Annotated in this window: 44 protein-coding genes (2 of these 44 only partly in view); 25 read left to right on the top strand and 19 right to left on the bottom strand. The window is 69.4% G+C overall.

The window, feature by feature from the left end; genetic code table 11:
- The 4 genes in view from FB560_RS00550 to FB560_RS00565 are tightly spaced (at most 9 nt apart) and all read right to left on the bottom strand, a layout consistent with a single transcriptional unit that may run on beyond the window.
- A protein-coding gene (locus FB560_RS00550) for a shikimate dehydrogenase family protein (RefSeq protein ID WP_141870576.1) crosses the window boundary here: on the bottom strand, positions 1-330 show its beginning. Its footprint begins 636 nt before the window's first position; 330 of the gene's 966 nt are visible here — the first part of the coding sequence; its start codon is at positions 328-330; the stop codon falls past the left edge of the window.
- Positions 331-339: 9 nt separating this feature from the next.
- Positions 340-1,293, bottom strand: a complete 954-nt coding sequence (locus FB560_RS00555; protein ID WP_229673363.1) for a phosphoglycerate dehydrogenase — start codon at positions 1,291-1,293, stop codon at positions 340-342.
- Positions 1,293-2,783, bottom strand: coding sequence for a xylulokinase (xylB, locus tag FB560_RS00560; protein ID WP_141870577.1), 1,491 nt, complete (start codon positions 2,781-2,783; stop codon positions 1,293-1,295). The genes FB560_RS00555 and xylB (FB560_RS00560) overlap by 1 nt, the downstream gene beginning before the upstream one ends.
- 9 nt (positions 2,784-2,792) lie before the next feature.
- Positions 2,793-3,398, bottom strand: coding sequence for a glucose-6-phosphate isomerase family protein (locus FB560_RS00565; protein ID WP_141870578.1), 606 nt, complete (start codon positions 3,396-3,398; stop codon positions 2,793-2,795).
- Positions 3,399-3,606: 208 nt separating this feature from the next.
- Here FB560_RS00565 and FB560_RS00570 point away from each other — a divergent pair, with 208 nt between their 5' ends.
- The gene (locus tag FB560_RS00570; protein ID WP_141873053.1) at positions 3,607-3,972 is read left to right on the top strand and encodes a VOC family protein; all 366 of its coding nucleotides are present in this window, start codon (positions 3,607-3,609) and stop codon (positions 3,970-3,972) included.
- Between the two features lie 6 nt (positions 3,973-3,978).
- Here FB560_RS00570 and FB560_RS00575 read toward each other — a convergent pair whose 3' ends face one another.
- Positions 3,979-4,524, bottom strand: coding sequence for a CGNR zinc finger domain-containing protein (locus FB560_RS00575; RefSeq protein WP_141870579.1), 546 nt, complete (start codon positions 4,522-4,524; stop codon positions 3,979-3,981).
- A 39-nt stretch (positions 4,525-4,563) separates the two neighbouring features.
- Between FB560_RS00575 and FB560_RS00580 the strand changes: the two genes are divergently transcribed.
- The 5 genes from FB560_RS00580 to FB560_RS00600 all read left to right on the top strand — a co-directional run bounded on the left by FB560_RS00580 (position 4,564) and on the right by FB560_RS00600 (position 10,056).
- On the top strand, positions 4,564-5,565 hold the full coding sequence (locus FB560_RS00580; protein ID WP_141870580.1) for an EamA family transporter: 1,002 nt from the start codon (positions 4,564-4,566) through the stop codon (positions 5,563-5,565).
- Positions 5,566-5,670: 105 nt separating this feature from the next.
- Entirely contained in the window at positions 5,671-6,339 is a 669-nt protein-coding gene (locus FB560_RS00585) for a GntR family transcriptional regulator (protein WP_141870581.1), read from the top strand.
- The gene (locus tag FB560_RS00590; protein ID WP_141870582.1) at positions 6,336-7,862 is read left to right on the top strand and encodes an MmgE/PrpD family protein; all 1,527 of its coding nucleotides are present in this window, start codon (positions 6,336-6,338) and stop codon (positions 7,860-7,862) included. The genes FB560_RS00585 and FB560_RS00590 overlap by 4 nt, the downstream gene beginning before the upstream one ends.
- The gene (gene prpB, locus FB560_RS00595; RefSeq protein WP_141870583.1) at positions 7,862-8,770 is read left to right on the top strand and encodes a methylisocitrate lyase; all 909 of its coding nucleotides are present in this window, start codon (positions 7,862-7,864) and stop codon (positions 8,768-8,770) included. Before FB560_RS00590 ends, prpB begins: the two co-directional genes overlap by 1 nt.
- Positions 8,771-8,865: 95 nt before the next feature.
- Entirely contained in the window at positions 8,866-10,056 is a 1,191-nt protein-coding gene (locus FB560_RS00600) for a bifunctional 2-methylcitrate synthase/citrate synthase (protein WP_141870584.1), read from the top strand.
- A 141-nt stretch (positions 10,057-10,197) separates the two neighbouring features.
- Here FB560_RS00600 and arfA read toward each other — a convergent pair whose 3' ends face one another.
- The 5 genes from arfA to FB560_RS00625 form a co-directional block, all read right to left on the bottom strand.
- Positions 10,198-11,733, bottom strand: coding sequence for an arabinosylfuranosidase ArfA (gene arfA, locus FB560_RS00605; RefSeq protein ID WP_141870585.1), 1,536 nt, complete (start codon positions 11,731-11,733; stop codon positions 10,198-10,200).
- A gap of 46 nt (positions 11,734-11,779) precedes the next feature.
- On the bottom strand, positions 11,780-12,694 hold the full coding sequence (locus FB560_RS00610; protein WP_141870586.1) for a carbohydrate ABC transporter permease: 915 nt from the start codon (positions 12,692-12,694) through the stop codon (positions 11,780-11,782).
- Positions 12,694-13,641, bottom strand: a complete 948-nt coding sequence (locus tag FB560_RS00615; RefSeq protein ID WP_188895280.1) for a carbohydrate ABC transporter permease — start codon at positions 13,639-13,641, stop codon at positions 12,694-12,696. The genes FB560_RS00610 and FB560_RS00615 overlap by 1 nt, the downstream gene beginning before the upstream one ends.
- Positions 13,638-14,975, bottom strand: coding sequence for an extracellular solute-binding protein (locus FB560_RS00620; RefSeq protein ID WP_141870587.1), 1,338 nt, complete (start codon positions 14,973-14,975; stop codon positions 13,638-13,640). The genes FB560_RS00615 and FB560_RS00620 overlap by 4 nt, the downstream gene beginning before the upstream one ends.
- 96 nt (positions 14,976-15,071) lie before the next feature.
- The gene (locus FB560_RS00625) at positions 15,072-16,115 is read right to left on the bottom strand and encodes a LacI family DNA-binding transcriptional regulator (protein WP_141870588.1); all 1,044 of its coding nucleotides are present in this window, start codon (positions 16,113-16,115) and stop codon (positions 15,072-15,074) included.
- A 76-nt stretch (positions 16,116-16,191) separates the two neighbouring features.
- Between FB560_RS00625 and FB560_RS00630 the strand changes: the two genes are divergently transcribed.
- On the top strand, positions 16,192-17,451 hold the full coding sequence (locus FB560_RS00630; RefSeq protein ID WP_141870589.1) for an FAD-binding protein: 1,260 nt from the start codon (positions 16,192-16,194) through the stop codon (positions 17,449-17,451).
- Between the two features lie 88 nt (positions 17,452-17,539).
- On the opposite strand, the gene FB560_RS00635 is transcribed toward FB560_RS00630, so the two are convergent.
- Complete coding sequence (locus FB560_RS00635) at positions 17,540-20,443, bottom strand: immunoglobulin-like domain-containing protein (protein ID WP_141870590.1); 2,904 nt, start codon at positions 20,441-20,443, stop codon at positions 17,540-17,542.
- Positions 20,444-20,457: 14 nt separating this feature from the next.
- The gene (locus FB560_RS00640; protein ID WP_229673364.1) at positions 20,458-23,421 is read right to left on the bottom strand and encodes an immunoglobulin-like domain-containing protein; all 2,964 of its coding nucleotides are present in this window, start codon (positions 23,419-23,421) and stop codon (positions 20,458-20,460) included.
- Positions 23,422-23,778: 357 nt separating this feature from the next.
- On the opposite strand from FB560_RS00640, the gene FB560_RS00645 reads away from it, so the two are divergent.
- The 12 genes from FB560_RS00645 to FB560_RS00700 all read left to right on the top strand — a co-directional run bounded on the left by FB560_RS00645 (position 23,779) and on the right by FB560_RS00700 (position 42,775).
- Entirely contained in the window at positions 23,779-24,405 is a 627-nt protein-coding gene (locus FB560_RS00645; protein ID WP_211349929.1) for a hypothetical protein, read from the top strand.
- Positions 24,406-24,430: 25 nt separating this feature from the next.
- Positions 24,431-25,507, top strand: coding sequence for a COG1470 family protein (locus FB560_RS00650; RefSeq protein ID WP_141870592.1), 1,077 nt, complete (start codon positions 24,431-24,433; stop codon positions 25,505-25,507).
- Positions 25,504-25,734, top strand: a complete 231-nt coding sequence (locus tag FB560_RS00655) for a hypothetical protein (protein WP_141870593.1) — start codon at positions 25,504-25,506, stop codon at positions 25,732-25,734. Before FB560_RS00650 ends, FB560_RS00655 begins: the two co-directional genes overlap by 4 nt.
- Positions 25,735-25,849: 115 nt before the next feature.
- Positions 25,850-26,875: a LacI family DNA-binding transcriptional regulator gene (locus tag FB560_RS00660; RefSeq protein ID WP_141870594.1), complete on the top strand. Its 1,026-nt coding sequence runs from the start codon at positions 25,850-25,852 to the stop codon at positions 26,873-26,875.
- Between the two features lie 124 nt (positions 26,876-26,999).
- Positions 27,000-30,572 (top strand): glycoside hydrolase, encoded by a 3,573-nt coding sequence (locus tag FB560_RS00665; RefSeq protein ID WP_141870595.1) that lies wholly within the window; start codon positions 27,000-27,002, stop codon positions 30,570-30,572.
- A 154-nt stretch (positions 30,573-30,726) separates the two neighbouring features.
- The gene (locus tag FB560_RS00670) at positions 30,727-35,091 is read left to right on the top strand and encodes a family 43 glycosylhydrolase (RefSeq protein ID WP_229673366.1); all 4,365 of its coding nucleotides are present in this window, start codon (positions 30,727-30,729) and stop codon (positions 35,089-35,091) included.
- 126 nt (positions 35,092-35,217) lie between these two features.
- Complete coding sequence (locus tag FB560_RS00675) at positions 35,218-36,237, top strand: LacI family DNA-binding transcriptional regulator (RefSeq protein WP_141870597.1); 1,020 nt, start codon at positions 35,218-35,220, stop codon at positions 36,235-36,237.
- A complete protein-coding gene (locus FB560_RS00680) occupies positions 36,237-37,778 on the top strand; it encodes a sugar ABC transporter ATP-binding protein (protein WP_141870598.1) in 1,542 nt (513 codons plus the stop codon). Before FB560_RS00675 ends, FB560_RS00680 begins: the two co-directional genes overlap by 1 nt.
- 182 nt (positions 37,779-37,960) lie before the next feature.
- A complete protein-coding gene (locus tag FB560_RS00685; RefSeq protein ID WP_141870599.1) occupies positions 37,961-38,962 on the top strand; it encodes a substrate-binding domain-containing protein in 1,002 nt (333 codons plus the stop codon).
- A gap of 71 nt (positions 38,963-39,033) precedes the next feature.
- On the top strand, positions 39,034-40,668 hold the full coding sequence (locus FB560_RS00690) for a sugar ABC transporter ATP-binding protein (RefSeq protein ID WP_141870600.1): 1,635 nt from the start codon (positions 39,034-39,036) through the stop codon (positions 40,666-40,668).
- Positions 40,665-41,741: an ABC transporter permease gene (locus tag FB560_RS00695; protein WP_141870601.1), complete on the top strand. Its 1,077-nt coding sequence runs from the start codon at positions 40,665-40,667 to the stop codon at positions 41,739-41,741. The genes FB560_RS00690 and FB560_RS00695 overlap by 4 nt, the downstream gene beginning before the upstream one ends.
- A complete protein-coding gene (locus tag FB560_RS00700) occupies positions 41,738-42,775 on the top strand; it encodes an ABC transporter permease (protein ID WP_141870602.1) in 1,038 nt (345 codons plus the stop codon). Before FB560_RS00695 ends, FB560_RS00700 begins: the two co-directional genes overlap by 4 nt.
- Before the next feature lie 60 nt (positions 42,776-42,835).
- On the opposite strand, the gene FB560_RS00705 is transcribed toward FB560_RS00700, so the two are convergent.
- The 5 genes from FB560_RS00705 to FB560_RS00725 all read right to left on the bottom strand — a co-directional run bounded on the left by FB560_RS00705 (position 42,836) and on the right by FB560_RS00725 (position 48,377).
- Positions 42,836-43,270 (bottom strand): hypothetical protein, encoded by a 435-nt coding sequence (locus FB560_RS00705; RefSeq protein WP_229673368.1) that lies wholly within the window; start codon positions 43,268-43,270, stop codon positions 42,836-42,838.
- A 73-nt stretch (positions 43,271-43,343) separates the two neighbouring features.
- Entirely contained in the window at positions 43,344-45,206 is a 1,863-nt protein-coding gene (locus tag FB560_RS00710; protein ID WP_407662539.1) for a glycoside hydrolase family 127 protein, read from the bottom strand.
- Positions 45,207-45,208: 2 nt separating this feature from the next.
- Positions 45,209-46,105 (bottom strand): carbohydrate ABC transporter permease, encoded by an 897-nt coding sequence (locus FB560_RS00715; RefSeq protein ID WP_141870604.1) that lies wholly within the window; start codon positions 46,103-46,105, stop codon positions 45,209-45,211.
- A gap of 5 nt (positions 46,106-46,110) precedes the next feature.
- A complete protein-coding gene (locus tag FB560_RS00720) occupies positions 46,111-47,016 on the bottom strand; it encodes a carbohydrate ABC transporter permease (RefSeq protein ID WP_141870605.1) in 906 nt (301 codons plus the stop codon).
- 65 nt (positions 47,017-47,081) lie between these two features.
- A complete protein-coding gene (locus tag FB560_RS00725) occupies positions 47,082-48,377 on the bottom strand; it encodes an ABC transporter substrate-binding protein (protein WP_141870606.1) in 1,296 nt (431 codons plus the stop codon).
- Between the two features lie 179 nt (positions 48,378-48,556).
- Here FB560_RS00725 and FB560_RS00730 point away from each other — a divergent pair, with 179 nt between their 5' ends.
- Positions 48,557-49,579, top strand: a complete 1,023-nt coding sequence (locus FB560_RS00730; RefSeq protein WP_141870607.1) for a LacI family DNA-binding transcriptional regulator — start codon at positions 48,557-48,559, stop codon at positions 49,577-49,579.
- A 45-nt stretch (positions 49,580-49,624) separates the two neighbouring features.
- On the opposite strand, the gene FB560_RS00735 is transcribed toward FB560_RS00730, so the two are convergent.
- A complete protein-coding gene (locus FB560_RS00735; protein ID WP_141870608.1) occupies positions 49,625-50,470 on the bottom strand; it encodes an NAD-dependent epimerase/dehydratase family protein in 846 nt (281 codons plus the stop codon).
- A 57-nt stretch (positions 50,471-50,527) separates the two neighbouring features.
- On the opposite strand from FB560_RS00735, the gene FB560_RS00740 reads away from it, so the two are divergent.
- The 5 genes from FB560_RS00740 (at position 50,528) to FB560_RS00760 (ending at position 56,549) form a co-directional block, all read left to right on the top strand.
- Complete coding sequence (locus FB560_RS00740; protein ID WP_141870609.1) at positions 50,528-51,532, top strand: LacI family DNA-binding transcriptional regulator; 1,005 nt, start codon at positions 50,528-50,530, stop codon at positions 51,530-51,532.
- Between the two features lie 260 nt (positions 51,533-51,792).
- The gene (locus tag FB560_RS00745; protein WP_141870610.1) at positions 51,793-52,512 is read left to right on the top strand and encodes an L-ribulose-5-phosphate 4-epimerase; all 720 of its coding nucleotides are present in this window, start codon (positions 51,793-51,795) and stop codon (positions 52,510-52,512) included.
- Complete coding sequence (locus tag FB560_RS00750; protein ID WP_141870611.1) at positions 52,509-54,092, top strand: xylulokinase; 1,584 nt, start codon at positions 52,509-52,511, stop codon at positions 54,090-54,092. The genes FB560_RS00745 and FB560_RS00750 overlap by 4 nt, the downstream gene beginning before the upstream one ends.
- 28 nt (positions 54,093-54,120) lie before the next feature.
- Positions 54,121-55,635 carry an L-arabinose isomerase gene (gene araA, locus FB560_RS00755; protein ID WP_141870612.1) on the top strand — a complete coding sequence of 505 codons (1,515 nt, stop codon included), beginning with the start codon at positions 54,121-54,123 and terminating at the stop codon, positions 55,633-55,635.
- Positions 55,635-56,549 carry an aldose 1-epimerase family protein gene (locus tag FB560_RS00760; protein ID WP_141870613.1) on the top strand — a complete coding sequence of 305 codons (915 nt, stop codon included), beginning with the start codon at positions 55,635-55,637 and terminating at the stop codon, positions 56,547-56,549. Before araA ends, FB560_RS00760 begins: the two co-directional genes overlap by 1 nt.
- A 150-nt stretch (positions 56,550-56,699) precedes the next feature.
- On the opposite strand, the gene xylB (FB560_RS00765) is transcribed toward FB560_RS00760, so the two are convergent.
- Positions 56,700-57,671: the 3' portion of a xylulokinase gene (xylB, locus tag FB560_RS00765; protein ID WP_141870614.1), read on the bottom strand. It continues 339 nt past the right edge of the window; the window shows 972 of its 1,311 coding nt (coding positions 340-1,311); the start codon falls outside the window, past its right edge; the stop codon is at positions 56,700-56,702.

Here is a 57,671-nt window from a genome sequence, read left to right on the forward strand (position 1 = left end):
CTCGCTGCACGACACCGCGAACGGGTCGAGCTCGTCGAACAGATCGGATGCCGCGGCGTACACGTTCATCTTGTGGGTGGTGACCAGCGCACCGCGGTGGCGGGGGTCGTCGCGGATCTGCTCGACCATCGCGATGTACTGCGCAGGGGTCGCATCCATCGGAAGGTCGTGCCCCACGAGGTTGCGTGTCGGCAGCCCGAGGACCTCGGCCCAGCGCGGGAACACCTGCATGATCGACGAGGAGCCGGTGCTGACGCCGACGAAGCCCATGTAGTCGGCGGTCGCGGTGTCGTCCGCCGGGGGCGCAACGGTGGTGAGAGAAGAGGACATCGGGAACTCCTAGCGAGCGGTCACGGGGTGGGCGGGCTCAGCGCCCTTGAGCACGGCGATGACGTCGTCGAGCGACAGGGAGCCCATGTTGTCGACGGCCTGGGTGGTCTGCGCGCCGAGGTGCGGCGTGACGATCACGCGGTCGGCGAGGTCGGCGGCCAGCAGCGGGCTGTGGGTCGCGGCCGTGTCGCCGTAGAGCGTGTCGGCGGCGAACCCCGCGAGGATGCCGTCGCGCAGCGCATCGGCGATCGCCGCCTCTTCGACGAGGTCGCCGCGGGCCGTGTTCACCAGCACCGTGCCGCGGCGCATGCCGGCCAGTCGACCGGCATCCACGAGCAGCTGACCGCCCGGCGCGTGCAGGGTGATGACGTCGGCGTGGCGGAACAGCTCGTCGAGTTCGACCGGTTCGGCGCCGTTCGCCCGCACGAGGTCGGTCGGGAGGTACGGGTCGGCGGCGAGGATGCGGGATCCGAAGCCGCTCAACCGCTTCGCGACGCCCTGGCCGATGCGGCCGAATCCGACGATGCCGACGGTCGCCGCTCCGAGCTCCCGTCCGCGCCGCACGGCCCAGTCGCCGTCGCGCACGCGGCGGTCGCCGTCGGGGATGAAGCGGAGCATCGAGAGCATGAGGCCGACGGCGTGGTCGGCGACGGCATCCGCGTTCGCGCCGGGAGTGTTCGTGACCGGGATGCCGCGTCGTCCGGCGGCGTCGAGGTCGACGGCTTCGGTGCCCACACCGTAGCGGGCGATGACCTTGAGCTTCGGTGCCGCAGCGAGGTGGGCCTCGGTCACCTCTCCGGTGCCGGCGATCCAGGCATCGGCGCCGTGGAGCAGGGAGCGGAGTTCTTCGAGGTCGTGGTGGGCGGGTCCGCGCAGGATCCGGTGGCCGGCGCGGCTGGCCCGCTCGACCAGATCGACGTCGCCGTCGGAGAAGGAGCGGCTGGTGACCAGGATGACGCCCATCAGCGCGACCCTCCGGCGAACCAGGGCGCCAGTGCCGTGTAGGCGTCGGCGAACCGGGCGTGCCGTTCGGCATAGACCGCGTGGCGGCCGGCATCCGGGGTGAACTCGTCGGTGACCTCGCTGAGCGCGCGCGCTGCGGAGAACTCCGCGAGCCCCAGGCCGACCGCACCCGTCACGGCCGCGCCGAGGCTGTTGGCCTCTTCCACGATCGTGCGCCGACGGACGGGCACCCCCCAGACATCGGCGAGCACCGAGAGGTACACATCGCTCTGTGCCCCGCCCCCGACCGCGTCGATGCGGTCGATCGCGGCACCGGAAGCCCGGAACGCCTGGATGCAGGTGAGCAGGTTGAAGGCAGTGCCCTCCAACACCGCGCGCATCAGGTGCGCCCTGGTGTGGTGGCGCGCGAGGCCCACGAAGGCGCCGCGGGCGTCGGGGTCCCACAGGGGCGAGCGCTCACCGAGCAGATAGGGCAGGAAGTACAGGCCCTCGGTGTCGACATCCGCCGAGGCCTCAGCCGTCAGGCGGCCGGTCTCCGGGCGGGCGGGGTCGGGGGAGAGGGCCTCGGCGATCCACTGCACGGATGCTCCGCCGGCCTGCATCGTGGCGGTCGGCACGAACGATCCCGGCACCACGTTGTCGAACGTGAAGGTGCGCATCGCGGGGTCGTGGAGGGGCTGGTCGGCGGCGAACGAGATCCACGACGAGGTGCCCAGGCACACGTAGGCGCCGTCCTCGGGGGCGACCACGCCCGAGCCCACAGCGGCGATCGGGCCGTCGCCGCCGCCCATCACCACGCGCACGCCGGTGTGCAGACCGAGGGCCGCAGCCGCGGCATCCGTCAGGGTTCCGGCGACCGCGGTGGACTCGAGGACCTCGGGGAACAGCGAGCGCTCGAGGCGCGCGGCCTGCAGCACCTCGTCCGACCAGGTGCCGGTCCGCTGGTCGTAGGCGTTGGTGCCCGAGGCGTCGGAGCGGTCGGTCGCCAGGCGGCCCGTGAGCCGCAGCACGATGAAGTCCTTCGCGACGCAGACGCGTCGCACCCGCGCCCAGACGTCGGGCTCGTTGTCGCGCACCCACATGATCTTCTCGACCGAGTAGGTCGGGTTCAGACGGTGGCCCAGGATGCCGTACGCGTGCTCGGCGCCGAGGGCGGCTTCGAGCTCGCGCTGCTGTGCACCGGCGCGGGTGTCGGCCCAGATGATCGCCGGGCGCGCGGGCTCGCCGTTGGCATCGAGGAGGACCGCGCCCATCATCTGCCCGCTCACCACGAGGCCGGCGACCGCGGTCGGCGCGGTGTCGGTGCGGGCGAGCAGGTCACGGGTGGCGGCGACGACCGCCTCCCACCAGTCGACGGGGTTCTGCTCGGCGATGCCCCCGGCCGCGAAATGCGCCGGATAGGGGACCGTGACCGAGGCGATCAGACGGCCGTCGTCATGGTGGAGCGAGGCCTTGTTCCCGGTCGTGCCGAGGTCGTGCGCGATGAGCATGGTCGGAGACTATGCCGTGGGGGCGGAGGTCGAGTCGGCCGCGGAGTAGGGGCGCAGGTCGACGGTGCCATCGGTGCCGCGGTAGGCGCGGGACCCCATGCCGTGCTCGAGCACCCAGCCGTAGTCGTGGCCTGCGCCGCCCGGGTAGACCGCGAGGAAGGCGTAGGGCTCGTCGCCCGTGTTGATCGAGCGGTGCGCCCAGCCCGGCGGGATGTAGCCGATCGTGCCGGGGAGCATGTCGAGCCACTCGGTGCGCTCTCCGTCGAACATGAGCAGGCCGCCGCGGCCCTTCAGTGCCAGGTAGATCTCGCCCTGGTGGTTCGGGTGCTGGTGTCCCTTCGTCATCCAGAGTTCTCCCGAGGTGTCGCCCGGCATGATCGTGGTGATCGACTGGGGGAGCTCGCGGTCGATCTCGGGCACAGGGGAGCTGACCACCGTGTACACGACCGGGTTGTCGCCCGCGGATGCCGCAGCCCAGGCGTCGCCGTCGAGGAAGAGCCCCTCGAGGTCGGACATCCGTCGCGTGAGCGTGGGCCCCTCGGGGGAGAGCGTGAGCTTCTCGGCGTCGAAGGCGATCGCCATCGGGGAGATCGGCGGGGTGTGGAACTCGGGCATGCGGGGCTCCTCGTGAGCGGTGGGCGTCATTGCTCGGTCGCGCGGCCGCAACCTGTAATAACAAGTGAGCATACCTGTTATGACAGGTGTCGTCCAGGCCGAGTCGCACATCCGCGCATCCACCCATGCGCACCTGCGCGAAGACGGGGTTCCGGGAGGAGGCGCGGCGGCGCATACTGACTGCGTCGGCTCGGCGAAAGGGAGCATCATGGCGCACGGAGACATCACCCACATCGACATCCCGGTGAGCGATCTGGGGGCGGCGACGACGTTCTACAGTCAGCTGTTCGGCTGGAGCATCTCCGAGCCGCCGGGCTTCGAGGGCTACCCGATGTGGCGCGCCCCCAACGATCTGTCCGGCGGAGGGCTCGCGCCCCGGAGCGAGGGCTTCACGCAACCTCGCTCCTACGTCGAGGTCGATTCGATCGACGACACGATCGCCGCCGCCATCGCCGCCGGTGGTTCGGTCGCGATGGAGAAGCAGCCCATCACCGAGACGAGCGCCTGGGCGGTGATCGTCGACCCCGACGGCAACCACATCGGGTTGTTCGACGGTGTCGTGTCGATGGACTGAGCGCGGCTACGCCTCCTCGGCCCCCGCGCGGCGGGCGCGGTAGGCGGCGACGGCGTTGCGATTGGCGCAGACGGTCGAGCAGTAGCGCTTCGAGCGGTTGCGCGAGAGGTCGAGGGCGAGTGCCTCGCAGGTGTCGTCGGCGCAGACCGAGATGCGGGATCCCTCGTCGGTGCGGATCACGTCGATCAGCGCCATCGCGGTCTCGATCAGCACGCGCTCCGAGAGCGGGCGCTCGTCGGCGACCGCGTGCAGGTGCCAGTCCATGTCGCCGTGGCGCACCAGATGGGGCGACAGGTGAGCGCCGGCCAGAGCGTCGTTGACGTGCGCGGCCATCTCGTCGCGGGGTGCCAGCAGCATCGCGCGCAGGTGCGGGCGCAGGTCGCGCAGCGACGCGAGTTCCGTCTCGTCGCGGTCGAGGCGGCCGGTGTAGGGGAACTCCTCGAGGAACGCGCGCTCCTCGGCGAGGTCGGCGAGGGTGTCGGGATCCTCCGCGGAGTTCACGAGCCAGACGGCGGCACGGAGCCCTTCTTCCGTGTCATCGGTGAAGATCATGTTGACATCTTACATCCGTCACGAGTAGCGTCACATGTCATGGGCAAGGTGAGCAATGACGCGGGTGCGGGGCGGGGCGTGCGCCTCGGGCTGCCGCTCGCGATCGGCGCCGCCTTCGCCTTCGGGATGTCGGGCGGATGGGCCCGCGGTCTCATCGACGCCGGCTGGAGCCCCGGTGCCGCCGTCACGGCGCGCATCTGGGTGGCAGCTCTCGTGCTGCTGATCCCCGCGATCCTCTCGCTGCGCGGTCGCTGGGGCGTGCTCCGGCGCAACATCGGCATGATCGCCACGTACGGACTCCTCGCCGTCGCCGCCACGCAGCTCTGCTACTTCCAGGCGGTCGCGGTGATGGACGTCGGCATCGCCCTGCTCATCGAGTACACGGCCCCGATCGCGGTGGTGTTGTGGCTCTGGCTCCGCCGGGGCGAACGTCCCAGCCGCCGCAGCATCCTCGGAGCGCTGATCGCCTTCGTCGGGCTCGTGCTGATGCTCGACATCCTCACCGGCGCGACGGTGAACGGCGCGGGGATCCTCTGGGCGCTCGGCGCGATGGTCGGTGCGGCTACCTACTTCATCCTGTCGGCGAAGGCCGATACCGGGCTCCCGCCCATCGCCCTCGCCGGCGGTGGACTGCTGCTCGGCGCGATCGGCCTGACCGTCGCCGGGCTGGTCGGCGTGCTGCCGATCGCCTGGACCACGGATGACATCACCTATCGCTTCGGCAGCGTGCCGTGGTTCGTCCCCGTGCTCGCCATCGGCCTGATCGCCACCGCCCTGGCGTACATGCTCGGGATCGTCTCGACGCGGATGCTGGGCTCCCGCCTCGCCTCATTCATCGCGCTGGCCGAGGTCGTCGCCGCGCTGCTGTTCGGATGGCTGCTGCTCGGTCAGCTCCCCGACCTGCTGCAGATGTTCGGGGGAGTGCTCGTGCTCGCGGGGGTCGTGGTGGTCAAGCTCGGCGAACCCGCACCCGCGGAGTTCGTGGAGCCGTTGCCCGCGGTGGAAGCAGAGGGGCGTCCGGCGCCGGCCTCCGGCCTCTGATAGATCCCGCGCGCCGGCACGCTGCCGCTCCGGTGAATGTATACGCGAGGCGTTATTGGAGAGAACGAAGGCCTCTCAGTCGGGCTTTATGTATACACTGAGGGCATGACCCTTCCCGCGGAGCGCACCACGGCGGGTGACCGCGCGTACGCGGCACTGCTCGACGGCATCCAGTCCGGCGCGCTCGCCGCGGGCGTCGTGCTGGGCGAGGTCGAGCAGGCCGAACGGCTCGGCGTCAGCCGCACGCCGATGCGCGAGGCGCTGCGCCGGCTCGCCGCCGACGGACTGGTCGTCCAGCAGTCTCCCCGCGTGACCGTCGTCGCCGACCTGGATGCCGACGACATCCGCGCCCTGTTCGAGATCCGCCGCGCACTGGAGGAGACCTCCGCCCGGCTCGCCGCGACCCGAGGAGACGCCGCGCACTTCGCCGCGCTCGCCGCCGAGTTCGGCCGTGTCGACCTCTCCGCGGTCGAGGGTCGCGACGCCTACTACGCGCTGATCGCCCGGTTCGACGCCGCGCTCGATGCCGCGGTCGACAACGACTACATCGCCTCGGCGCTGCGTACGGTGCGCACGCACCTCGTGCGGGTGCGGCGCATGGCACGCGACAAGCCCGACCGGCTCGCCGCATCCGCCTCCGAGCACCGCACGATCGCCCAGGCGCTCGCCGCTCGCGACGGCGACCTCGCCGCCCATGCCACGCACGTGCACCTGCACAACGCGCTGACCGGCATCCTCGACTCCCTGACAGCCAACCCAGAAGGTGTGAAATGACCGTCACGCATCACGTCCGCGTCCACCGCAGCGACGAGAACCTCGAACGCTCCGAGCAGCTCGCCTGGAAGATCGCCGAAGTCGCCGCCGACCAGGTCGAGGTCGAGCAGCCCGTCATCGACATGATCATCAACCGCATCATCGACAACGCGTCGGTCGCGGCCGCATCCCTCACCCGTGCGCCGATCAATGCGGCCCGCGCGCAGGCGTTCAGCCACCCGGTCTCCACCGGAGGCGCGGGCGCGAACCTGTTCGGCGCGGCACTCGATCACCGCACCAGCCCCGAATGGGCAGCCTGGGCGAACGGCGTGGCCGTGCGCGAACTCGACTATCACGACACCTTCCTGGCCGCGGAGTACTCGCACCCGGGCGACAACATCCCGCCGATCCTCGCGGTCGCGCAGCACGCCGGCAAGGACGGACGCGCGCTCGTGCGCGGCATCGCGACCGGCTACGAGATCCAGATGGACCTGGTGCGCGCGATCTGCCTGCACCGGCACAAGATCGACCACGTCGCCCACCTCGGCCCCTCGGCCGCCGCCGGCATCGGCACACTGCTCGGACTCGACGTCGAGACGATCTACCAGGCCGTCGGCCAGGGCCTGCACACCACGACCGCCACCCGCCAGAGTCGCAAGGGCGAGATCTCGACCTGGAAGGCGCACGCCCCGGCCTTCGCCGGCAAGATGGCCGTCGAGGCGGTCGACCGTGCGATGCGCGGACAGACCAGCCCCGCCCCGATCTACGAAGGCGAAGACGGAGTGATCGCGTGGATGCTCGACGGCAAGGATGCCGCCTACGAGGTGCCGCTTCCCGCCGGCGGTGAGCCCAAGCGCGCGATCCTCGACTCGTACACGAAGGAGCACTCGGCCGAGTACCAGGCGCAGGCCTGGATCGACCTGGCCCGCAAGCTCGGCACCGAGAACCCGGCGCTGCGCGACCCCGCCAACATCGAGTCCATCGTGCTGCACACCAGCCACCACACGCACTACGTGATCGGCTCGGGCGCCAACGACCCGCAGAAGTACGACCCCACCGCGTCGCGGGAGACGCTCGACCACTCGATCCCGTACATCTTCGCGGTCGCGCTGCAGGACGGCGGCTGGCACCACGTCGACTCCTACGCCCCCTCTCGCGCGGCGCGGCCCGACACGGTCGCCCTGTGGCACAAGATCACCACGGCGGAGGACGCCGAATGGACGCGCCGCTACCACTCGGAGGATCCCGACGTGAAGGCGTTCGGCGGCCGGGTGGAGTTCCGCCTCACGGACGGCTCGACCGTGATCGACGAGATCGCCGTCGCCGACGCGCATCCGCTCGGTGCCCGCCCGTTCGCCCGGGAGAACTACATCGCGAAGTTCCGTCTGCTCGCGGAGCCGGTGCTCGAGCCGGCCGAGATCGAGCGCTTCCTCGCGCTCGTGCAGCGCCTGCCCGAGCTCACGGCCGCAGAGGTCGCCGAGCTGTCGATCGTCGCGAAGCCGGGGCTGCTCGAGTCCGCTCCGACGCCTGCCGGACTGTTCTGATGCTGTATTCCACCGTCACCCCGCCCGAGAAGCGCCGACTGTTCCGCGAACGCCTCGCGAGCGGGGAGCTGCTCCGTTTCCCCGGCGCCTTCAATCCGCTGAGCGCTCGGCTGATCGCGCAGAAGGGCTTCGACGGCGTCTACATCTCGGGCGCCGTGCTGGCCGCCGACCTGGGGCTCCCCGACATCGGCCTCACCACGCTGACCGAGGTCGCCGGTCGCGCGAAGCAGATCGCCCGCATGACCGACCTGCCCGCGATCGTCGATGCCGACACCGGCTTCGGCGAGCCGATGAACGTGGCCCGCACGATCCAGGAGCTCGAGGACGCGGGCCTCGCCGGCATGCACATCGAGGATCAGGTCAACCCGAAGCGCTGCGGGCACCTCGACGGCAAGAGCGTGGTCGACGAGGACACGGCGGTCAAGCGCATCCGTGCCGCCGCCGACGCCCGCCGCGACCCGAACTTCCTCCTGATGGCGCGCACCGACATCCGCGCGGTGGAGGGGCTGGATGCCGCGATCGACCGCGCCAAGGCGCTGGTGGATGCCGGGGCCGACGCGATCTTCCCCGAGGCCATGCGCACGCTCGACGAGTTCGAGGCGATGGCGACCGCGCTGGACGTGCCGATCCTGGCGAACATGACCGAGTTCGGCAAGAGCGAGCTGTTCTCGAGCGCCCAGCTGCAGAGCGCAGGGGTGCGCATCGTCATCTGGCCGGTGTCGCTGTTGCGCATCGCGATGGGCGCGGCGGGCCGTGCGCTCGATACGCTGAACGACGAGGGGCATCTGACCTCGAAGCTCGGCGAGATGCAGCACCGCGCCGATCTCTACGACCTCATCGACTACGAGTCGTACAACCACTTCGACTCCGGGGTCTTCAACTTCACACTCGAGAACAACGGTCGCTGAGCGCAGCGCCCTTCGTCTCGCTTCGCTCGCTCAGGAACCGCGAGGCGGCGATACGACAGAGAACCACGACGAGCGGGAACCCACGAAGGAGTGACATGACTGAGCCGGACATCAAGAAGGGCCTCGCGGGCGTCGTCGTCGACACGACGGCGATCTCGAAGGTCAACCCCGAGACGAACAGCCTGCTCTACCGCGGTTACCCCGTGCAGGAGCTTGCGGCGACGCAGTCCTTCGAGGCCGTGGCGTATCTGCTGTGGAACGGTGAGCTGCCCACGCCGGAGGAGCTGGCTGCCTTCCGGCTGACCGAGCGGCAGCACCGCGCCCTCTCTCCGGTCGTCAAGGATGCGATCGACCGGCTGCCGCTGGACTCGCACCCGATGGACGAGGTGCGCACCGCCGTGAGCGTGATCGGCGCGATCGAGACCGCGGGCATCGCCAACGTGCTGGATGCCGTCGGCACGCCGGAGGAGAACCAGGAGCGCAGCCTCACGCTGTTCGCCGCGCTCCCCGCGATCGTGTCGTACGGGCAGCGCCGGCGCCGGGGGCTCGAGCCCGTCGAGCCGCGCGACGACCTCGACTACGCCGCGAACTTCCTCTGGCTCACGTTCGGTGAGGAACCCGATCCGGTGGTGGTCGATGCGTTCAACCGCTCGATGATCCTCTACGCGGAGCACTCCTTCAACGCCTCCACGTTCACGGCTCGCGTGATCACGTCGACCCTCAGCGACCTGTACTCGGCGGTCGTCGGAGCGATCGGCGCGCTCAAGGGACCGCTGCATGGAGGCGCGAACGAGGCCGTCATGCACATCTTCGACGAGATCGGTACGGCCGACCGGGTGGAGGGCTGGCTCGATGCGGCGCTCGCCGAGAAGCGCAAGATCATGGGCTTCGGGCACCGCGTGTACAAGCGCGGTGACTCGCGGGTGCCGACCATGAAGGCGGCGCTCGACTCGCTGGTCGCGCACTACGACAAGCCCGCCGTCGGCGAGCTGTACGACAAGCTCGAGAGCGAGTTCGTCGGACGCAAGGGCATCTACCCGAACCTCGACTACCCCTCGGGCCCGGCGTACAACCTCATCGGATTCGACACGCTCACCTTCACGCCGCTGTTCGTCGCAGCGCGCATCACCGGATGGACCGCGCACATCATCGAACAGCAGGCGTCGAACGCGCTGATCCGTCCGCTGTCGCTGTACGACGGGCCGGATGAGCGGCACATCGACGAGTACGAGCCCGACACCTCGGCGATCGACGTGTTGGAACGTCCGGAGGAAGCGGCCGGCTGAACACATCCGGGCTCTTCGACAGGCTCAGGGACCCCGTTCCGACCAGCGCCGAGACCCCTCATCACCGCCGAGACCCACCCCCGCCGACGTGTGCGGGGGTGGGTCTCGGCGTTCTCGATGGGTCTCGGCGCTCAGGAAGCGTCAGGCGCGCGTCACATCCAGCTCGATGACCGACCACGACAGCGGAGGCAGGGTGGCGCGCACGGCGCCGCCGACGACCTCGGCGCCGGCGAGCGGAACCATGTGCACCGTGTCCGGGGCGGTCTCGAGGTTCGCGGTGCGGCGGTCGCCGCCCTCCGGCACGGTCAGCGTCTCGGCCTGGCGCAGGCGCAGGTCGCCGAGCCCGTGCAGGTCGATCGTGAGGTCGTTCTGCTCCTCCAGCGAGCGGTTGGCGACGAACACCACGAGCTTCCCGGACTCCTCGTCCCAGGTCGCGGCGGCATCGATGGAGTCCACACCGCCGTAGCGCTTCGTCTCGATCTGCGAGGCGGTCACGGCGAGGCGCAGGATGCGGCCCTTCGCGAGGCGCGCCATCCGCTCGAACGGCCAGAAGCTGGTCTGGCGCCAGGCCGGACCGTTCTCCTCGGAGCGGATCGGCGCGATCACGTTCACGAGCTGGGCCTGGTTGGCGATGCGCACGCGGTCGCCGTGACGCAGCAGGCTGTTCAGCAGGGTGCCGACGACGACCGCATCCGTCACCGAGTACGTGTCCTCGATCAGACGCGGATGCTGACGCCATCCGGCCTTCGCGATCTCTCCGGCCTCGACGTCGTTGTACGTGCGCTGGTCCCACACGTTCCACTCGTCGAATGAGATGTCGACCTGCTTGGTGTGCTTGCCCGCCGCCTTGACCGCGTCGACCGTGGCGATGACGCCCTCGATGAAGCCGTCCATGTCGACGGACTCCGCCAGGAACGACTCGGTGTCGCCGTCGTGCTCCTGGTAGTAGGCGTGCATCGAGACGAAGTCGACCTCGTCGTAGGCGTGGGTGAGCACGGTGTGCTCCCACGAGCCGAACGTCGGCATGGACCTGCTCGAGGATCCCACCGCGACCAGTTCGATCGACGGATCGACCAGCTTCATGGCCTTGGCGGACTCCTGCGCCAGCCGGCCGTACTCGGCTGCGGTCTTGCCGCCGATCTGCCACGGTCCGTCGAGCTCGTTGCCCAGACACCACAGCTTGATGTCGAAGGGCTGCTCCGCGCCGTTCCTGCGACGGAGGTCCGACCAGTAGGTGCCGCCGGGGTGGTTCGCATACTCGACCAGTGCGCGGGCCTCCTCGACGCCGCGGGTACCGAGGTTGATGGCCTCCATGACCTCGACGTCGGCCTCCTTGGCCCAGTCCATGAACTCGTGCAGACCGAATGCGTTGGTCTCGATCGTGTGCCAGGCGCCGTCGATGCGCACCGGGCGATCCTCGACGGGGCCGACGCCGTCCTCCCAGCGGTACCCCGAGACGAAGTTTCCGCCAGGGTAGCGGACCACGGTCGGTCCCATCTCCTTCACGAGGGCGAGCACGTCGGTGCGGAAGCCGCGCTCGTCGGCCTGCGGGTGGCCCGGCTCGTAGATGCCGGTGTACACGCAGCGGCCCATGTGCTCGACGAACGACCCGAAGAGTCGGCGGGGGACGTCGGCGATCGTGAAGTCGCGGTCGATGGTGATGCGGGCCTGAGACATTGCTCTCCTTGTGAGTGGGCCGGGGTAGGGGATGTCGGGTGCGGTTCTACTGACCGCCGAAGCCGCTCGTCGCGACTCCCTTGACGATCTGCTTCTGGAAGATGATGAAGACGATGATGAGCGGAAGCGCGGCGAGCACGGCCTGCGCCATGACCTGCGCGTACTGCACGCCGTAGGCGCTGATCACGGTCTGCAGTCCCACCGGGAGCGTCATCAGAGTGGTGTCGTTGATGACGAGGAAGGGCCACAGGAAGTTGTTCCAGGCGCCGATGAACACGAAGATCGCGACGGATGCCAGGATCGGCCGCGACAGGGGCAGCACGATCGACCAGAAGATGCGCAGGCGGCTGGCGCCGTCGACGCGGGCGGCGTCTTCCAGCTCGATCGGGATCGCGTCGAAGAACCGCTTCAGGATGAACACCATCGCCGGCGCCACGACCTGAGGCAGGATCAGGCCCCAGTAGGTGTCGATCAGGTTGAAGGCGAGCATCTCGTAGAACAGCGGGATGATCAGCACCTGCGGCGGCACCACGATCGAGGCGATGATCACCACGAACAGCCACTTGCGACCCGTGAAGTCGAGGCGCGAGAAGGCGTAGGCGGCGAGAGCGGAGATCGTGAGGGTGATCAGGGTGATCGCGACCGAGGTGAACAGGCTGTTGAGCGCCCAGGTGTACACGTTGCCCTGCGACAGGATCGCCGTGAACGCCTCGATCGTCGGCCCGGTCGCACCGATCCAGGACGGATCGCCGGAGGCGGCATCCGTCTCGGTCTTGAACGCGGTGGCGATCGCCCAGAGGAACGGCAGCAGCCAGCCGAGCGCCAGGATCGCGAGCACGATGAACGCGGTGACCCGGAGCGGAGCGAAGGGCTTCTGGCCGGGCAGGTGCGGACGTGCGGCGCGGCGGGCGGGCTTCGGAACGGTCAGGGTCTCGGTGGGGGAGAGGGTGGTGGAGGACATCACTGCTGCTCCTTCCGGCGACGCGAGACCAGGGCCTGCGCGACGCCGATGACGACGATGAGGGCGAAGAAGACGTACGAGATCGCGGCCGAGTAGCCGAACCGGTAGCTCACGAAACCGGCCTCGTAGATGTACTGCACGATCGAGCGGGTGGTGTCGCTCGCGACGCCGCCGAGCATCTGGTACGCCTGATCGAACAGTTTGAGCGAGGCGAGGATCTGCAGGATGAGGATCAGCACGGTCGCCGGTCCCAGCTGCGGAAGCGTGATCGACCAGAACTGGCGCCACGGACCCGCGCCGTCGAGCGATGCCGCCTCGTACTGCTGCGAGGGGATGTTCTGCATGGCCGCGAGGTAGAGCAGGAAGTTGAATCCGACGGTCCACCACACGGTCGCGATCACGATCGAGAGCATGTTGGTCTCGGGGTTCTGCAGCCACGCCAGCGGCTCCAGTCCGAAGAACTTCAGGATGTTGTTGGCCGCACCGATCTGCGGGTTGAAGATCCAGACCCAGATCTGCGAGATCACGGTCGACGCCAGCAGGTACGGCATGAAGAACGACAGGCGCCAGAGCCACTGCCCGGGCAGTCCGCGATCGACCAGCGCCGCCATGAGCAGCGCGATGACCACGAGCGGCACGGTGGAGAGGAGGGTGAACCAGACCGTGTTGCCCATCGACTGCCACATCACGGGGTCGGTCAGGGCCTCGGCGTAGTTGGCGAAGCCGACGAAGGCGCCGCCGGCACCCGTGAGCGACTGATCCGTGAAGCTCAGGATGATGCCGTGGATGATCGGCCAGACCAGGAACAGCGCGAAGGCGATCAGGAACGGGGCGAGGAACGCCCAGCTGACCAGTTGCTCCCGGTTGCGCGAGCCTGCGCGTCGGGGGCGGAAGTCGGCGGCGCTGCCCGTGACGATCGTGCGGGTGGTGGCTGCTGTCGTGGTCATGGCTTCCACGTCCCCTCGGGATCGGCGGGGTTGGGTTGGCGGAGCAGGGTGTTTACGCGGGTCTCGAAACGGTCGATCGCCGCGGCGGGGTCGTCGCCCGAGAGCAGCACGCCCTGGACGGCCGCGCCGAACTCGCTCTGGAAGTTGGAGCCCGATCCGGTGAACCAGGCGGTCGGGTCGTAGACGACGTGCTCGGCTGCTTCGGCGTAGTGCGCCTGCGGGATCAGGTCGGCGTAGGCGGGGGACGAGGTGACGGGGAGGAACGCCGGGATGTGTCCGGCCTCCGCCCACCCGAACGAGCCCTTCAGCATGTCGGCGACGAACTGATACGTCAGGTCGCGGCGCACCGGATCGGCGTTCGTCTGATGCGGCAGCACGAAGGAGTGCGAGTCGGCGTACACCGCCGGGGTTCCGTAGAGCGTGGGGATCATGGTCGCGTCGAAGGGGAGCTTCGCGTTCTGCATGGTGCGCAGCTCCCACACCCCGGTGAAGAGCATGCCGCTCTTGCCCGTCGCGAACTCGGCCACCGCTCCGCCGTAGTCGGCCTGCGCCGCGGCGATCTCGCCGTCGAGGAGCGTCTGCATGAAGGTCAGGGATTCGACGGCGGCATCCTTGTCGATCACGGCCTTGCCGCCGACGGGCAGTTCGATCGCGAGGCCGTGCTGGGCGTACAGCCCGTAGAACAGGCGCCACATCTGGGCACCGTCGCCGAGGTAGCCGTACGACAGGGCGTGACCCTCGGCGGAACCGCCGATCGTGCGCAGCTGGTCCAGGAACTCCTCCGGAGAGGAGGTCTCCTGCAGGCGGCCGTCGGAGTCGAGCACGCCCGCCGCATCGCAGATCTCGGTGTTGAACATCGCGACGAAGGGGTGCGCGTCGAGAGCGACGCTGTACATGTTCTCGCCGACGAAGCCCTTCTCCCAGATGGGGGTCGGGAAGGTGGAGGCGTCGACGCCGAGCGCGGCGAGCCGGTCGAGGTCCCAGGTGTCGAGCAGGCCGCCCGGCGCCCAGCCGACCGTGCGGGTGGCGTGCATGATCGCGACGTCCGGTGCCCGACCGCCGGCGCCGGCCATCGCGAGCTTCGTGTAGTACGGGGTGCCCCAGGCGAGCACGGTGGGGCGGATGCGGAACGCGGACTGCGCGCTGTTCACCTGGTCGAGCAGCGACGACATCGTGACGCCGTCACCTCCGGAGAGCAGATGCCAGAACTGCAGGGTCTCGGTGCGGGAGCCGGCGACGGCTCCGGGGGCGCAGCCGGCGAGCAGCACGGTGCCGGCGGCGAGGGAGGCGGCAGTGAGGAACTGCCTTCTGGACAGATCGAGCGGGGGCGTCATCGTCACTCCTTCGTGACTGTGAGGTGGACGACTCATCATTACATCGATGTAATGGCGGGCGCAAGCATCATTCCGTGACCGGTCCCGGCAGGCTGATCAGGGGTGGTGACCGGCGGGGCGCCCCGCGGTGCTGGCGCGCTCCAGCAGCCGGTGCGAGAGCGTGAGCGCCTGCGGCAGGGCAGCCCGGTCGTCCATGCGCGATTCCAGCAGCCCGAGGGCGGCGACGGCGAACGCGCGGCGATCGAAGGCGATCGTCGTCAGCGACGGCGAGGTGAACTTCGAGAACTCCACGTCGTCGAAGCCGGTCACGATCACGTCTTCCGGTACGCGGATGCCGTTCTCATGCAGCGTGTGCAGGGCCCCCAGCGCCAGGGTGTCGGTGAGCGCCACGATCGCGTCGAAGGCGACCTTGCGGTCGAGCAATGCGCGCACGGCATCCGCGCCTCCCGACATCGACCACGGGAGGCGGTTGATCTCGAGGGCGGGGTCGCGGGGGATCCCCGCCTCACGGAGCGCGTCGTGGACTCCCTCGAGGCGCAGGCGGCTGGTCGCCGTCGCGACCGAGGGATCGTCATCCGCTCCCACCACGGCGATACGCCTGGCGCCGCGGGAAAGCACGTGGCGTGTGGCATCCGCGGCCGCGAGGCGGCTGTCGATGCGCACGTGATCCGCCCGGTTCTGCTCGACCTCGCCGATCACCACCAGGGGAGGCAGGCGGTCGGCGTACTTCAGCACACTGTCCTCGAGGCGGATCGGGTTCAGGATCAGGCCGTCGACCAGATGTGCTCTGGCGCGGGAGACCAGCTCCTTCTCGCGCTCCGGATCGGATGCCGTCTCCTCGATCTGCACCGCGAGGCCGCGTTCGTGCGCGGCCTCGACGATGCGATGCATGAGTTCGGCCGAGAATGCCGTGGCGAGATCGGGGAGGGCGACCGCGATGATGCCCGAGCGCCCCTTGCGCAGACCGCGGGCGCTGAGGTTCGGCACGAAGTCGAGCTGCAGCATCGCCGCCTCGACCTTGCTGCGCGTGTCCTCGTTCACCGGGACGGTGCCGGTGACCACGTTCGACACGGTCTTCGGCGAGACGCCCGCGAGTGCCGCGACGTCCTTCATCGTGGCCCGGGGCGGCATCGCAGTCATCCTGTCACCCTATCCGGGAGGTCGCTGAGCGTCACGAGTACATCGATGTAGCGGGACGCATGACTACGATGACGGCATGAGCAACGAACGCAACTGGGCGGGCAACCTCACGTATCGAGCAGCGACGCTCGCACATCCGACCTCGGTCGACGAGGTGCGCGCACTGCTGGCGCAGGGCGGCCCGGTGCGCGTGCTCGGATCGCGGCACTGCTTCAACGACATCGCCGACACCGACGGCACGCTGATCGCGCTGGACCGTCTGCCTCGCGTGTTCGAGGTGAGCGAGGAGCGGGACGCGGTGCGCGTCTCGGCCGGCCTGCGCTACGGCGACATCGCGCCACTGCTGGAGGCCGAGGGTCTCGCGCTCGCGAACCTCGCCTCGCTGCCGCACATCTCGATCGCCGGAGCCGTCGCGACCGGCACGCACGGCTCGGGCGATGCGATCGGGTCTCTGGCGAGCGCGGTCCGCGCGATCACGATCCTCACCGCCGCGGGGGAGATCCGCCGCCTCCGCCGCGGCGACGACGGCTTCGACGGCGCCGTGGTGAGCCTCGGGACGCTCGGCGTGGTGCTCGACGTCACGCTCGACGTGGAACCGACCTACCAGGTGTCGCAGTTCGTGTTCGAGCACCCGAGCTGGGATGCCGTGCTCGCCGACTTCGACGAGGTGACGTCGATCGGCACCAGTGTGAGCCTGTTCTCGACGTGGGAGCGCACCGACTTCGTCGACCAGATCTGGGTCAAGCAACGGCAGCCGGAGGCGCGGGAGGCCGCGCGGGAGTCGCTGTTCGAGCGCCTGGGCGCGGAGCCGGCGACGGCGAAGCGGCATCCGATCCTCGGCGTGGACCCCGTCGCCTGCACCGAGCAGCTCGGGGTGGCGGCGCCGTGGTTCGAGCGCCTCACCCACTTCAAGCTCGAATACACCCCGTCGGCCGGCGCCGAGCTGCAGAGCGAGTACCTCGTGCCCCGCGCCGATGCGGTCGCGGCGATCCAGGCGGTGCGGATGCTGGCAGGACAGATCGCGCCGCTGCTGCTGGTCAACGAGATCCGCACTGTCCGCGCGGACGACCTGTGGCTGAGTTCCTCGCACGGCACGGATGCCGTCGGCATCCACTTCACCTGGAAGCCCGAGGAGGAAGCCGTCCGCGCGCTGCTCCCCACGATCGAGGCCGCGCTGCCCGAGACCGCGCGCCCGCACTGGGGCAAGGTGTTCACGCTCGACCCGGCCGAGGTGCGCTCCCGCTATCCGCGATGGGACGACTTCGCCGCTCTCGCCGCCGCGTACGACCCCGAGCGCCGCCTCGTGAACCCGTACCTGCAGCGGCTGGGTCTGTAGAACGAACGTCGCTCCCGCCGCGACACGACAGCGGAATCCGAGGATTCGACTGACGTATCGCGACGGGAGCGTCGCGGAGCGGAAGCGATCAGCAGGTCTTGGCGGCGAACGTCTCCGTGACCGTCGAGCCAGACACCGTCGCCTGCACCTCGCCCGCGGCCACCGAGGCGGCACGCGTGCTGAAGGTCACCGTCGAGGTCTTGCCCCCGGCGAGGTCCACGACCTGGGTGCCGTAGGCGGACGACACCGTGACCCGCGCGGCATCCGTGCCGGCATTGGCGACCTTCACCGTGAGGACGACCTTGCCCGCCACACAGCGCGTCGACAGGTCGAGTCCGATGCCCGGGGTGACGGTGACCGTCGCCGTGACCGGCATGCGCGAGGCGTCCTGGGCGACCCCGCGCACCGTGAAGGTGCCGGCTGCCGCGTAATCGGCCGGGTCGACGCCCTCCCACGCGACATCGACCGACGTGGTGGCACCGCTCGCCGTCGTCAACGTCGCCTTCGGCAGCACGGGCGCGCTGCCGGCGCGGGTCGACACGGCGAGCGGGGCGACGTCGGTCACCGCGATCTCGGGCGCGAAACCCTCCAGCACCGTCTGGTACTCCGCGCGGGTCACCGGGATCACCGTGCCGTGCCGCGGCTTGCCGCCGTCGCTGTTCTGGGGCAGGTTCGCCCGCAGCGTCGAACCGAGCGCCTGCCACGACGAGCCGTCGGTGATGTCGTCGGATCCGAACGGGATGTAGTGGTTCGGTCCGCCGTGGTACGACGGCTGATCGATGAACAGATACCAGGACAGGCCGTTCACGTCACCGGGGTTCGCGGCGAAGATGTTCGGTCCCTCACCGCTGGAGTAGGTGCCGCCGGGTTCGCCGTTCGGCAGCCCGGTCGCGATCCGCTCCTTCACCAGGGTCCACTCGTCGGCGCTGCCGCTCGTACCGGGCAGCGCACCGCTGATCGTGGCGAGCAGGTCGGTCGACTTCTCCTCGCGGATCGTCATCGATGCCTCGTCCTTCGTGAAGCGGTAGTAGACGCCGTCCTCTTCCGCGACGGTCGAGTCGATCAGACCGAGTCCCGTTCCGCGCCGCACGTCCGACCAGATCTGCGGCTCGGAGAACGTCACGAAGTCATCCGTCGTCGCGTACATCATGCGGTTGTACGTCACGGCGGTGCGGGTGGACGCATCCGTGGTCGGGTAGAGGTTCGACGCCCAGAAGACGACGTAGCGCTGGATCTGCTCATCCCAGTACGCCTCCGGCGCCCAGGTGTTGCCCGCATACGCCGACGACACCTTCACATGGCGCTGAGCGGACCAGTTCACGATGTCGGTGGACTCCCACACCTCGATGTACTGCGATCCCGAGATCTGCGCGGTCGAGAAGCCGCCGGCCAGGCCGTCGATCTTCAGGTCGGTCGCGAGCATGTAGAACTTGTCGCCCTCGTGCGAGCGGATGATGAAGGGATCGCGCAGACCCTGCGTGCCCTGGGTCGAGGTGAAGATCGGCTCGCCGCCGTTCAGCGTGTTCCAGCGCAGCGCGTCGTCGCCCTTCGACGCGGCGAGACTCACGCGCTCCGCGCCGGCACCTTCGCCGGTGAAGAACGTCCAGACGTAGGCTTCCTTCTCGGCGTCGTCCGCCGGCTGAGGGCGCACGGTCAGCGCGAACGTGCGCGTCGCCGTGGCGTTCCCGACGGATGCCGTGACCGAGAGCGTCGCGGATGCCGATGCCGAGCCGGCCGCCGGGCGGGTGATCGACACGGTCGCGGATCCGTCACGCACTCCCGCACGGAGCGCAGCGGACGCGGAACCTGCCGTGACGGTCCAGCTCAGAGTCGAACCGTTCGCGCCGGTCGTCGGGACCGAGAACGAGGCCCTGAGGTCGTCGGCATCGGCCACCGCGACGGCAGCCAGATCGGCATCGACCTTGGCCTGGTCGGAGAGCGCGGCGGGCACCGTGACCGTGAACGTCCGGGTGGTCAGCGCGCCGCCGACCGTGAACGTCGCGGTGAGCGTGGCCACGGCATCCTCCGACCCGGGGGCGGGGCGGAGCACCGCCGCGGCACCGCCGGTGATCTGCACCGCGGGGCTGTCGGAGTCCCAGGAGATCGCGACCCCGCTCGTCGTGGTCGGCAGCGTGAACGCCTCGGTCGCGCTGGACGGGACAGTGACCGAGGCCACGGCCCGCTCGAGCGCCTGATCCGAGAAGATCTGCTGCACCTGTGCGGAGCTGAGCGCGCTCCCGTAGACGGCGAAGTCGTCGACATCGCCCGCCCAGCCCGCGTCGTTGTACGTCGAGCGCCCGAGGTAGCCGACCAGGGACGAGCCGAACGACGACACGTCGCGCCCGATCGTGACCGACGAGATCTGCGCACCGTTGACGTACGTCGTCAGGGTGCCGGCGGTGCCGTCGATCACGCTCGTGTACAGCGACATCCCGGCGGGTGTGCGCGCCCCGGAGGTCGCGGCGTTCGTCGCGCCGGCGCCGACCTCGGTGCCCCACGGAGCCCCCGCGTTCGTGGTGTTCGTCACGACGGACTTCACGTAGCCGCTCGGGTTGGCCGGGTTGAGCAGCCAGTAGCCGCTGGAGTAGCTCGCTCCCGAGGCGACGGGAGCACCGAGGAACGCCGCCGCCGTGTTGGCAGGACCCGTGCGTCCGCTCAGCCAGGTCGAGACCGTCAGCGTCTTCTTGCCGACGAGCCCCGAGGTCGGGATCTCGAGGTAGCCCGCGCTCGACGCGCTGCCTCCGGGCAGCGAGAGCTGTCCGTTCTCGACCTTGGCGCCGTTCTGCCTGAGCGTGGCGTCGTACCCGTTGCCGGTGGCGTCACCGACCGTCGCGCCGGAGGCGGCATCGAATGTGTAGTGGATGAGGGGCGTCGGCCCCTCGGCGGCGACCGAGGCCGTGTGCGTCGACACGGCTCCGATCGCCACCACGGTCGCGGCAGCGGCGGCCACGGCCGTCGCCTTGCGGATGCTCCTGGTGAGCAGACTCGTCATGGTCGCTTCTCCGATCAGTTGCAGGTGCCTGCGGCGAGAGGGCTGGATCCGGTGAAGCTCTGGTCGCCCGGTCCGGTCGCCGTCACCGTGATGCTGCCGGCGGGAACGCTGGCGAGACGGGTGGCGAACGACGCCGAGGACGATGCGCCCGCGGCGAGCGACAGCGTCTTCGAGCCGTAGGGCGTCGAGACCGTCACGGATGCGGCGACCGTCGCCGCGTTGTGCACGTTGACCACGACCTGAGCCTTGCCGAGCACGCAGCGCAGGCTCGATGTGGTGGTGATGGTCAGCGTGCTGACGGGGACCTCGGCCGAGGCCGACGTGGTGACCAGGCCGTCGCTGTAGCCGTCGTAGGTCGCCGTGACACCCGTGACCTCGGAGGGGATGTCGACCGCCGCGGTGCCTTCGGAGAGGGGGACCGTCGCGCTCCAGGCGCCGCCCGTGAACGTGACGGTTCCTGCGACGTCGCCGCCGTCGGCCGCCGTGACGGTTGCCGTGGCGCGGCGTGCCTCGACCTCGAGCGCGGTGGTCGACGTGACCGCCTCGATCGACGTCCAGTCGTGCATCGCGGTGAGCACGGTCTGAGGCACGCTGACGAAGGCGCCGTGACGCGGGCTCGCCGGGAGCCCGCCCGCGGGGCGGACGTTCCAGGTCGAACGCTGCGAGAGACGGTCGGACTGGCTGCTCGACGCGATCTCCGCACCCGTGGTGAGGAAGGCGCGGTATCCGCCCGCGCTGTAGTTGTCGACGAGGAAGACGTAGCCGTCACCCGAGGTGTTGTTCGGGTCACCCGCGTTGAGCTTGATGATCTCGGGTCCTTCGCCCGCCTGCCCGGTCTCGAGCGTGGTCATCCGGGTGTCGGTGAGCTGCCAGGTCGTGGTCGGGTCGGCGCTCCAGTTCGACGAGGTCGTCGGTGCGGTCAGCACGGTCGAGCGCTCGAGGAAGATGTCCTTGCCGGCCTCGAGCGTGCCGGCGGCGCCGGACTCCTCGTTCTTGGTGAAGCGGTAGTAGTAGTCGCCGATCTTCGTGACCGTGGAGTCGATGCGCGCGTAGCCCGTGTCCTGCCAGCTGGTCGGCGGGTAGGTGAAGGTCCGGAAGTCGCGGGTGGTCACGTAGAACATCCGGGCGTACAGGTTGTCGCTGTTCGTGTGGCTCGCGTCGGAGTACTTCCGGGAGGCGAAGAACACCACGTACGATTCCAGATCGTCATCCCAGTACGCCTCGGGCGCCCAGGTCATGCCCGCCTCGGGCTGGTTGATCGTGATGCCCGTGTTCTCGCCGTTGGTGCGCGTCCACGAGACCATGTCGGTCGACTCCCAGACCTCGACCTTGAGGCTGCCCTGCGACTGGGCGGGACCCCAGCCGGTGCCGCAGCTGATGCAGAGGTCGGTGGCGATCATGTAGTACTTGTCGCCGTCGTGCGAGCGCAGGATGTACGGGTCGCGCAGACCGGTGGTGTCGGCGGTCGACGTGATCACGGCCTTGCCGTCGTTCACGGGCGAGAACGTGAAGAAGTCGTTGCCGCTCGTCGCCGCCTGGTAGATCTTCTCGTCGCCATCCGACTTGAAGTAGGCGCTGGCGTAGCCGGCATCCGGCGCGGTGCGCGCGTGCTCGGCGACCGTCACCGTGAACTCGCGCGACAGCGTCGTGCCGTTCAGCGTCGCGCGGGCGGTGAGGGTGACGTCGCGGTCGCCCGTGCCGTATGCCGGGCGCTCCACGATGCCGCCGCCGCGGTACGGATCGGCCGCGCCGACGGAGGGGGCGACGTAGGCGGCATCCGTGGCGGTGACCAGGTCCTCGTCCGAGGACGACCAGGTGATGGTCGAACCATCGACCGCGCCCTTCGTCACCAGCGCGAGATTCTCGGTGGTGCGCTCGGACAGGTCGATCGCGTCGAGATCGGCGGAAGCGGATGCGGCAGCCACGGTCACGGTGAAGGTGATCGGCGACCCGGAGGCCGGCGTCGCGGTGATCGTCACCGTGGTGTCGGTCGAGACCGCACGCGAGACCACGCCGGTGTTCGAGATCACCGAGGCGTCGGACGACGACCAGGTGAGGGACACGCCGTTCGAGGACGCGGGGAAGGTGAGGTTGCTGCGCACCGCGTCGAGCGTGGCGTTGGCTCCCTTGATGACGGGCAGCAGATCTCCGCGGAGCAGCGCCTGCGTGGTCGCGGACTTCTCCGACGAGGTCGGCATGCTCGCCGTCACCTGGTCGGCGGTCAGTGACGTGTCCCAGAACCGCACGTCGGTGACGTCGGCGGCGAGCAGCGCGTCGCCCGTGTAGAGCGAGCGGCCCAGGTAGCCGAGGGTGCCGGAGGTGGGCACGATGGAGCTGAGGCTGGAGGAGTGCGTGGTCGTCGAGATGACCTGGCCGTCGCGATACAGCGTGAGGGTGTTGCCGCTGCCGACCATGGTGAGTGTCGTGAAGCCGGGGTTGAGGCCGCCGCCGGCGGGAAGGCGGACCTCGCCGTTGCCCGTGGGGGTCTTGACCCGGATTCCGGAGAGCACCTGGTTGCTGTAGCCGCCCTCGCCCGAACGCGGGTTCACGAAGACGTGGTTGCCGAGGGCGGTGGTGTTCCATGCTCCGACGCCGTTGCCGATCACCCAGCCGAACTGATTCCCGGCCGTCTGCGTGGCCACGGTGTACTCGACCGTGAAGTCGTTGTCTGCACCGGAGACGAGACCCTGGGGGAGTGCCGCGTAGCCGTCCTTCTTGAAGCGCAGCACATCGTCGCCCGCCGCGTCGACGAACGAGGCGTCCGTGAACCCGGTCAGTGTGGCATTGCGCCCGTTGCCTGAGACGTCGAGCAGCGTGGCGCCCGAGTGCGACATGTCGTAGTGCGCGCTGGGCGTCGGCACGTCGGCGGCGAACGCCGCGGACGGGGTCAGGGCGCACAGCGATGCGGCGAGGGTCCCGACGACGGCTGCGGCTGTCAGCCGCCTGCGCGGGGGTGGGGAGGGGCGGGATGCGCTCACAGCGAGATCTCCTGTCGTCGTTGACTGAATGCCCCGCTGACGCGGTCATCCGGGGGTGCCCTTCGGGCGGGCTCTTCGGAATGTTAGCGGACACATTCCCGGAAATACAGGGGTGATCGGAAAACCGAGCGATCAGGTCCCTCGGTCGCGCGTCGCTACTTGACGTGCAGATGACGGGGATCGTAGGGTATCGATGTTCCCGCTAACAACCTGGGGACGGCTGCACTCCACTGGGGGAGTGCGCCGGGCAAGGGCGCCCACGCAGTTCCTGCCCGATGCCTGAAGCGAACCCGACAGCCATCAGGCTGACATCGATTCGGCGCGGTACCCGCCGGCCGAGGAACTGGAGAGACCAACATGAGCAAGAAGAGCATGGCCGCGCGCTGCGCCGTCGGAGTCGTCGGCGGTCTGATGCTCGCCGGTGTGGGCGTCGCCGCCTTCGCCGACCCGAGCGAGAACGGATCCGGCGACGTCGATGTCACGGTCGACATCGCCTCCACCGAGACCGGCGCGCTGAGCCTCACCGTCGCGGGAACCGAGACGTCGCTCACGGAGACCGGGTCGACCGCGTCGTTCCGGCAGTTCACGGGGGCCCTGCCGAACGTCACGGTGACGGACACCCGCGAGGACGTCGACGCCGGGGTCTTCTGGTACGTCACCGGTCAGGCGAGCGACTTCGTCGGCGCCGCGGGCCAGGCGAGCATCACCCCCGATCACCTCGGCTGGACGCCGAGCATCGTGACCGCCAATGACGGCGAGGTCGCCGAAGGAGACACGGTCGGCACCTCGATCGACGGCGGCGTGAACGGCGTCGGCCTGGTCGGCCAGGAGCTGCTCGCCCTCGCCCTCGACTCGGCGGACGCGCAGGCGGCATCCGGGCAGTGGACCGCGACGGCGAACCTCGTGCTGAAGACCCCGGTCACCGTCGCGCCCGGCTCGTACACCTCGACGCTGACGCTGTCGCTGTTCGAAGACTCGTACTGAGTCCCCCTCGTCCGCCGGAGACATCATGACGACCCGCCCCCGCACGTGGATCGCGTCGAGCGCCGCGGCTCTGCTCGCGCTGCTCGCAAGCGTGGCGCTCCCCTCGAGCGCGCTCGCCGAGGATGCGCAGGCTGACGCGGTCTCGTGGTCGGTGTCTCCGGCGGACAGTACCGGCGCAGACGGCCGCGTCACGATCGAGCACCAGCTGGACCCCGGCGAGAGCGTCGAGGAGCACGTGCTCGTGCGCAACCTCGGCGCGGGCGATGTCGTCTTCTCGCTCTCCGCTGCGGACGGCTTCTACACCGAGGCGGGCAGGTTCGACATGCTCGCCTCCGATCAGGAGTCGACAGGTGCCGGCACCTGGATCGCCATCCCGGACGACGTCGAGATCCCGGCGGGTGGCTCTGCGGTCATCCCCTTCACGATCACCGTGCCCGAGAACGCGGAACCCGGAGATCACGCGGCCGGTGTCGCGGCATCCGTCATGTCGGTCAAGACGGACGACTCCGGGACGACGGGGGTCGGTGTCGAGAGTCGTGTCGGGGTCAAGGTCATCACCCGCGTCGCGGGAGCGATCACCCCTGCTTTCACCGTCGGCGGTGTGCAGACCGACTTCCGGGTCGACGCGAACCCCTTCGAGGCCGGTGAGCTCACGGTCACCTTCGATGTGCAGAACACCGGAAATGCACGGATGGATGCCGCGGGCACCCTGAGCATCGCGGGTCAGCAGGTCGCCTTCCCCGCCGAGGGTCAGCGCCCGCAGGTGCTGCTCCCCGGTGAGACCCGCTCGTTCACGCTCGCGATGACCGGCGTCTGGCCCCTCGTCCTCCTCTCGGGTGATCTGACGGTCGCACCTGTCGCCGCATCGCTCGACGGAGAGACGCTCGCCGTGGCGTCCTCGACGACGCCGGTCACGGTCTGGGCGATGCCCTGGCCGCAGCTGCTCGTCGTCGCCGGGGTCGCGCTGCTGGTGTTCGCCCTGCTCTGGAACCGCATCCGCTCCCGTCGTCGGGTCGAGGACCTGATCTCGCAGGCCGTCGAGCGCGGCCGCAAAGAGGCTCTGGCTCTCCCGGACCACGGCCGAGAGAAGATCGCCGGATGACGTTCCCCCTCGCGCTCGCCGACGATACGGATGTCGATGCCACCGGCCGGTTCGGCGGTGTGCAGATCCACGTCGAGATCCTGCCGCTCCGCACTCCGCCGCCCGTCGAAGGCCTCGCCGGCACCGGTGCGGATCTGCCGCTGCTGCTGATCGCCGCCGGCATCGCACTGCTCGTCGTCGGTGCGATCGTCCTCGGCCGGTGGGTCAGGAGGCGATCCGCGGCCTGACCTCCTTCCGCCGGTGTGCCGGCCCGCCGGAAGTCGCCGTAGGCGGCATCCGACGATCGCGCCTCTCGCGCACTATCGTTGTACCGTTCGCGGTCATCGTGCGAGGGGGGCTTCCATGACCACCGATTCCGCACCAGCCGGCGGTTCACGCAAGCCGAGCATCTACGACGTCGCCGATCGTGCGGGTGTCTCGCACATGACGGTCTCGCGCGTGCTCAACGGCCATCCGAACATCCGCGCGTCCACCAGGGACAAGGTGATGACGGCGATCGACGAGATGCACTACACGCGCAGCTCGATCGCCCGCGCCCTCGCGACCAACCGGGCCATGCGGATCGGCGTGATCATCGACAATCCCGGCTTCTACGGTCCGAACAGCGTCCTGCGCGCGATCGAGGTTGCCGCCAGGCAGAACGGCTACGCCGTGAGCAGCTTCTCGGTCGGCGAGGCGGATGGCCGCCGGGTCGATGCCGGTGTCGTCGAACTGGTGACGCAGGGCGTCGATGCCCTGTGCGTGATCGCGCCGCGCGCCTCTTCCCTCGATCTGCTGCGCCAGCAGGCGATCTCGGTGCCCACGCTGGTCGTCAAGGAGGAGCCGGACGCGCAGATGCACACGGCATCCGTCGACCAGCGGGCGGGGGCGACGGCGGCCGTGCGTCATCTGATCGACCTCGGGCACCGCACGATCCTGCACATCGCGGGCCCGCCCGACTGGTTCGATGCGAAGGCCCGCACCGAGGCCTGGCAGGCGGCGCTCGAGGCGGAGGGGCTGCCGGTCGTGCCGCCTCTCATCGGCGACTGGTCCTCCGATTCCGGCTACGCCTTCGGCCGCGAGCTCGAGCTCGGAGGCGCGACGGCGGTCTTCGTCGCCAATGACCAGATGGCGCTCGGTGTCATGCACGGGCTGGCGGAGCGCGGCATCCGTGTACCGGACGACGTGAGCGTCGTCGGTTTCGACGATGTGCCGGATGCGCGGCACTACCAGCCGCCGCTCACCACGGTGCGCCAGCACTTCGCGCTGCTGGGCGAGGTCGTCATCGGCGAACTGGTCGCCGCGATCGAGGGCGAGGAGACCGGGGAGCGCGAGCTGATCCAGCCCGAACTCCGCGTACGCTCCTCGACGGCGGCCCCTCGGGCCTGAGCTCCCCGCGCGCACGTCGCCTCGTATCGGTCCCGTCCGAACGGACGGTTGACGTCAACAGAGGGCTTCCCTATGCTCATTGTTACCGCTCACTGTTGACGTCAACACACTCTGAGGACAGACGATGAAGTCGAAGAGAACCATTTCCGCGCTCGGGATCGGCGGCATCGCCGCGGGCATGCTCGTCGCGGGCAGCCCCGCGGCCGTAGCGGCCGCCGTCCCCCTGACGATCACACCCAATCCGGCCTACGCGTCCGAGCCCTTCGAGGGGTGGGGAACCAGCCTCGTCTGGTTCGCCAACGCCACGGGCGGTTATCCGGAGGACGTCCGCCAGGACCTCCTCGACAAGGTGTTCGGTGAGGAGGGGCTCAACCTCAACATCGCCAGATACAACATCGGCGGGGGCAACGCCACCGATGTTCCCGGGTACCTGCGCCCCGGCGGCGCGGTCGACGGCTGGTGGAACCCCGATCTGGCCAGCTCCACGTACGCCGACCGTGCCGACTATCGTGCCGCCTGGGACGGCGACGACCCGGCGAGCTACGACTTCGACGCGGATGCCACGCAGCGCTGGTGGATCGACGCGCTCAAGGACAAGATCACGCACTGGGAGGCGTTCAGCAACTCCCCGCCCTACTTCCTCACCCAGAGCGGCTACGTGTCGGGCGGTATCGGGAACGGGACCAGCGAGCAGCTCGCCCCGGCCGATATGGAGGCGTTCGCCGACTATCTCGTCACGGTGGTCGAACGCATCGAGCAGGAGCACGGGATCGACTTCGAGAGCCTCGATCCGTTCAACGAGCCCAACACGAACTACTGGTCCACGACGCTGGGCGGCAACGGCTGGCCCACCTCGGCGAGCCGCCAGGAGGGCGCCCACGTCGGGCCCGTCGCGCAGGACCAGATGATCAAGGTCCTCGCCGCGCGGCTGGCCGAGGACGGGACCACCACCGACGTCCCCATCTCGGCGATGGACGAGACCAACCCGGGGATCTTCGCGACGAACTGGAACGCGTGGAGCGACGAGGCCAAGGCCGAGGTCGCACAGCTCAACGTGCACACGTACGGCACCTCGGGCCGGCTCGTGGTGCGCGATATCGCCAAGAGCGCCGGCAAGCCGCTCTGGATGAGCGAGGTCGAGGGCGACTGGGACGGAACCGGGTACAACCTCACCAACATCGAGAACGGTCTCGGCATGGCCGGGCGCATCGTCGACGACCTGCGCGAGCTCGAGCCGAGCGCCTGGGTCTTCTGGCAGCCGGTCGAGGACACGTACAACATGGAGAAGGTCGAGGACAAGAACTGGGGTTCGGTGTTCGTCGACTTCGACTGCAATGCCGACGGCGACTCGGAGCGGCGCATCGCCGACGGCGATGCCGACCCGAGCTGCCAGGTGCAGACCAACGCGAAGTACAACACCGTGCGCAACTTCACGCACTACATCCAGCCCGGTGACGCGCTGATCCCGACCGACAACACGCAGACCACTGCGGCTGTCGACGCCGACGGCGACGGTCTCACGCTCGTCCACGTGAACTCCGAGCCCACAGAGCGCCGGATCACGATCGACCTCTCGCGCTTCGGCTCAGTGGGTGCGGGTGCGACGGTGACCCCGATCGTGACCACGCAGTCCAAGACCGAGAACCCCGAGAGCAACGCCCTCGTGCAGGGCGCCGCCGTGGCGGTCGACGCCGCGAACCGCACCGCGACGATCACGGTGCCCGCGAAGTCGGTCACCACGCTCCTCGTCTCCGACGTCTCGGGCGTCGCGGACTCCGCCACCGCGCTGCGCGACGGGCGCGACTATCAGCTCTTCGGGGTGCAGAGCGGCAAGGCCCTCGCTGCGAACGGCACGGCTGCCGTCATCCGCACCTCGGCCACCACCGCGGATGCCGCCACCGCGCAGACCTGGACCGTGCAGAGCCTCGAGGGTGAGGGCACCGACCGTCATCGGTTCGCCCTGCGCGCGGGTGACGGCCGCTATCTCGCCGAGTCGGGAGGCGCGGTCGCCGTCGTCAGCGCGAGTGCCGAGGATGCGGCATCCGACCCTGCTCTGCAGTGGATCTCGTCGACCACGGACGGCAAGACCTTCTCGATGCTCAGCGTCTCGAGCGAGCGGGTGCTCGACGTCAACGGCCAGAGCAGCGCCGATGGCGCGAGCGTGGGGTTGTGGACGTCGAACGACGGCTCGAATCAGCGGTGGACCCTCGCCGACACCGAGATGCTCTCGGTGAAGGACGTCGCGACCGGCACCGCGCCCGGCGTCGCCCCCGCGCTCCCCGCCACCGTCACGCTGAGGTATCGCGGCGGCATCGAGCGCACGGCCGCTGTCACCTGGGCGACCGCGGGCGTCGACTGGTCATCGCCCGGTGCCCGCACGGTCAGCGGCTCCGGAACCGACCTGTTCGGCGCGCCCTTCCAGGCCACTGCGACGGTCGAGATCGGCAGTGTCGGCTTCTCTGAGCCCGTGTCCGTCACGACCTATGCGGGGGTGCCGCTCGCCACCGTGCAGGCTTCCGCGCCCGGCACGGTTCCTGCTGTGGTCGGCGCGAGCGATCAGCGGATCGACACCGCCGTCACGTGGAACTGGGGCGGGATCTCCGCCGCGTCGTTCGCGAGCCCCGGGGTCGTCACTGTTCCGGGAAGCGCGCAGGCGCCCGGCGGCATCGCACTGACGGCGACGCTGTCGGTCATCGTCACCGAGCCGACCGCGGCGAACGTGGCACCGGCGAGCACGGCATCCGCCACGTTCACCGAGAGCTCGAGCTATGGCGTCGATCGCACCAAGAACGGCGTGACGACCGACAAGGGCTGGTCGAACTGGAGGTCCGGCACCAAGAACGCGCAGGACACGCTGACCTACACGCTCGCCGCGAGCTCGACCATGCAGAACGCGAAGCTCTTCTTCTACAAGGACGGCTCGTCGAACACGTGGCCCCAGTCGCTGTCGGTCGAGTACCGCCTGGGAACGGGGGCATGGACGTCGCTCGGTGCGGTCGATGTGCCCGTGCCCGCCGACGGCTCGGCCCCGATCGTCGAGGTGCCGATGAAGGGCGTGCAGGCGGATGCCGTGCGCGTGGTGATGAACGCCCGCTCCGCGACCCACCTGGTCGTGTCCGAGGTCGAGCTCTCCGCCTCGGCGCCCGGCGTCTCGTCGGTCGCCGCGCTCGCCGCAGTATCGCTCGACGGCACGCCGCTGGCCGGCTTCTCGCCCGAGGTCACCGAGTACGAGGTGCCGTGGCGAGCGGGAGAGCGCCCCACCGTGCGCGCTGTCGCCGTCGACCGGGCAGCGTCGGCGGAGGTCTCGCAGCCGGATGCCGACGGAGAGGCGGTGATCGTCGTCACGGCGCCGTCGGGTGCGACGCGCACCTACACGCTCGCCTTCGTGGATGCGGTGGAGCCCTCACTCGGTGCGACCGTCGCGACCAGCGTGCGCTGCGTCGCCGGCAAGGCGCAGCTGGTGCTCTCGGTCACCAACTCCAGTGACGTCGCCACCGACATCACGCTGACGACGCCGTACGGCACGAAGTCGCTCAGGGGCGTGGAGCCGGGCGCGCGCCCCTCGGCGATCGCGCAGGCCACCAGGCTCGTATCGTTCCCGGCGGGCAGTGTGCAGGTGGACCTGGCTGCGGATGCCGGCGGCACCCGCGTCACGGAGAGCCTGCAGGTGGCGTACCTGCCCGGCTCCTGCGGCTGAGCATCGAGATCGGAAGGCCCTGCGGACGCTGTCCGTGGGGCCTTTCCGCGTGGCGGGGGTGGGAGGAGAAGGGCATCGACGTCACGGAATGTTTCCGCTAACATTCTGGGAGAGTCGCGCTGAGGCGGCTCGCCCACGAACCGAGGACTCATCGATGACGCTGCCTCCCCTCCCCCCTGTCGCTTCGCGCGTACGCCGCACCGGTGCGCGCCGCTCCCTCGTCGCCGGGCTCGCCCTGAGCGCGATCGTCGCGTCCCCGCTCGCCGCGGTGACTCCGGCCTCCGCGGCGGAAGACGAGCATCTGCAGCTCCGATACGCCTTCGACGAGACGGCAGGCACGACGGCGCACGACAGCTCCGGCAACGGCCGTGACGGCGTCATCGTCGGCGGGGCGGCGCTCACCGGCACCGAGGGGATCGCTCTGGACGGCGTCGACGACCACGTGGCGCTGCCGGCGAACACGCTCGCCGGGCTCACCTCGATCACGGTCAGCACCGAGGTGCTGGTCGCCCCGGCGCAGAAGACGGCGTACATGATCTGGGCGATGGGCAACACCGACGCCTCGGGCGTCGGCAACGGATATCTGTTCTCCACCGGCGACGCCTACCGGGCCGCGATCGCTTCGGGGAACTGGTCGACCGAGCAGGGCGTGAACAGCGCGGCGAACCTCGCCCGCGGTTCGTGGAAGACCCTCACCTACACGCTCGACGACGCCACCGACACGAGCAGGCTCTACCTCGACGGGGTGCAGGTCGCCCAGAACACCGGCGTCACGACCACCCCCGCGCAGATCGGCTCCGGCGTCACTGCGGCCAACTACATCGGGCGCTCGGTCTACTCCGCTGACAGATTCCTGCTGGGCAACGTGCGCGACTTCCGCATCTACGACGTCGCACTGTCGGCCGGTGAGGTCGCAGCGCTGGTCACCGACGACGCCGTGCGGGTGCAACGCGACCGCGCCGCGCTGAGCATCGGCGACACCGGTGCGGTGACCGCCGACCTCGTGCTGCCCTCCACCGGGGTGAACGGCACGACGGTGACCTGGTCGTCGAGCGACGCCGACGCCGTCTCTGATGCGGGCATCGTCACGCGTCCCGCCGCAGGGGACGCCGATGCGACGGTGACGCTCACGGCGACCCTGACCCGAGGCGGATCCTCGGCCACGAAGGAGTTCGCCGTCACCGTTCTGGCACAGCCCGGAGCGGATGCGCGCGCGCAGGCCGACCTCGATGCGATCGTGATCCCCGGTGCCGCCGACATCCGTGGCAACATCACCCTGCCGACCGATGGCGCAGTGAACGGCTCGGCCGTCACCTGGAGCGCTTCGCCCGCAGGCGCCATCACGACCCGTGCGCAGGACGGCAAGGCCGCAGGCGTGGTCACCCGAGGCACCGCCGACCAGCAGGTCGTGCTCACCGCGACCGTCGCCGGAACCACCGCGACCCGCAGCATCCCGGTGACGGTCACCGCTGCGCCGCAGGGCCTCGACACCGACTACACCGCCGGGTACCTGTGGACGCACTTCGCGACCGAGGGCGGATACGAGAAGATCTTCCTCGGCTACAGCCAGGACGGCCTCCAGTGGTCGAAGCTCAACGACGACGCCGCGATCCTCGCGAACCTGGCCGGCGACCTCGGGGTGCGCGACCCCCACCTGGTCCGTGCCCCCGAGGGGGACAAGTACTGGATCATCGGCACCGATCTGCATGCGGAGGGCGGCGGGACCGGCGGCTCCGGCTGGGACCAGCTCAACGCCAGCCAGAACATCGTGGTCTGGGAATCGACCGACCTCGTGAACTGGAGCGACCAGCGCATCGTCTTCGCCGGGTTCGACCAGGCCGGATGCGTGTGGGCACCGGAGGCGACCTACAACGAGGCGACCGGCGAGTACTACGTGTACTGGTCCGCCCGCGATCGCAGCGAGAACGGCACCGACGACTGGGCGCTGCGCGTGTACCTGACCAAGACCCGCGACTTCGTCACGTTCTCGGAGCCCGAGGTCTGGCTCTCGCTCAACGAACAGGGCGACGGCGCCGGCGGCGCGAACATTATCGACACGACGATCGCCGAGAAGGACGGCGTCTTCTACCGGTTCTCGACCTCCGACTGGCAGACCGTGGTCGACACGGCCACGAGCCTCGACGGTCCCTGGACCCGTGTGATCGATCGCGGGGAGGCGGCGGCTCACGGACTCAAGGCCTCGATGGAGGGGCTGACCGTGTATCAGCTGCCCGACGGACGCTGGGCGGTGATGGGCGACCAGAGCGGATACTACGCACACGTCGCCGACTCGCTGGCGAGCCTCGACTTCACCCAGTTGGCGGTCGGCACCGGGGCTGACCAGTACTCCTTCGACAAGGCGTTCCGGCATGGGTCCGTGCTCCGACTCTCGGCGCAGGAGCAGGAGCGGCTACTGGCCGCCTACGGCGAGAACCCGGTCGAGCCGGAGCAACCGTCCGAGGAGGCGATCGCCGAGTACACCTTCGACGACGGCACGCTCCAGGACTCGGCGGGCTCGGCGGATCTGACCGCATCGGGCACCGCGGCCGTGGTCACGGATGCGGAGCGGGGCAAGGTGCTCCGCGTCGACGGATCGACCAACGGCTTCGCATCGTTCCCGCAGGGCTTCTTCGACGGTCGCCGCACCATGACGGTGTCGATGGATGTGAAGAGCGAGAAGTCCAGCGGCAACTTCTTCACGTTCGCGTTCGGCAAGGACTCGAACGCGTACTACTTCCTCCGGGTGCGGGGTGCTGACGTGCGCAGCGCCATCACGAAGGCCTCGTACCAGAACGAGTCGGCGGTGACCGGGTCGGTCTCCTCCGGGCAGTGGCACCACTACGACCTCGTCTTCGACGGGGCGCGGATGACGGTGTACGTCGATGGAGTGAGACTCGGCGAGAATGCCGCGCTGAACACCGCCGTCGACGGTCTCGGGACGAACCTTCTCGGCTACCTCGGCAAGTCGATGTACGGCGCCGACGGCTACTTCCAGGGCTCCTTCGACGATGTGAAGGTCTACAACCGGGCGCTCACCGCATCCGAGATCCTCACCCAGGCCGGGGCGTTCGACCAGCTCACCGGTATCTCGCTCGCAGACGCGTCGGCCCTCAAGCTCGCCCCGATCGCCGACGGCGCCGACCGCACGGCGGTACTGCCGCTGGTCAAGGGCACGGATGTCTCGGCACTCGCCCCGACGTTCACCGCCGCCGAAGGGGTGACGGTCTCGCCGGCATCCGGAACCGTCGTCGACCTGTCCTCACCGGTCGAGTACACGCTCACCGCACCGGACGGCTCGGAGGCGATCTGGACGGTCACGGCGCAGATCGTGAACTCGCCGGTGCTCGACGGTCTGTATGCGGATCCGAACATCGCCGTCTTCGGAGACACCTATTACATCTACGCCACGACCGACGGATACGCCGGGTGGGGCGGGAAGGACTTCTACGTCTGGTCGTCGAAGGACCTCGTGGACTGGACCCGCTCGGAGGAGCCCTTCCTGACCCTCGATGGAGCGAACGGCAACGTTCCGTGGGCGACGGGGAATGCCTGGGCGCCGACCATCATCGAGCGCGGAGGTAAGTACTACTTCTACTTCTCCGGCCACAACCCCACCTATGACCGCAAGACCATCGGAGTGGCCGTCGCCGACAGTCCTGTCGGTCCCTTCGTCGCGCAGCCCACGGCGATGATCGTGAACAACGAGTCCGTCACCTCGGGGCAGGCGATCGACCCGGCCGCGTTCCACGATCCGGTCACCGGCAAGTACTACCTCTCGTGGGGCAACGGCAGCCCGGTCATCGCCGAGCTCAACGACGACATGGTCTCGATCAAAGCGGGCACCTACCAGCGGATCAACGGTCTGACCGACTTCCGCGAGGGCGTCTTCCTCAACTACCGCAAGGGGCTGTATCACCTGACGTATTCGATCGATGACACCGGATCCGAGAACTATCGCGTCGGTTACGCCACGGCCACGAGCATCAACGGTCCGTGGACGTATCGCGGCGTGATCCTGCAGAAGGACCCTTCGCTGGGGATCCTGGCCACGGGGCACAGCTCGATCATCAACGTGCCGGGCACGGATGACTGGTACATCGCCTACCACCGCTTCGCGATGCCGGGTGGAGACGGGCAGAACCGTGAGACGACCATCGACCGCGTGACGATCGGCGCCGATGGGCTCTTCCAGACCGTGCAGCCCACCCTCACGGGTGTCGCCGCGCAGACCGTCGGTGCGCGGCTCGATGTCACTGCGACCACCGCGACGCGGTGTGTGGCCGGCAAGCTCACGCTCGTGGTCACGGTCACCAACGGTTCGGATCGTGCGGTCACCGCGTCGATCGATGGCGCGTACGGAAGCAAGGACGTCGTGATCGCGGCCGGGAAGACGGCGTCGGCGACGTTCGCCACGCGGCTGGCAGCGATCCCGGCCGGCGCCGTGACGGTCAGCGCGACCGCGGAGGGAGCCACGGATGCGTCCGTGAGGGCGACGGTCGCGGCTGGTTCCTGCGGCTGAGCGACCGCACCGGCTGACCGGGCCCCGCCGCCTCGCGCGGCGGGGCCCGGCACGCCCGCTGCGCCGATTGCACCGTGAAGCCTGTTCTCGGTAACATCTCTCCAGGCGGGACCGACGGAGGTGCTCATGGCCAGCCTCGGCTCCGACAAGCCCGGCATCCGCCACGTGGCAGATCTCGCCGGCGTCTCGCACATGACGGTGTCGCGGGTGCTCAACGGTCATCCGAACATCAAGCCGGACACGCGTCGGCGCGTGCTCGAGGCGATCGAGGAGCTCGACTACCGCCCGAACATGGTGGCCAGGGCTCTGGCGACTCAGCGCACCCACCGCATCGGCGTCATCATCGAGAGTGCCGTGTCGTTCGGGCCGACCAGCATCCTGCGCGCCGTCGAGATGGCCGCGCGCACCTCGGGCTATTCAGTCAGTGCCGTCGCCCTGCATGAGGGCGACACGCTGACACCGCAGGACGCGGTCGACAACCTCACCACCCAGGGCGTCGACGCGCTGTGCGTGATCGCTCCCCGGTCGTCGTCGGTGGCGGCACTCCGGCGCATCTCGCTGAGCGTGCCCATGCTCGTCGTCAAGGCGGATGCCGACCCCACCTTCCTCACGGTCTCGATCGATCAGCACGCGGGCACCTCGCTCGTGGTCGATCATCTCGTCGCCCTCGGGCATCGCGACATCCTCCATATCGCCGGTCCGCTCGATTGGCTCGACGCCAGGGCCCGCGAACGCGCGTTCCACACCAGGGCCAAGTCCTGGGGCATCCGTGAGCGCCCCATCGTCGTCGGCGACTGGACCGCGGACTTCACCTATGACTTCGCGAAGGGGCTCACCCGGCTGCCCGACTACACGGCTGTCTTCGTCGCGAACGACGACATGGCGATCGGTCTCATCCACGGACTGCACGACCGCGGATTCGAGGTTCCCAAGGACCTCAGCGTGGTCGGTTTCGACGACGTGCCGTTCGCCCGCCACTTCCTGCCGCCGTTGACCACCGTCCGGCAGGACTTCGCGGCCCTCGGTGCCGCCGTCGTCGAGATGCTTCGCGCCGCCCTCGAAGAGCGCGAGCTGCCGAAGCTGACCCGCATCCCGACCGAACTCGTCGCCCGCGGCTCCAGTGCCGCCCCCCGGCAGGTGCGCTGATGGCATCGCGCGCCCACACCCCGATCGTCGAGCTCACCGGCATCCGTGTCGAGTTCTCCGATGTCGTCGCGCTCGACGACATCGACTTCCGGTTGTTCCCCGGTGAGGTGCACGCGCTGATGGGCGAGAACGGTGCCGGCAAGTCGACCCTGATCGGCGTGCTCACCGGAACGCGGACCCCGGTCGCCGGAACCGTCGTCGTCGCGGGGGAGGAGCGCCGGTTCTCGGGCGTCGCCGACGCGCGGGCGGCCGGCATCGCAACCGTGTTCCAGGAGACCCAGCTCGGTCCAACGCTCAGCGTGGCGGAGAACGTCATGCTCGGCCGGGAGCGTCGCGGACGCTTCGGCATCGACTGGAAGCGCACGAGGGCGGATGCCGCGGACGCGCTGTCCCGACTCGGTCTGGACGACATGGATCCGCGGACGCCCATGGGGATGTTGTCGCCCGCACAGAAGCAGCTGGTCGCGCTCGCCCGCTCGATGGTCGACGACCCGCGCATCCTCGTCCTCGACGAGCCGACGTCGAGCCTGGATCGCCCCGAGGTCGATCTGCTGATGCGGGTGATCAGGGGGCTCCGCGACCGCGGGGTCGCGATCCTGTTCGTGTCGCACTTCCTCGAGCAGGCCTTCGCGATCAGCGACCGGATGACGGTGCTGCGCGGTGGGCGTCGGATCGCCGAGACCCCCACGCGCGAGCTCGAGCGGGCCGACCTCATCTCGCAGATGCTGGGCAAGGATCTCGAGGCGCTGCGCGCGCTCGGCTCCGAACGCAAGGCTCATCACTACGCGGCCGATGGTGAACCTGCACTGCGGGCGACGGGGGTCGGTCGCCGCGGGGAGCTCGATCCCACCGACATCGACGTGTACCGGGGAGAGATCGTCGGGCTCGCAGGGCTCCGCGGCTCCGGACGCACCGAACTCGCCTCGCTGCTGGGCGGGTCGCTCCGCGCGGACAGCGGTCAGCTCAGGGTCGACGGCGACCGTGTGCAGCTGCGCAGTCCCTCGGCCGCGTTGAAGAGCCGGATCGCGATGTCGGTCGAGAACAGGAGAACGGACGGCATTATCGCCGAGCTGACCGCGCGCGAGAACATCGTGCTCTCGCTGCAGGCACTGCGCGGATGGACGAGACCGCTGTCTCCGTCGGAGATCGCGGCGCTCGCCGACACCTACGTCGAGACGCTGCACCTGGACCCCGCGGATCTCGCGCGACCGGCGGGTCACCTCTCCGGAGGCACGCAGCAGAAGGTGCTGCTCGCGCGCGCGTTGGCGACCAGGCCTCACGTGCTGATCCTCGACGAGCCCACGCGTGGCATCGACATCGCCGCGAAGCTCGACATCCAGCGGCGGGTCAGCCAGCTCGCCGGAGACGGTGTCGGAGTGGTCTTCATCTCTTCCGAGCTCGAAGAGGTCGTGCGCCTCAGCGACCGGATCGTGGTGCTCAAGGACCGCGACAAGATCGGCGAACTCAGCAACGGTCCCGCGGTGACGGTCGACAGCGTCGTGGAGTTGATCGCCGCGGAACTGGATCCGCTGGACGACTGAGGTGTGTCCGGTAACAACGAATTCATCACGAACCGCCCCCGAATCTCCGGATGTGCTTGTGTTCCGAAAATTGTTCCCGGTAACATGATCCACGCGACGCCCCTCCAGGCGTCCTGTCATCACATCTGGACCGGCACGGTCCACCCCCGGGAAACGACCCGGAATCTCGAGGAGGAGATCAAATGTCTGCAATGAAGCGCACTCGTACAGTTCTGGGGCTCGTCGCCGTCGGCGCGCTCGCGCTCGGTCTGACCGCATGCTCGAGCGGAGACTCCGGCGATGCCGGTGACTCCGGCGACTCGGGAGAGCTCACCACGGTCGGTTTCGTCGCCGTCGGCCCCGAGGGCGCATGGCGTCAGGCGAACGAGAGCAACATCCAGGACACGTTCACGGAAGAGGCCGGCTTCAACCTGAAGTACGCCCCCGCCACGAACCTCGACCAGAAGTCGCAGATCGACGCGTTCACGTCGTTCGTCGATGAGGACGTCGATGTGATCCTCCTGTCGGCGACCGAGGCCAGCGGCTGGGAGGACTCCCTCAAGCTCGCGCAGGAGGCTGAGATCCCCGTCATCCTGCTCGACCGCGGCATCGAGCCCAACGACACGAGCCTGTACGTCACCCGCATCGCCCCCGACAACATCGAGGTCGCCAAGGAGGTCGGAACCTGGGCGGCAGCCGAGTTCCCCGACGGCGGCAACTACGTGGTCCTCGAAGGACCGGCCGGTGTCGGCGTCGTGAACGAGCGCAACCAGGGCTTCGACGAGGGCCTCGGCGACTCCACGCTGAACAAGGTCGACGCCCAGACCGCGAACTGGTCGGCGGAGGAGGGCAAGAGCGTCTTCGAGACCATGCTCAAGGCCAACAACAACGACATCCAGTTCGTCTTCGCCCAGAACGACGAGATGGGTCTCGGCGCAGCTCAGGCCGCAGAGGAAGCCGGTCTGGTCATCGGCACCGACGTGAAGATCGCCACGATCGACGGTACGAAGAACGCGATGCAGGCGCTCGCCGACGGTCAGCTCAGCTACGTGCACGAGTACAACCCGCTGTTCGGTGAGACGGCACTCGAGGTCGTCGAGAAGGCTCTGGCCGGCGACTCGGTCGAGTCCTACATCATCGTTCCGAGCGAGGCGTTCGACTCGGCGGATGCGGCCAAGGCCGTTCTGGCGGACCGCAAGTACTGAGCACCACCCCGTGACCTCGGGGACGGCGCCGACGGCGTCGTCCCCGAGGCCGGACAGACGGAGAGACAACGATGAACGAAGAACTGCCCATCGTCGAGATGCGCGGGATCACCATCGAATTCCCCGGCGTGAAGGCACTCGACGGAGTCGACTTCCGCCTCTTCCAGGGCGAGGTCCACGCGCTCATGGGAGAGAACGGCGCGGGCAAGTCGACGCTGATCAAGGCCCTCACCGGTGTCTACCGGATCGATGCAGGCTCGATCGTCGTCGCCGGCCAGGAGCGCAGCTTCGCCGGCACGGGCGACGCGCAGGCCGCCGGGATCTCGACCGTCTACCAGGAGGTGAACCTCGCCCCCAACCTCACCATCGGTGAGAACGTCATGCTCGGGCACGAGGTGCGCGGTGTCCTCGGCGTCAACTGGCGGGCCACCCACCGCGCCGCCACCGAGGCGCTCGCCCGGCTCGGGCTGGACCATCTCGACACCCACCAGCCGCTCTCCACGCTCTCGATCGCGATGCAGCAGCTCGTCGCGATCAGCAGGGCCATGGCGATCAAGGCCAAGGTCCTCATCCTCGATGAGCCGACGTCGAGTCTCGACGCCGCGGAGGTCGAGGGTCTCTTCACCGTGATGCGCACCCTGCGCGACCAGGGCGTCGCGATCCTCTTCGTCTCGCACTTCCTCGACCAGATCTATGCGATCAGCGACCGTCTCACGGTCCTGCGCAACGGGCAGTACGAGGGCGAGTACCTCACCCGCGACCTCGACAGGCATGCGCTCATCTCCCGGATGATCGGCAAGGACCTCGATGCGCTGAAGTCGCTCGGCGGCAACCGCCGTACCACCCCGCGCGACGCCGACGAGGCGGCGTTCCTCTCGGCATCCGGCATCTCGCGCGCCGGCGCGGTGCACGCCACCGACCTCGAGATCCGTCCAGGGGAGGTCGTCGGCTTCGCCGGGCTCCTCGGCTCGGGGCGCACCGAACTCGCGCGTCTGCTCTACGGCGCAGACCGCAGCGAGTCCGGCGAGATCACCGTCAAGGGGCGCAAGGTCGATCTCTCCTCGCCGTCCGCCGCTCTCTCGCAGCGCATCGCCTTCTCGACCGAGAACCGTCGGGACGAGGGCATCATCGGCGACCTCACGATCCGCGAGAACATGATCCTCGCCGTCCAGGCCAAGCGCGGGTGGGCGCGGCCCATGCCGCGCAAGGAGCAGGACGCGATCGTCGACAAGTACATCGCGGCGCTCAACGTGCGACCGGCCGATCCGGAGCGGATGATCAAGAACCTCTCGGGCGGCAACCAGCAGAAGGTGCTCCTCGGACGGTGGCTCGCCACCGAGCCGGAACTCCTGATCCTGGATGAACCCACCCGAGGCATCGATGTCGGCGCGAAGGCCGAGATCCAGGAGGCCGTCGCGGAGCTCGCAGACCAGGGCGTCGCCGTCGTCTTCGTCTCGTCCGAGCTCGAGGAGGTCGTGCGTCTCTCCGAGCGGATCGTCGTGCTCAAGGACCACAGCAAGATCGGTGAGATCCAGAACGGCCCCGACGTCACGGCGCAGGAGATCGTCGACGTGATCGCCGCGCACGGTGTGGAGGCCGCGGCGACGACTCTCGAGCAGGAGCTCGACGCGATCGAGGTCGTCCACGTCGCACCCGTCGCCGCTTCCGATGTGCAGCCAGAGACCCTCGAGGGGGAGACCCGATGAGCGCATCCGCTCGTGCGTCCATGTGGCGCGACCTGATCCGCAAACCGTTCTTCTGGGGCATCGTCGCGATCGTCGCGCTGCTCGCGCTGAACGTGCTGAAGGATCCGACATATCTCGCGATCTCGATCAACCCGAACAACGGCAACCTCGTCGGCAACCTGATCGACATCCTCCGCCAGGCGGCACCGATCATGATGATCGCGATCGGCATGTCGCTCGTGATCGCGACCGGCGGCATCGACCTCTCGGTCGGCTCGCTGATGGCCGTCGCCGGAGCAGTGTCGATGGAGTTCCTCGCAGCGGCGAACGACTCCGGCTCGGTCGGCGTCGCCCTCGCCGCCGTGGGGCTCGCGTTGCTCGTCACGGCGATCCTCGGCGCGGTGAACGGCATCCTCGTCGCCTACGTCGGGCTGCAACCGTTCATCGCGACCCTCGTGCTGATGCTCGCCGGGCGAGGCATCGCCAAGGTCATCACCGGCGGCCAGAACACGGCGGCGTCGAGCGATCCGTTCCGGTGGATCGCGAACGGCTTCGTCATCGGCATCCCCGTGGTGTTCCTCCTCGCCGTGGTGATCGTCCTGGTCGTGGCGTGGGTGGTGCGCCGCAGCGCCCTCGGCCTCATGATCGAGGCCATCGGCATCAACCCCAAGGCGAGCCGGATGGCCGGGATCAAGCCGAAGGGCCTCCTGCTGACGACCTACGTGCTCAGCGGCATCCTCGCGGGCATCGCCGGGGTGATGTCGGTCGGCAGCGTCATGACGGTCGACATCTCCCGCACCGGCTACCAGCTCGAGCTGGACGCGATCCTCGCCGTCGTCATCGGAGGAGCCTCGCTCGCGGGTGGCAAGTTCTCGCTCAGCGGCGCCTTCGTCGGTGCCCTCCTGATCGCGACCCTCGACAAGACCGTGCTGTTCCTCGGCGTCTCGTCGTCCGCCACCCCGGCATTCAAGGCGATCGTGATCGTCGCCATCTGCCTGCTGCAGTCCGAGCGGGTGCGCAGCTGGTTCCAACGTCGCAAGAAGGCGCAGACCCCTTCGCCGCGAGTCGAGATCATGAAGGAGGCGGCAGCATGAGCGTCATCGCAGCAGCACCCGTCCAGAGTGCCGGCCCGAGCTTCCTCGATCGGATGCGTCGTCAGCTCACCGCGAATCCGTCGGTCGTCCCGACCATCGCCTCGGTGATCATCTTCGTCGGCATGATCGTGTACGGCGAGATCGCCTACGGGAAGATCGTGCAGGCGAGCACCCTGTCGAACCTGCTGATCAACAACGCGCACCTCATCGTGCTCGCCGTCGCCCTCACGTTCGTCATCCTCACCGGCGGCATCGACCTGTCGGTCGGCTCGGTCATCGCGGTCTCGTCGGTCGCGGGCGTCATGCTCTCGAACGCCGGGTGGAATCCGCTCGTCGTGATCGTGCTCATGATCGTCATCGGAGGGCTCTTCGGACTCGTCTCCGGCGTCTTGATCCGATACTTCAACGTGCAGCCGTTCATCGCGACCCTCGCCATGATGTTCCTCGGGCGCGGCCTCGCGTCCCTGCTGAGCACCAAGCCGGAGCAGCTCCCGGCCGAGTCGCCGATCCGGCTGATCGCCGAGAAGATCAAGATCATCGACGGACCGAAGGTGAACGACCTCGTCATCACCCCGGCCGTGATCATCGCGATCGTCGTGGTGCTCGTCGCCTTCTTCGTGCTGCACCGCACCCGGACAGGACGCACCGTCTACGCGATCGGCGGATCCGAGAACTCCGCGCTGCTGATGGGGCTCCCCGTGCCGCGCACCAAGGTCCTCGTCTACGTGATCAGCGGCTCGCTCGCCGGGCTCGCCGCCGTGCTCTACACGGCCCGGCTCGGGACGGCCCAGAACATCACCGGCATCGGCTGGGAGCTCGACGCGATCGCCGCCGCCGTCATCGGAGGAACGGTTCTCACCGGTGCCTACGGCTACGTGCTCGGCTCGGTCGTCGGAGCGCTCGTGCTCGGCCTCATGACCGTGCTCATCACCCGCGACGGCGGCATCCCCCCGGAGATGACCACCATCATCACGGGCGGCATCCTGCTGGTCTTCGTGCTGCTGCAGCGCGTGGTGACGCGCAAGAAGGAATAGCGAGCGCGTCCGCTCGAACGCTCCACCCGACCGCTGAGTTCGGGTGGAGCGTTCGTCGTCTCAGGCGCGCGGTGTCCGCGCGAGGAACGGCCGCGGCCACGCCCCGAGGGCGAGCACCGCGAGGATCGTCTGGAGCAGCCCCGTGACGAAGTAGATCCCGTGCAGGGGAGACCACACGAGCATGATCGCGATCTCCACGAAGATCCAGATCATCATCGTCAGGCCGGCGGCGGCGTGCAGGCCCCAGGCGACGCGGTAGCCGCGCAGCTGCGAGAGCAGTGCGAGCACCTGCACCCCGCCGACGACGATCCCGAGGATGACGCCGGGCCAGAAGTACGACGAGAAGATGCTCCCCTCGATCCATGCGAGCGGGAGCCCCATCCCGCCACCGACGGTCAGGCCCACCATGCCGGCCAGCGCCGAGAGCAGGTTGAAGGCTGCGATGCCGATGAGGCCGAACCGGAGGGCGCGGGGCGGGCGCTGAGTCGAACGCATGGCTCCACGGTAGCGCCGGGACGCGCGCCGCCGAGGTCACGGGACCGGGAGAAATCCCCGGTCCCGCGCCTGATCAGACCGTCGGCACCCAGACCCGCATGGTCGAAGGGCCGCGCTGCGCCCAGTCGTGATACGGCACCAGCGGCACCTCGGCGACCTCGCCCGAGGACCGGCGCCGCAGCGGCAGCGCCACCCGTCCCTCGACCTCGACAGGGTCTCCGGCGACGACGGCCTCTGCCACATCCGCCCCGAAATCGACCGATTCCAGCGCCCACACCTCGGGTCCGCGCTCGACGACCACGCATCCGCGTACCGCGTCGATCATGGGATGCGGCGCGCTCACCCGTGCGACCAGGGGCAGCACGAGCTCGACGACGTCGCCGACGCGGAACGCCCGCTCCACCGCCGCGGTCCCCGGCAGCACGGACTTCTCCGAGAGCCCCTCTTCCGTCGTCACCCGCAGCACCGCGTCCGACGCCCAGGAGGGCACCCGCAGCGTCAGCACGAACTCCGCGTCCTCGACGATCGTGATCCGGATGGTGCCGTCGACGGGATACCCGGTCGCGACGTCGAAGGCCACGGCTCGTCCGTCTGGCAAGCTCGTGCGCACCTGTGCGGGGGCATACTGATGCAGCTGCACGCCCTCGTCATCGGCCGTGGCGACATACGCGGCGAGACTGGCGAAGGTGCGCGCCACGTTCGGCGGGCAGCACGATACTTCGAACCACGGCGCCCGCAGCGACGACGAGGCCCGCGGCGAGGTGCCCTCCGGGTCGGCCGGAACACCCGGAACGCGCTGATGCAGCGTGTTGGCGTAGTAGAACGCCTTCCCGTCCGGCGCCGGCGAGGTCGCCACGACGTTGAACAGCGTGCGCTCGATCAGGTCGGCGTGTGCCGTCTCGCCGGTCGCCAGCAGCAGACGCCACGAGAACATCACCGAGCCGATGCCCGCGCAGGTCTCGGAATAGGCGCGGTCCGGCGGCAGCTCCCAGTCGTCGCCGAAGGCCTCGTCCTGATGGTGCGAACCCTGGCCGCCGGTCACGTAGGTGCGGCGCTCGACCGTGCGTTCCCACTGGCCCCGCAGCGCGTCGAGCAGGGCGGCGTCGTCGCGCTCGACCGCGACATCGGTCGCCCCGGACGCCAGGTAGTTCGCCCGCACGGCGTGCCCGCGCAGCGCCTCGGCGTCACGCACCGGCACGTCGTCCTGGAAGTACTCCTGCCCCCACTCGATCTCGCGCAGGGAGCCGCGCCCGTGCCGTTCCACGAACAGCGCGGCCTGGTCGATGTAGCGCTGCTCGTCGAGCGCACGGCCGAGCTCGGCGAGGCCGACCTCCACCTCGGCGTGACCGCAGATCGCATCGCGTCCGTCCGCCCCGAACTCCCGGCACACCAGGTCGGCGGCACGGCGGGCGATGCCGACCAGCCCGTCGTCGGCGTCCGGACGGGTGCGGTGGCGGGCCACGGCCGCCTGGAACAGGTGCCCGAGGCAGTACAGCTCGTGTCCCCACTCCAGATCCGACCACCGGTCGCCCTGTCCGGGCCGACCGAAGCGCGTGTTCAGGTAGCCGTCGGACTCCTGGGCGGCGGCGATCCGGGAGACCACGGCGCGGAACCGCTGCTCGAGCGGGTCGGCGGCGGCGGCATCCGTACGCCCGATCTCCCAGGCGAGGGCCTCGAGATACTTGTAGACCTCCGAGTCCGCGAACTCCCGCCCGCGGCGTCCTTCGGGGAGCGCGCCCGCGGCGGCGAGGTCGAAGTTCGGCAGCCACCCCTCGGACTCGAGCCGCGATTCGATGTGCGTGAGCGTCGCCGCGCCGTTCACGTCCTGGCGCTCGCCCCAGAACCCTCCCGTGATGCGTACCTCGGAGAGGCCGAGCGGGCGCAGGCGCCCATGGCGGGGAACCACCGGGGCGACCGGTGCAGTGCTGTCGAACATCGTCATCCCTTGAAAGCGCCGGACATGAATCCGCGCACATAGTGTCGTTGGAGGATCAGGAAGAGCACGATGCAGGGCAGCGCCAGTACGACGACCCCCGCCTCGGTCGCGCCGTAGTCGACGACGCCCTGCACCTGACCGCGGAGGTTCGTCACCGCGAGAGGCAGCGTCATCCGGTTGGAATCGTTGATCAGGATCAGCGGCGCCATGAAGTCGTTCCACGCCGTCAGGAAGGCGAACAGGCCGACCGTGACCAGGCCCGGCTTCACGGCCGGCAGCAGCACGCGCCACAGGGCGCCCCAGCTGGAGCAGCCGTCGACCATCGCCGCCTCGTCCATCTCCTTCGGCACGGACTCGAACGAGATGCGCATCATGAACATCGAGAACGGCAGTTGGAACATCGTGATCACCAGCGCGACGCCGACCAGCGAGTTCTGCAGGCCCACCGCGTTCAGGATCACGTACAGCGGGATCAGGAGCGTCGCGTAAGGCACCATCAGGATCGCCAGGGTCAGCAGGAACAGTGCGTTCTTGCCGGGGAACGAGAACCGCGCGAACGCGTATCCGCCCAGCAGCGAGATGAACAGCGTGAGGGCGACCGTGAGCACCGAGACGAACAGGGAGTTGCCGAGGTACACCCAGATGCCCGCCTGGTATTCGCCGAGCGCGGCGTAGTTGCCGAAGCCCCAGCCGTCGGTCTGGCTGGTGCCGGCCCTCGGGCTCACCGACGAGACGCCGGTCCAGATGAGCGGGTAGAGGAAGATCACCGCGAGAGCCGTCGTGAACACCCAGTAGGGGATGCCGAAGATGATGCGCGTCGTCTTCGAGCGGTAGCGCGGCACGGTCGGCTGATGATTCGGCGCGACGATCGTGCGCGTCAGGGTCTGATTGTTCGACATGGTGCTCAGCTCTCGTCCGGACGCCGGAAGGCGCGCAGCTGGAAGACGTTGATGACGATCAGTGCCAGCAGCACGATCACCGAGAGGGCGCCGGCGATGCCGAGGCTGTTCTGGCCCTGGAAGGCGACGTTGTAGATCAGCTGCACCACGGTCATGGTGCTGTTGTCGGGTCCGCCCTTGGTCAGGATGTAGAACTGCTCGAAGGCGAGCAGCGATCCGGTGACGCACATCACGGTGGTCAGCGCGAATGTCGGCTTGAGTAGCGGAACCGTGATGTCGCGGAAGGTCTGCCAGCGGCTGGCGCCGTCGATGCGGGCGGCCTCGTAGACGTCATCCGGGATGCCCTGCAGGCCGACCAGCATCAGCAGCATGTAGAAGCCGGCGAAGCGCCACACGATCAGGAAGATCGTCGACCACAGTGCGCCCTCGGGGGTGCCGAGGAACGTGATCCCCCAGGACTTCATCAGGGCGGCGAACGGGCCGGCGATGGGGGAGTAGAGCACGTAGAACAGCAGCGAGGCGGAGGCCAGGCCCAGCGCGCTCGGGATGAGGAACGCCGTGCGGAGGAACCCCTTCCACCGCGTGGACTCCTGCACCAGCAGGGCGAGGCCCAGTCCGAGGCCGATCAGGATCACGGTCGTGATGACGGTGTACAGCAGGGTGAAGCGGATCGAGTCCCAGAACAGGCGGTGGGTGACGGCGTCCACGTAGTTCTCGGGGAAGTTCAGGCCGCGGTTGCCGCTCAGCAGCGGCCAGTCGGATGCCGACATCTGCAGCACCAGCACGAGCGGCACCACGAACAGCAGCGCCACGAAGATCGCCGTCGGTGCGGCGTACAGCCATCCCTGCACGGGGCCGCCGAACCCGGTGCGCGCGCGGCGTCGGCGCAGCGGCGTTGCGGTCGAAGTCATCTGGGTCTCTTTCACTACGTCGTCGGAGGGTGGGGGCGACGGTGTGCGCCGCCCCCACCGGGGGATCACTGCGAGAGGATCGCGGTGATCTCGTCGTTGTCGGCGTCGACGGAGTCGTCCCCGTTGAGCACGCGGTTGCGGATGAGCGAGAGCCACGGGCTGCCCGGTGCGTTGAACGCCTGCTGGAAGTTCAGCGCGACCGGCGTGCTGCCCTGCGCTGCGACCTCGTTGATCGTGACCAGGCGCGGGTCGGCAGCGGCGTACTCGTTGTTCGCCAGATCGCCGCGGGAGACGGCGTTGCCGTCCTTCGCGAGCACCTCGACCTGCGCATCCTCCGACATCATCCAGTTGAGGAAGTTCCAGGCCTGCGCGGACTTCTTCGAGTCCTTCGAGATGCCGATGCCGTCGCCGCCGACGAACGTCGAGACCCCGCCGTCGACACCGGGGATGCCGGCCACACCGGCGTCGAACTCGAGAGACGGCAGCAGCGTGGCGGGGAACGGCATCACGCCGACCTTGCCCTCGCTGAAGGCCGCAGTCCACGTCGGGCCCGCCTCGTCCGTCGAGCTGGGGAGCACGGCTCCCGCCTCCTCCAGATCGGCCCAGGTGTCGTACACGGCCTGGGCGGAGTCGCCGTTCAGCAGGGACTCGGTGCCGTCCTCGTTCATGACCTGGTCGCCGGAGGCCCAGACCGACGGGAACCAGGTGAAGACCAGGCATCCGCCGCAGTTGAGGCCGGTCGCGGTGCCGTAGGTGTCGGGCTTGTTCAGGGCCTGCACGGCCTTGGCCGCATCCGCGAACTCCTCGAGCGTGGCCGGTGCCTTGTCGGGGTCTAGGCCGGCTTCGGTGAACAGCTCCTTGTTCCAGAACAGCATCGAGAGGTCCAGGGCGAACGGCAGCACGTACTCGGCGCCGTCGACCGTGCCGGCTGCGAGGTGACCCTGGTTGATCTCGTCCTTGAAGTCGAGGCCGTCGATCTGCTCCGAGATGTCGGCGAAGAGCCCCTGCTGCGCCCAGTTGGGGACGTAGACGATGTCGGCGGCGAACAGGTCGGGGAGGCCGTTGGAGCCGGCTGCGGCTCCCACCTTGGCGACGTAGTCGTCGTTGGGGACGACCGTGAGCTCGACCTGGTTCTCGTGGCTGTCGTTGTAGGCGTCGACGAGCAGCTTGGCCTGGCGCTCGATCGGAGCGCGGGTCCACAGCGTCAGGGTCGAGCCGTCGTCGGTGCCTTCGGCCGTGATCGGCTCGTCGGAGGTGTCGTCGGCGGCGGGCGCGCAGGCGGCGAGTGCGCCGGCGAGCAGTCCGGCCGCGACGACCGCAGCGGATGCGCGGCGCACGGCGTGGGTGCGGGTGGTGTTCATGGGTGGGAGCTCCTCTTGGCTCGTCCTCGAGCGGGTGCGGTGTGGCGCTTCGACAGTGCAGCGCGGGTGTGGAGATCAGGTTCTTCGAAATCTACGAAAACCCTTTCGAGAAGGTATAGCGTGGTTTCGGCGAGGGCGTCAACCCTCGTTCCGATAACCTTTCAGCAACAGGGAGTGGGATGAGCGACGCGACTGGAGCACGGGCGGTGACCCTCGGCGATGTCGCCGCGCGCGCCGGGGTGTCGATCTCGACGGCATCCAAGGCGCTGAACGACCGGGGCGATGTCTCCGCCGTGACCAGGGCCAGGGTGCAGGCGATCGCCGATGAGCTCTCCTTCACGCCCAACGCGATGGCGCGCGGCCTGCTCGCGGGGCGCACCGGCACCGTCGGACTGCTCACGAGCGACCTGGAAGGCCGCTTCATGATCCCGATCCTGATGGGCGCGGAAGACGCCTTCGGCGCCGGGCGGATCAACGTGTTCCTGTGCGATGCGCGCGGCGACGCCATCCGCGAGCAGCACCACCTCAAGGAGCTGCTGAGTCGGCGCGTCGACGGCATCATCGTGGTGGGCAGGCAGACCGACCCCCGCCCCTCGCTCGGCCAGGACATCCCGGTGCCGGTGGTCTACGCCTACGCGCCGTCGGACGATCCGCGCGACCTCTCGCTCACCCCCGACAACTACGCCGGCGGACGTCTCGCGATCGAGCACCTCCTCGCGTGCGGGCGGCGGCGCATCGCGCACATCTCGGGGGAGCCGTCCTACGCGGCGGCGCAGGACCGTCTCGCCGGAGCCAGGGCCGCGCTCGGCGAGGCCGGGCTCGAACTGGTCGGCGAGCCGATGCTCTCGGAGTGGACGGAGCACTGGGGTCGCGACGCCGGCGCGCTGCTGCTGCAGCGGCATCCCGACATCGACGCGGTCTTCTGCGGCTCCGACCAGATCGCCCGCGGTGTGCTCGATTCCGCGCGTGACCTCGGTCGCTCCGTGCCCGACGACCTCGCGGTGATCGGCTACGACAACTGGGAGGTGCTCGCCACCAACGCGCGCCCCGAGCTCACCAGCATCGACGCGAACCTGCAGCAGCTCGGACGCCAGGCCGCCCAGCGGGTGTTCGACGCGATCGACGGTGTCGACATCGGCGAGGGCGCGCACCACATGCCCGTACGGCTGGTGATCCGCGGCTCGACCATCGCCCGCCGCTGAGTTCGGCGTCGCGCGGGGTCCCTGAGCCCGTCGAAGGGCCCGCGGTCAGACGTGGTCGCGCCAGGAGTGCTGCGGGTCGTACCCCAGCACGCGGCGCGCCTTGTCGATCGACAACAGCGTCTCGTTCGGCCCGACCTCGCGCGTGAGCGGCACGTCGGGGAAGACCTCGGCGAGCAGTTCCGCGTTCGGACGCGACATCGCGGTGTCGGCGGCCGCGATGATGAACCGGTCGAAGCCGGGGGCGGCGCCCTCGAGCGCCCGCTGCACCGCCTGGGCGCCGTCACGGGCGTCGATGTAGCCCCACAGGTTCCACTTGCGGCGCAGGGCGTCGGCGTCGAACTCCGGGAACTCGGCGTAGTCCTCGGGGGCCATGACGTTCGAGAAGCGCAGGGCCGTGATCGACACGTCGGGGTACCAGCGCACCAGCTCGCTCGCGAGCTGCTCCTCGAGCGTCTTCACCAGTGAGTACACCGATTCCGGTCGGGCGGGGTAGTCCTCGTCGACCGGAGCATAGGGCGGCGGTACATCGAACGGCAGGCCGAGCACGGTCTCGCTCGATGCGTAGACGATGCGGCGGATGCCGAGCCGCACTGCGGCCCAGAACACGTTGAACGTGGCGGGCATGTTGTTGTGGAAGGTCGCGACATCGCTGCGGATGCCGGGGGCAGGGATCGCCCCCAGATGCACGACGGCATCGATGCCGTCGTGACGGTCGCCCACGCCCGTGAAAGCGTCGATGACCTGGCCGTAGTCGGTGAGATCGACCTGCACGAAGTGGGGACCGCGGGTGCCGGCGACGTCCATGCCGATGACCTCATGGCCGTTCGCACGGAGCTCCCGCGCGACGACGCTGCCGAGCTTGCCGGATGAGCCAGTGAGAGCGATGCGCATGTCACCAGAGTGGCACGGCGGCGAGGCGGTGGCATCCGTCGTCGTACACTCGTCGGCGTGAGTGACACGAGCAGCGAGCCCCGTCGAACCGTCGGCGTGCGCGATGTCGCCGCCCTCGCCGGAGTCTCCCGACAGACCGTGTCGCGGGTGCTGAACGACCACCCCGACGTCGCTCCCGAGACGCAGGAGCGCGTGCGCGCGGCCATGACGGAGCTCGGCTACCGCATTAACAACGCGGCGCGCGCGCTGGGCACCCGGCGCTCCCGCACGCTCGGCGTGCTCGCCTCCGACGCGCTGCAGTACGGCCCGTCGCGCAGCATCGCGGCACTCGAGGCCTCGGCGCGCGATGCCGGGTACTGGGTCAGCGCGGCATTCGCGGATGCCGGGGACGCGGCTGCCGTCGTCGCGGCCGTCGACCACCTGGTCGCGCAGGGTGTCGAGGGCATCGTGGTCGTCGCACCGCACGCCCGCACCCTGGCCGTGCTCGACGACCTGCGCATCGACGTACCGGTGATCACGCTGCATTCCGCCGGCCAGGGCGCGCGGGGGCTGTCTGTCGATCAGGCCGCGGGCGCCCGCCTCGCCGTCGCGGCTCTGGCCGACGCCGGGCACACGCGCATCGCGCATCTGGCCGGTCCTGCCGACTGGCTCGAGGCCGAGTCGCGGGCGGACGGTTTCGCCGCCGAGCTCGCCGCGCGGGGCCTGGACGCCGGGCCCGTGATCGAGGGTGACTGGTCGGCCGGATCCGGGTACGCGGCCGTCGCCGCCGTGCGGTCCTCGGGTGTCACAGCGGTCTTCGCGGCGAACGACCAGATGGCGCTCGGTCTGCTCGGCGGGTTGCACGAGGCGGGGCTCTCGGTGCCCGGTGACATCAGCGTGGTCGGGTTCGACGACATCCCGGACGCCGCGTACTACTGGCCGCAGCTCACCACGGTCCGTCAAGACTTCGACGAGCTCGCGCGCCGGGCCGTGGCCGCCGTGATCGGCGGGGTGGCGACCGAGGCCCTGGCGCCGGTCGCCCCCGAGCTGATCGCCCGCGCCTCGGTGGCTCCGCCCCGCTGACGCCCGCTGGCGTCGAGCCGCCGCACATCCGGCGCCCCGCCGCGCATCCGCTCCCGCGCGAGACCTCCAGAACTCCGGAGATCCGCCACACGTGGGGTGGCGGCTCGGCGTGGTTCCGCGCCGCGCGCCGTGCTCCAGCCCCGGATCTCCGGAGTTGTGGAGCGGCGCGGAGGCGAGCGTGTGCTTGACGTGCCCGCAACCCCCGTGACACACTTCTGTGACCGGTCACAGTGAGCGGTCACGAACCCCCAGAGGTACCTGTGAGCAACGACGCCCCCCCGTTCGATCCCACCGTCGAGCGCGCGATCGCCTCCGTCCGCGCCGATGTCGCCCGATTGCACGGCGAACTCGTGCGTTACGGGCTCGTCGTCTGGACGGGCGGCAACGTCTCCGGCCGCGTGCCCGGTGCCGACCTGTTCGTGATCAAGCCGTCCGGCGTCTCCTATGACGACCTCACGCCCGAGAACATGATCCTGTGCGATCTCGACGGTGCCGTCATCCCCGGCACTCTGGGCAGCGACCGCTCGCCCTCCAGCGACACCGCCGCGCATGCCTACGTCTACCGGAACATGCCGGAGGTCGGCGGAGTCGTGCACACGCACTCGACCTACGCGGTGGCCTGGGCAGCCCGCGGGGAGGAGATCCCCTGCGTGATCACGGCCATGGCGGACGAGTTCGGCGGCCCGGTTCCGATCGGTCCGTTCGCGATCATCGGCGACGACTCGATCGGGCGCGGCATCGTCGAGACCCTCAGCGGTCATCGCTCCCGAGCCGTGCTCATGCAGAACCACGGTCCGTTCACGATCGGCGCCGACGCGAAGGATGCCGTGAAGGCAGCGGTCATGGTCGAGGACGTCGCCCGCACCGTGCATCTGGCCCGCGAGGCCGGACCGCTCATCCCCATCCCGCAGGAGGCGATCGACCGGCTCTACGACCGATACCAGAACGTGTACGGCCAGAGTGCGGATGCCCGCCGATGAGCACACGCGATGACATCGCCGCCGGACGCACGAGCCTCGGCATCGAGCTGGGCTCCACGCGCATCAAGGCCTGCCTGATCGGCCCCGACGCGACCGACGTGCTCGCGACCGGATCGTTCGCCTGGGAGAACCGGCTCGAAGACGGCCTGTGGACGTACGCCCTCGACGAGGTCTGGACCGGGCTGCAGGCCGCCTACGCCGACCTCGTCACCGACGCGGAGGCGCAGCACGGCATCCGTCCCGACACGTTCGGGGCCATCGGCATCTCGGCGATGATGCACGGCTACCTCGCCTTCGATGCGCAGGGCGAGTTGCTCGTGCCCTTCCGCACCTGGCGCAACACGAACACCGGCGTCGCCGCGGCCGCGCTGAGCGAGACCCTCGGTGTGAACATCCCGCTGCGCTGGTCGATCGCACACCTGCACCAGGCGGTCGTGGATGCGGAACCGCACGTGCCGCAGCTCGACTTCGTGACCACGCTCGCCGGATACGTGCACTGGCGGCTCACCGGGGAGCGGGTGCTCGGAGTCGGCGACGCCTCGGGCATGTTCCCGATCGATTCCGCGACGGCCGACTACGACGCCGCGATGCTCGAGGACTACGCCGCGCTGGTGGGGGACCGCCTTCCCGCGTCGCTGACCGCGCTGCTCCCGGCCGTCCAGGCGGCGGGCGCGGATGCCGGTGCGCTCACGGCCCCCGGTGCCGCGCTGCTGGATCCCACCGGAACACTGCGTGCCGGTATTCCGCTCTGCCCGCCCGAGGGCGACGCCGGCACCGGGATGGTGGCGACCAACGCCGTCGCACCGCGCACCGGCAACGTGAGCGCGGGCACGAGCATCTTCGCGATGGTGGTGCTGGAGCGCCCGCTGTCCGAGGCGCACGAGGAACTCGACCTCGTCACGACGCCCGCCGGCGATGCCGTGGCGATGGTGCACTGCAACAACGGCGCCAGCGAGCTCGCGGCGTGGGCGGGACTCTTCACGCGCTTCTCCGCCGCCGCCGGCCAGCCGCTCGACGATGATGCCGTGTTCGACGTGCTGTTCCGCGAAGCGCTCGCGGGTGAGACGGATGCCGGGGGACTGCTCGCGTACAACCACCTCGCGGGCGAACCGATCGCCGGGCTCACCGCCGGACGGCCGCTGTTCGTGCGCACGCCTGACAGCGACTTCAGCCTCGCCAACTTCGTGCGCGCGCAGCTGTACGGCGTGTTCGGGACGCTCGCCCTGGGCATGCAGACGCTGACCGCCGAGGGCGTCGGACTGGACCGGATGTTCGCGCACGGGGGCATGTTCCGCACCGCCGGAGTCGCCCAGCGCTTCCTCGCGGGGGCGCTCGCGGCGCCGGTCGCGGTCGGCGAACTCGCCTCGGAAGGCGGGGCGTGGGGCATCGCGGTGCTCGCGTCGTACCTCGCGCACGCCGACGACCTCTCGCTGGGCGCGTATCTCGACGAACACGTCTTCGCCGCGGCATCCGTCTCGGTCGCCGACCCCGATCCGGCCGATGTCGCCGGCTTCTCCTCCTACCTCGATCGCTACCGGGCAGGTCTGGCCGTCGAGGCCGCCGCCGTCGCATCGCTCTGAACTTCCGCACCTCTTGAAAGGCACTTCCATGGCACTCACCACCTCCCTCGACGGCTACGAGGTCTGGTTCCTGACCGGCAGCCAGCACCTCTACGGTCCCGAGACGCTCGCCCAGGTGGCCGAGCAGTCGCAGCAGATCGCGCGGCTGCTCGACGAGTCGGCCGAGGTGCCGGTGAAGATCGTCTGGAAGCCGGTGCTGACGGATGCCGCCGCCATCAAGCGCACCGCGCTCGAGGCCAACGCCGATGACCGCGTGATCGGACTCGTCGCATGGATGCACACGTTCAGCCCCGCGAAGATGTGGATCGCCGGACTCGACGCACTGCAGAAGCCGCTCGCGCATCTGCACACGCAGGCCAACGTCGAGCTGCCCTGGGCCGACATCGACTTCGACTTCATGAACCTGAACCAGGCCGCGCACGGCGACCGTGAGTTCGGGTACATCCAGACCCGCCTGGGCGTGCCGCGCAAGACCATCGTCGGCCACGCCTCCGACCCTCGTCTGCGCCGTGAGCTGGGCACCTGGCAGCGGGCGGCGGCGGGCCTCGCGGCCTCGCGCGACCTGAAGCTGGCGCGCTTCGGCGACAACATGCGCTTCGTCGCGGTGACCGAGGGCGACAAGACCGAGGCCGAGCTGCGCTTCGGGGTGCAGGTCAACACCTGGGGTGTGAACGAGCTGGCTGAGGCCGTGGCCGCGGCATCCGACGCGGCGATCGACGCCCTGATCGCCGAGTACGAGGAACTGTACGAGGTCGCCCCCGAGCTGCGCCGCGGGGGCGACCGGCACTCCTCGCTGCGCGACGGCGCCGCGATCGAGGTCGGGCTGCGCTCCTTCCTCGAGGAGGGCGGCTTCGGCGCCTTCACCACGTCGTTCGAGGACCTCGGCGCCCTGAAGCAGCTGCCCGGTCTCGCGGTGCAGCGCCTCATGGCCGAGGGGTACGGCTTCGGCGCAGAGGGCGACTGGAAGACCGCCGTGCTCGTGCGCATCGCGAACGTGATGGGTTCCGGTCTGCCCGGCGGCGCGAGCCTCATGGAGGACTACACCTACGACATGACCCCGGGTGACGAGCTGATCCTCGGCGCGCACATGCTCGAGGTGTCTCCGTCGCTGACGACCGCGAAGCCCACGCTCGAGATCCACCCGCTCGGCATCGGCGGCAAGGACGACCCGGTGCGTCTGGTGTTCACGGCCGACCCCGGCCCCGCCATCGTGGTCGCGCTGAGCGACATGCGCGACCGGTTCCGTCTCACCGCGAACGTGGTCGAGAACGTGCCCCCGCGCGCCTCGCTCCCGAAGCTCCCGGTGGGGCGCGCGGTGTGGAAGCCGCAGCCGGACTTCACGACCAGCGCCGCCGCCTGGCTGACCGCCGGAGCCGCGCACCACACGGTGATGTCGACCGCGGTCGGCATCGAGGCTTTCCGCGACTTCGCCGAGATGGCCGAGGTCGAGCTGCTCGTGATCGACGACAGCACCACGCTGCCGGAGTTCCAGAAGCAGGTCCGCTGGAACCAGGCCTACTACCGTCTGGCGCAGGGCCTCTGATGCCCCCGCGCTCAGGGCGGCAGCTGCGCATCACGGGTCACGGCTACGAGGCGGACATCGCGAGCGTCGGAGCATCATTGCGCGCACTGACCTTCGACGGGCGTGATCTGGTCGTGCCGTTCGACGCCGACGAGGTGCGGCCGGGCTACCGCGGTGCGACCCTCGCGCCGTGGCCCAACCGCATCGTGGACGGCCGTTACCGCTTCGACGGGGTCGAGCATCAGCTCGCGCTGACCGAGCCCGCGCGCGCCCAGGCGCTGCACGGCCTCCTCGCCTGGGTCGAGTTCGAGGACCGTCTCGTGCTCGACGACCGCATCGCGCTCGCCGCGGTGATCGAGCCGCAGACCGGCTACCCGTTCCGCATCGAGGTCGAGGTCGAATACCGTCTGGAGGCCGACGGACTGCGTCAGACCGTGACCGCGCGCAACATCGGGGCGGATGCCGCGCCCTGGGGTACCGGACCGCATCCGTACCTGGTCGCCGGTCCCGGTCGCGTCGACGACTGGACGCTCACGCTCCCGGCATCCGAGGTGCTCACCGTGACGCCCGACCGGCTGAGCCCGGTGGCGGTGGAGCCGGTGACGGAGCATCCGGAGTGGGACTTTCGCGACGCGCGGACGATCGGCGACGTGTTCATCGATCACGCCTTCACCCAGCTCACGCGCACGGAGGGCATCGCAGAGGTGCGTCTCGTGACGGCGGACGGGGCCGGAGTCGGACTCGCGTGGGACGAGGGATGCCCGTGGGTGCAGGTGCACACCGCCGACACCCCCGCTGTTCCCGCGACGCACCGCATCGGGCTCGCTGTCGAGCCGATGACGTGTCCGCCCGACGCCTTCAACTCGGGTGTCGACCTGGTGACCTTGGCGCCCGGTGCGACGCATGCCGCATCCTGGCGGCTCTTCGCCGTCTAGGCCCAGGCGGGATGTCCGAAGCTCCGGCATCCCGCATGAACGCGATCCACAGGAGATCTCGCGACCTGCAGGACGAATCCCGACGGATGCTCCTGCATTCCGTGAGATCTCCTGCAGGCCGTGCGGCCGAAGGACCGCACCTGCGCCGCACTACCGCAGCAGCAGCGCCGCAGCCTGGCGGGCGGCGCCGAGCGCGACGTATTCGTCGGCCTCCGGCACCTCCACCGGGATGCCGAACACCTCCGGCGCGATCGCCCGTACCGCGGCCGACTGCGCCCCGCCGCCGATCAGCAGTGCGCGCTGCAGAGGCACCCCCGCCTCGCGCAGCGCGTCGAGACCGGCGCCGAGTCCGGACAGCATCCCCTCGACCGCGGCGCGGGCCAGGTTCTCCCGTGTCGTCGAAGCGAGGGTCATGCCGCTGAGCGTGGCGGTCGCGTCGGGCAGGTTCGGCGTGCGCTCACCCTCGAAGTAGGGCACGAGCGTGAGTCCGGCGGCGCCGGCCGACGCCGCCAGTGCGAGGCGGCTCAGCTCGTCATGGTCGACGCCGAGCAACGCCGCGGTGACATCGAGCACCCGCGCCGCGTTGAGCGTGCACACGAGAGGCAGGAAGTGGCCGTCTGCCGAGGCGAAGCCCGCGATGATGCCCGAAGGGTCCGCCGAGGGGCGCTCGCTCACACCGAAGACCGTGCCGCTGGTGCCGATCGACACCACCACGTCACCAGGGCCGGCGCCGAGTCCCCGCGCGGCGGCGGCGTTGTCGCCGGCACCGGGGCCGACGAGCCGACCGTCGGCATCCTGCACCGACTCCTCGGCGCCGAGCACGCGCGGCAGCACCGCGTCGTGACCCAGCGCGGCGACCAGCAGTGCCCGGTCGTACTCGCCGGTGGCCGGGTTCCAGTACCCCGTGCCCGAGGCATCGGAGCGGTCGGTGACCAGCTCCTCGAGCGCCGGGCCGAGCGGAGCGGCCTCCGCACCGACCGGACCGTACCCGCGCAGGCGCCAGGTCAGCCAGTCGTGCGGAAGAGCGACCGCCGCCACCCGTGCCGCGTTGTCGGGCTCGTGGTCGCGCAGCCAGCGCAGCTTGGAGATCGTGAAGGATGCCACGGGCACGAGGCCGGTGCG

It is taken from the genome of Microbacterium saperdae (assembly GCF_006716345.1).
Lineage (GTDB): Bacteria > Actinomycetota > Actinomycetes > Actinomycetales > Microbacteriaceae > Microbacterium > Microbacterium saperdae.

What these genes read in the sequence shown, in the direction of transcription:
- FB560_RS00555 (WP_229673363.1), bottom strand. Translation starts at nt 1,293, where the DNA reads ATGGGCGTCATCCTGGTCACCAGCCGCTCCTTCTCCGACGGCGACGTC.
- xylB (WP_141870577.1), bottom strand. Translation starts at nt 2,783, where the DNA reads ATGCTCATCGCGCACGACCTCGGCACGACCGGGAACAAGGCCTCGCTC.
- FB560_RS00565 (WP_141870578.1), bottom strand. Translation starts at nt 3,398, where the DNA reads ATGCCCGAGTTCCACACCCCGCCGATCTCCCCGATGGCGATCGCCTTC.
- FB560_RS00570 (WP_141873053.1), top strand. Translation starts at nt 3,607, where the DNA reads ATGGCGCACGGAGACATCACCCACATCGACATCCCGGTGAGCGATCTG.
- FB560_RS00575 (WP_141870579.1), bottom strand. Translation starts at nt 4,524, where the DNA reads ATGATCTTCACCGATGACACGGAAGAAGGGCTCCGTGCCGCCGTCTGG.
- FB560_RS00580 (WP_141870580.1), top strand. Translation starts at nt 4,564, where the DNA reads ATGGGCAAGGTGAGCAATGACGCGGGTGCGGGGCGGGGCGTGCGCCTC.
- FB560_RS00585 (WP_141870581.1), top strand. Translation starts at nt 5,671, where the DNA reads ATGACCCTTCCCGCGGAGCGCACCACGGCGGGTGACCGCGCGTACGCG.
- FB560_RS00590 (WP_141870582.1), top strand. Translation starts at nt 6,336, where the DNA reads ATGACCGTCACGCATCACGTCCGCGTCCACCGCAGCGACGAGAACCTC.
- prpB (WP_141870583.1), top strand. Translation starts at nt 7,862, where the DNA reads ATGCTGTATTCCACCGTCACCCCGCCCGAGAAGCGCCGACTGTTCCGC.
- FB560_RS00600 (WP_141870584.1), top strand. Translation starts at nt 8,866, where the DNA reads ATGACTGAGCCGGACATCAAGAAGGGCCTCGCGGGCGTCGTCGTCGAC.
- arfA (WP_141870585.1), bottom strand. Translation starts at nt 11,733, where the DNA reads ATGTCTCAGGCCCGCATCACCATCGACCGCGACTTCACGATCGCCGAC.
- FB560_RS00610 (WP_141870586.1), bottom strand. Translation starts at nt 12,694, where the DNA reads ATGTCCTCCACCACCCTCTCCCCCACCGAGACCCTGACCGTTCCGAAG.
- FB560_RS00615 (WP_188895280.1), bottom strand. Translation starts at nt 13,641, where the DNA reads ATGACCACGACAGCAGCCACCACCCGCACGATCGTCACGGGCAGCGCC.
- FB560_RS00620 (WP_141870587.1), bottom strand. Translation starts at nt 14,975, where the DNA reads ATGACGCCCCCGCTCGATCTGTCCAGAAGGCAGTTCCTCACTGCCGCC.
- FB560_RS00625 (WP_141870588.1), bottom strand. Translation starts at nt 16,115, where the DNA reads ATGACTGCGATGCCGCCCCGGGCCACGATGAAGGACGTCGCGGCACTC.
- FB560_RS00630 (WP_141870589.1), top strand. Translation starts at nt 16,192, where the DNA reads ATGAGCAACGAACGCAACTGGGCGGGCAACCTCACGTATCGAGCAGCG.
- FB560_RS00635 (WP_141870590.1), bottom strand. Translation starts at nt 20,443, where the DNA reads ATGACGAGTCTGCTCACCAGGAGCATCCGCAAGGCGACGGCCGTGGCC.
- FB560_RS00645 (WP_211349929.1), top strand. Translation starts at nt 23,779, where the DNA reads ATGAGCAAGAAGAGCATGGCCGCGCGCTGCGCCGTCGGAGTCGTCGGC.
- FB560_RS00650 (WP_141870592.1), top strand. Translation starts at nt 24,431, where the DNA reads ATGACGACCCGCCCCCGCACGTGGATCGCGTCGAGCGCCGCGGCTCTG.
- FB560_RS00655 (WP_141870593.1), top strand. Translation starts at nt 25,504, where the DNA reads ATGACGTTCCCCCTCGCGCTCGCCGACGATACGGATGTCGATGCCACC.
- FB560_RS00660 (WP_141870594.1), top strand. Translation starts at nt 25,850, where the DNA reads ATGACCACCGATTCCGCACCAGCCGGCGGTTCACGCAAGCCGAGCATC.
- FB560_RS00665 (WP_141870595.1), top strand. Translation starts at nt 27,000, where the DNA reads ATGAAGTCGAAGAGAACCATTTCCGCGCTCGGGATCGGCGGCATCGCC.
- FB560_RS00670 (WP_229673366.1), top strand. Translation starts at nt 30,727, where the DNA reads ATGACGCTGCCTCCCCTCCCCCCTGTCGCTTCGCGCGTACGCCGCACC.
- FB560_RS00675 (WP_141870597.1), top strand. Translation starts at nt 35,218, where the DNA reads ATGGCCAGCCTCGGCTCCGACAAGCCCGGCATCCGCCACGTGGCAGAT.
- FB560_RS00680 (WP_141870598.1), top strand. Translation starts at nt 36,237, where the DNA reads ATGGCATCGCGCGCCCACACCCCGATCGTCGAGCTCACCGGCATCCGT.
- FB560_RS00685 (WP_141870599.1), top strand. Translation starts at nt 37,961, where the DNA reads ATGTCTGCAATGAAGCGCACTCGTACAGTTCTGGGGCTCGTCGCCGTC.
- FB560_RS00690 (WP_141870600.1), top strand. Translation starts at nt 39,034, where the DNA reads ATGAACGAAGAACTGCCCATCGTCGAGATGCGCGGGATCACCATCGAA.
- FB560_RS00695 (WP_141870601.1), top strand. Translation starts at nt 40,665, where the DNA reads ATGAGCGCATCCGCTCGTGCGTCCATGTGGCGCGACCTGATCCGCAAA.
- FB560_RS00700 (WP_141870602.1), top strand. Translation starts at nt 41,738, where the DNA reads ATGAGCGTCATCGCAGCAGCACCCGTCCAGAGTGCCGGCCCGAGCTTC.
- FB560_RS00705 (WP_229673368.1), bottom strand. Translation starts at nt 43,270, where the DNA reads ATGCGTTCGACTCAGCGCCCGCCCCGCGCCCTCCGGTTCGGCCTCATC.
- FB560_RS00710 (WP_407662539.1), bottom strand. Translation starts at nt 45,206, where the DNA reads ATGTTCGACAGCACTGCACCGGTCGCCCCGGTGGTTCCCCGCCATGGG.
- FB560_RS00715 (WP_141870604.1), bottom strand. Translation starts at nt 46,105, where the DNA reads ATGTCGAACAATCAGACCCTGACGCGCACGATCGTCGCGCCGAATCAT.
- FB560_RS00720 (WP_141870605.1), bottom strand. Translation starts at nt 47,016, where the DNA reads ATGACTTCGACCGCAACGCCGCTGCGCCGACGCCGCGCGCGCACCGGG.
- FB560_RS00725 (WP_141870606.1), bottom strand. Translation starts at nt 48,377, where the DNA reads ATGAACACCACCCGCACCCACGCCGTGCGCCGCGCATCCGCTGCGGTC.
- FB560_RS00730 (WP_141870607.1), top strand. Translation starts at nt 48,557, where the DNA reads ATGAGCGACGCGACTGGAGCACGGGCGGTGACCCTCGGCGATGTCGCC.
- FB560_RS00735 (WP_141870608.1), bottom strand. Translation starts at nt 50,470, where the DNA reads ATGCGCATCGCTCTCACTGGCTCATCCGGCAAGCTCGGCAGCGTCGTC.
- FB560_RS00750 (WP_141870611.1), top strand. Translation starts at nt 52,509, where the DNA reads ATGAGCACACGCGATGACATCGCCGCCGGACGCACGAGCCTCGGCATC.
- araA (WP_141870612.1), top strand. Translation starts at nt 54,121, where the DNA reads ATGGCACTCACCACCTCCCTCGACGGCTACGAGGTCTGGTTCCTGACC.
- FB560_RS00760 (WP_141870613.1), top strand. Translation starts at nt 55,635, where the DNA reads ATGCCCCCGCGCTCAGGGCGGCAGCTGCGCATCACGGGTCACGGCTAC.